Origin of the sequence: Acinetobacter sp. T_3_1 (assembly GCF_025377055.1) — a bacterium.
Lineage (GTDB): Bacteria > Pseudomonadota > Gammaproteobacteria > Pseudomonadales > Moraxellaceae > Acinetobacter > Acinetobacter kookii.
In genome coordinates this window covers 1-55,344 of record NZ_JACHVD010000012.1, presented here as the reverse complement: position 1 = coordinate 55,344, position 55,344 = coordinate 1, and the positions used below count along the sequence as shown (strand labels likewise).

Sequence of the window (55,344 nt, the reverse complement as noted above, 5' to 3'; positions counted from 1 at the left end):
CACACCCAATAAGCCTGTTTGCCTTCGCCGCAATTGCTGGCAATTCGGCTGAGCACCTCTTCGCGGCGATCCAAAGGGATGGTGACGGTCTGAATCGGGGTACGGCCGGGCGGTAGTTCGTCAATCACCGAGGTATCCAGATCACCATAAGCGGACATGGCGAGTGTGCGTGGAATCGGGGTAGCGGTCATCACCAGTTGATGCGGAGTCATGTTATTGGCACCTTTATTACGCAGCGCCAGCCGCTGATCGACCCCAAAGCGATGCTGCTCGTCAATAATCACCAGGCCGAGTTTGCTGAATTCGACATTTTCCTGAAACAGGGCATGGGTACCCACCACCAGATTGGCTGTTCCCTGTTTAATGGTTTGCTCGGCCGCTGTACGGGCTTTGCCTTTCTGCTTGCCCGAAAGCCAGGAAACATTCAGGCCTAAAGGTTCAAACCATTTTTTAAAATTCAGATAATGCTGCTCCGCCAGAATTTCGGTCGGTGCCATCAGCGCCACTTGCCAGCCTTCTTCTAAAGCATGACAGGCGGCAACGCCAGCCACTAGGGTTTTTCCTGCACCGACATCGCCCTGAACCAGACGCAGCATTGGTTTGTTCTGTTTTAAATCCTGCACAATTTCCTTGGAAACCCGCTTTTGTGCACTGGTCAGGCTAAAGGGCAAGCTGTCCAATAACTGTTTGGCAAAATTTTTACTTGGACTAAAAGAAGGGGCGGCAATCTGCTGAATATAGGCACGCCGTGATAACAGACTGATCTGATGCGCCACCAGTTCTTCAAAAATCAGCCGTTGCTGTGCTGGATGCGAACCTTGGGCCAGTTGCAACATGTTGGCATTTAGCGGTGGTTCATGAATATATTCAAGTGCCTGTTTCAGTGCATAACCATTGGTGAATTTTTCCGGTAACAATTCGGGCAGCTCATCGCTGTGCTGTTTCAGCGCCTGTTTGACATATTCACGCAGTTTGGGCTGGGTTAGACCATCGGTTGCAGGATAAATCGCGGTGAGCTGGGTTTTCGGTAAGGGCGTATGTTCAGTAATGAGCTGAATTTCCGGATGATACAGCTCCAGACCACGCGCACCCACGCGGACTTCACCAAAAATGCGCAAGCGGTTGCCGACCTTGGCACGATCGGTCAGGGCTTTATAGACATGGTAAAAACGCAAGGTGACTTTGCCAAAATCATCCTGTAGCTGTACGGCCATAGATTTACGCTTACCGGGCGGAAAATCGACCCCTTTAACGATTCCCTCCAGTAAATAGCTGCGCCCCACGACCAATTGGTTCATGGGGATGATCGTGCTACGATCTTCATAATCACGCGGCAGATGAAACAGTAAATCATCTGTGCTAAAGATATTCAGTTTTTCCAGTAATGCAGCAGAGGCAGTTCCTACCCCTTGCAATTGATGGACTGCAGCCATTCGCCCTCAACTTGAGTTAAATCATCAGGTGCTTAATGCGTATATTATTTATAGGTTATGGTAAAACGTCTACCCGGGTTGCCAAACAATTATTTCAGCAAGGCCACCAAATTACCACAATCAGCCAAAGTTCGAAAACGGATGCTTATGCGACTCATCTGATTCAGGATGTGCATCAGCTTGATTTAGATCATCTTGAACCTGTGGATTGGGTCTATGTTTTATTGTCGCCTTCACAAAGCACGGTACAGGGCTATCAGCAGACCTATGTCGATTCTGTTCAGCCCATTGTAAATGCCTTAAAAAATCATCCTGTAAAACGAATTATTGTGGTGTCCTCGACCCGGGTCTATGGTGAAAATGCCGGTGAGCGAATTGATGATGAAACTGCTCTTCAGCCTGTGGATGAGCAGGGCAAGTTACTCTGGAAAATGGAGCAACTTTACCAGCAGGCATTTCCCCAGCAATGTATTGTCATTCGCCCAACTGGGATTTATGGTACTTCTGTAGCGAGAATGATCAAACTTGCTGAGAGCACCAAAACCTATGCCAATATGCATTGGTCCAACCGGATTCATATTGATGATCTGGCGCGCTTCCTGGCTCACTTGCTTCACGTGGAACATCCAGAACCGTCTTATATTGTCACGAATAATCAGCCTGTGCCTTTACATGAAGTGATTCAGTGGTTTCAGCGGCAACTCAATCTGTCTGAACTGGTTGTTGAAAGCCAGAAGAAAACGGGTAAACGGATTTATGCGACGCGAATGCCTGAAACTGGATTTCAGTTAGAACATGAGGATTGTTTTGGGGATTATGCAGAATTGTTAAAGGTAGAGTGAGTGTCACTCTGATATTTGAAGTTCCTCCTCCCTATAGTAGGAGGTTAGGAAGAGGGTTTTTAATCAATCTCTCCCTAGCCCTCACTTGCGCTAGATTTAAAGCAGTACTTTATCTCTAGCTCAGGATAGTATTTAACAGACCTCTCCCTATTCCTCTCCTAGAAGAAGAGGGAACGGAGAATGAAGATTATTTCTTCTTCCGTTTCAAACGGCGTTTTGCCTGCTGCGCTGCAACGGCATCCAACGCTTCTTTCAGCTCTTCATCGCTGAAGGTGGTAATGTGCTGAAGCATCTGCAAGGTCACATCATCCAGTACCAGGTTGGCGTACTGCGCCACGTTCTGGAAGTTCTCGTCAAACACAATGGCGTTATCTTCATTGTTGCGGATATAGCCCTGTTGGGTCAGAACCTTAATAAAACTCTGGAACAGCGATTTATCAAAGAATTCTGGCGAGTTGAATTCATATAGGACCGACAGACGCTGACCGACCAGATGACTGAGCTCTTCCACCTGACGGGTGGAGATATTGCCCGAACCACGCTGGGTGATTAAAGCCAGGGTCATGTAGTAACGTTCCAGACTTTGCATCACAGGCGCAGCGAGCACCACCAGCTGGTTGTGATCTTCTGAATTTGGTGCAGGAGAAACCAGGTTGCCCTCGCTATCTTCAGAAATCAGTTTCGCCTGAATCAACGCTTCTGCATAGGCACAGATCTGATCTTTCAGCTCTTCATCTTTTTTCCATTTCAGGAACAGTTCCGCTTTCAGGAATGGATAAAGCGTACGGATGACATTAATCAAATCGCCACGGCGAATCGAACCGTTATGTTCAACCAGCGCAGCAATCAGCGATGGCAACACGAAGGCATGCAAAATATTATTGCGGAAATAAGTCAGCAATACCGCCTGATTGTCTTCAATAGCAATAATATCGCCCAGGACATGCTTCACGCGTTTAATCAGTTTCAGTTTTAAACCGTAGCCAATAATTTCCTTGCCTGAAAGCGGTGTCACCTGAGTACGTGCATCATAAGGCAATGCAGTCAACAGCTTGCGGTAGGCATCCAGCTGCTTGATGCAGATCTCTTCATCCAGCGTGTGTTTAGGCGTAGCCAAAAGAATCAGCGAAAGCAGCGATACCGGATTGATCACCACGGCACGGTTAATGTTTTCCAAAATGGCATGGGCAGCACTGTTCACTGTATCCGAGACTTCTTGCGGAATCGGATCATCATTCTTGGCAATTTTAATATTTTCCGCGCCATGCTGTTTCAGCATATCATCCAGGAATACCGGCTCACCAAAGTTCACATGCACCTGGCCAAAGATACGTTCGATTTTGCGCAGGGTTTTCAAAATGCCCATGATCGATTCGGATTCTTTGTCTTTACCGTTCATTTCGCCGACATAGGTGGCACCTTCCATCAGGCGTTCATAGCCAATATAGGTCGGTACAAACACGATCGGCTTAGAGCGGCCACGCAAATGCCCATGCACGGTCATGGCTAGCATGCCGGTTTTCGGTGGCAGCAAACGCCCGGTACGTGAACGGCCGCCTTCAATAAAGTATTCCAGTGGCGTGTTACGGGACAGAATATTGAAAAGATATTCTTTAAACACAGTGGTATATAAACCATTACCGCGGAAAGTACGGCGAATAAAGAAGGCACCGCCACCACGCAATAATTGCCCGACAAAAGGCATGTTCAAGTTATCGCCCGCGGCAATGTACGGCACCATCATGCCACGTTTATAAATCACATAAGACAGCAATAAGTAGTCGATGTGACTGCGGTGACAGGGGGTATAGATAATCTCGTAGTCTTTGGCCAGTTCACGCACGGTACTGAAATTATGTACCTCTACGCCGTCATAGAGCTGGGTCCATAAACGGGTCAGCGCCATATCGGCAAAACGCACGGCTGAATGCGAATAGTCCGATACAATTTCGTTTAAATAGCCAATGGCACGGCGTTCAGCCTCAATCATGCTGATTTTGCCACGGATGCTTTCCCGGCGGATGGCATCCTGAACATCCCTAGATTTGATCAGTGAATGCATCACGTTACGGCGGTCGGATAGATCCGGACCGAGCACGACTTCACGCTGACCGTCCAGATAGTTGTTTAGTTTATTCAGAATATACGTTGCAGGTGACAGGTTTGGATGGGTCTGTTTGGCAAATTCGATCAGCTGGCGTAAAGACTGGCCCTGATGGAATTCCAGATAGGATTGACGACCATGCAGACCAATATTCACCAACTGTTTAACGGTACCAGGCGTTGCCCATGTATCGGTAAACAGAAGTTTCAGCCAGGAGTCTTCTTTGTCTGGCGAACGTCCCCATAATACGGTGACCGGAATCAGTTCAATATCCACCTGAGGATGGTGTTCCAGAATCTCGATCAGGCGCAATAAGCGCGGCGGAAAGGCATGCGGCGGAGAATTGAGTAAATTGTTTTCATCATGGTGCTGTAGAAATAGTATCGATGCTTTTTCCTTGTGATCGCCCACCACCAGCGGATCTAATGCCGGTGACAGTTTTAGCCGGCGGGTTTCGCCATCGACAATCAGGGCATTACTGCGCGAATAATTTTGTAATACATAGCACACCACTTTTTGTTGAACAGGTTGCTCTGTCTGGGAATTTACTTCTGTAGTTGTCGGTTCAGTAGGAACCTCACCAAGAACATGTGGGGTTACCACCAGGTCAAGCAGCTTACTGGAAAGCTGACGATAGATTTGACCAAAGCCACTCTTGGACATACATACTCCTACTTAAATGACCGAAACCACAGATTTTCTGAGGGGGAAACAGTTTTGCATCATTGTAATTTAAAACAATATGTCATTTTCTGACAAAATGCATTTCGAGTGTTAAATTTTATCGTTAAAAATCGTATTTTTAGCGAATATTCAGCACAAATCGCGTGACAGGCCAGTCAGTAGAACTTTAGGGCTTTCCTCGGGATTTGTGGCAAAATAGCCATTATAGCTTAGCTGATTGATTGAAATTTTTCGCCTAGATTTTAGGTATCCCACATTAAAAACAGGTTGCTTATGAACGCCTTAACCCAAGAACTGGTTGAATTACTGAGCCTTGAAAAAATTGAAGAAAATATTTACCGAGGTCAAAGCCGTAATCTGGTCGGTAAGCGGGTCTTTGGTGGGCAGGTGCTGGGCCAGGCATTACGCGCGGCATCCTATACCACAAATCGTCCTGCGCATTCCTTGCATGCCTATTTTTTATATGGGGGAGATGTCAATGCGCCGATTATTTATGAAGTAGACCGCCTGCGGGATGGCAAGAGTTTTGTCAGTCGTCAGGTGCGTGCCATTCAGCATGGACGCACGATTTTTACCGCCATGATTTCATTTGCCAATCCGGAAGAAGGCCTGAATTACCAGATTTCAGAGCCGGAATATCCTGCGGTTGAAGACCTGAAAAGTGAAGCAGAACTTAAAGCACAGCTGGTCGAATTCGTGCCGGAAAATGTGCGTGCCAGCTTTATGCGTGACCGTCATGTGGAAATTCGTCCGGTGATGCCGGTTAATCCATTTCAGCCTCAGCCTGAAGCGCCATCATACGCTCACTATATCCGTACCCATGGCCAGATTGCCCAGAAGGTTGATGAAATTTCGCTGCATCAGGCCATTGCTGCGTTCTATTCAGACTTTACTTTAATGACCACGGCTCTGCGTCCACACGGTCTGAGTTATATTTCCCCAAGTCTGCAATGTGCCAGCATTGACCATGCCATGTATTTCCATAAGCCATTCCGTGTCGATGAATGGATGCTTTATGATATGGAGGCGACCGTCAGTGTCAGTTCGCGCGGACTGAATTTCGGCCGCATGTGGCAAAATGGTGAGCTGGTGTGTAGCACGACCCAGGAAGGTTTGATTCGCTTGCGTGAAATTGAAACCCAATAAGGGCTGAACTGTCATAAAAAAACCGGACCTGCTGTCCGGTTTTTTATGGTCGTTTAATGGCAGCGAGGGATGTCCTCGGAAACATCTTTGTGGCAGCCATGGCCTGAATGGGCAACGGCTACGCTTATATTGAGAAGGAGTGCAGTCATGAGCATGATTTTTTTCATATGGCTTCTCTTTTAATTATTGGCTGAATGAGTATCTATGCATAAGCAGATTCTATGCCATCAGTTTATTAAAGTATTGTTGATTCAGATAAAGTGAGTTACTGGCTTTGATCTATTTCTGCTGAGCTTGTGACAAAAAAATTCTCGATTCTAAAAATAGGGCATGGCATAGTGCCTGACAGGACTTAATGATAAAAAGCATGTGGTAATGAGCTTAAATACACAAATATTGATTGCTGCGATTTTAGGGGTGGCATTTGGTTTTCTGTTAAATCTGTTTCCCGATACCCGGTTTTTTGATATCAGCCTCTATGGTTTGGGGCTGGCCAGCAGCATTTTTATTGGTTTGCTAAAGATGCTGCTGATTCCGCTGATTTTCAGTTCGATCGTGGTTGGGGTTTCGAACTTGCAGGCCGGTGGACAGCTGGGTCGGGTCTGGAAAATCACCCTGCTGTGCTGTGTCACCACCACCACCTTGGCGCTGATTTTGGGATTAAGCTGTGCGCACCTGTTTAAGGTGGGGCAGGGCGTGGATATTGTGATGTTTCAGGATGCCATGAACAGCCATCAAACGCCGGACACCTTGACGCCATCTTCCTTCTTTACCAATTTTATTCAAAATACCCTGATTAACCCCTTTAAAGCCTTTGCTGAAGGCAATGTGCTGGCGGTCGTGGTATTTGCCCTGTTTATTGGCGTGGCGCTGGTCAAAGGCGGAGAGAATTTCCGCAGTGTACGCAAGTTAAGCCTGCAATTTTTTGACATCATGATGATGATGATCAGCTGGGTGATGAAGCTGGCCCCACTCGGCATTTTTGCCTTGCTGGCGAAACTGATTTCAACCGAAGACATTTCCGTATTAAGCCGTCTGGCCGAGTTTGCCGCCGTAGTAACCGGAACCACCATTTTTCATGGTGCAGTGGTATTGCCATTGTTGCTATGGATTTTTGGCAAGATGAGTCCAGTCACCTTTTTCAAGGGTACCCGAGCGGCACTGATTACCGCATTTGCCACCAGTTCCAGTTCGGCCACCATGCCACTGTCAATGAAATGCGCACAGGAAAATTTAAAGGTACGTCCACAAACGGCAGGCTTTGTAATTCCCTTGGGCACCCAGCTGAATATGGATGGCACGGCACTGTATGAGGCAGCTGCGGCTTTGTTTATTGCCAACCTGATGGGGCTGGACTTGAGTATCGGTCAGCAGCTGGTGGTCTGTGCAACCGCCATGATTGCCTCCTTAGGTGCGCCGGGTATTCCAAGCGCAGGCATGGTCACCATGATTATGGTGCTGCAATCGGTCGGGTTGCCGGCAGAAGCCATTGCAATCTTGCTGCCGATTGACCGTCTGCTGGATACTGTGCGTACCGTGGTCAATGTTCAGGGCGATATGATGATTAGCGTGGTGGTGGATCGTTATAGCCGTGAACCAGAAGTGTCCTAATCCATTTCCCAGCTGGGATTAAACACGATTTCCCAGACATGGCCATCCGGATCTTGAAAATAACCCGCATACCCCCCGTAAAAAGTGGCTTGTGCGGGTTTAATGATTTTGGCGCCGGCATGTGCTGCCTGAGCCATGACCTGATCCACTTCCAGCGGACTATAGACATTTTGTCCCAACGTCATTTGAGTGGCACACATTGGCGTCAGCTCCAGTCCGGTATCCTGTTGAATGCTGCTTTGCGGCCATAAAGCCAGTTTCAGACCTGACTGCAGTTCAATAAAGGCCACCGCACCATATTCAAATTCCTGCCCTATAATTCCTTCACAGTGTAAACCCAAGCCTTCGCGATAAAAATGCAAAGATGCTTCCAGGTCACGCACCCCCAGTGTAATGACTGAAATCCGTGCTTGCATAAAATGATCCTTATTGTTGTTTTCCTCGACTTTTATCTTAAAACAAATAAAAAGCAGGGCATAAAGCCCTGTTGTGGTTAAATTGTATACATGTATTTAATTATCAAATGAATGATAAAAGGATTAGGCCACTTTCAGTTTGGCTGCACGTTTGGCCGCAGGGGAGTGATTCAGGTAAGCAATGGCATCTTCAGTTTTGGCTTCATGCAGCGGATCGTACCAGGGCATCAAATAGCCCAGTTGCTGTGATACCAGCCAGAAGGGGCTGGGCATTAAATTGTTGTCACGTTGGGCAATGGCATACCATTCGTGCCAGATCCACGGCTTGTACACTGCAGGGCGGATAGACTGAAAACGTGGATCCTGCTTGAGCAGATGAGCCGTGCCATCGACCCACAAGCCAATCACTGCCACAATTACAATAATGCTTAAATAATAGCGGGCAATATAACTGCCCCCTAGATGACGATACAAATCAAAGGCGACGGTACGGTGTTCAATTTCTTCTGCGCCGTGCCATTTAATCAGATCCAGCATGGCAGGGTCAGCCCCCAGTTTTTCCCACTCCTGGTTGTACAGGGCATATTTCCCCAGTACGCAAGTCATGTGCTCTACCGTGGCAATAATGCCAAGGCGGAATAAATCCCATTGATGTTCAAGCAATTTAGGTACTTTTACACCCAAAGGCTGATCGGCAAGTAGTTGACTGAACAGGAAATCCATCACATCCAGATTGCGCTGGATATCAATGTTACGCACGGTAAGATATTCTTTGTTGGCCGAGTTATGGGCCTGGGCATGCATGGCTTCCTGACGGATAAAGGCCTGTACATCCTGTTTCAGCTTTTCATCCTGAATTTGCGGCAAAACCTTGTTGTATAAACGACAGAACCAGAATTCGCCGGCAGGCAAAATCATGTTGATTTCATTAATAAAATAGCTGACATAAGGTTGATTTGGAATCCAGTCAATCGGGGTGTCCTGCCACTCGAATTTTACTTTACGCGGATGAATATGATAGGCAATTGATGAGCCGAGTTTGGAGTTTCTTAAACGGGAGAAAAGTTTCATCATGCTGTCCTTATTGTTTTGGCGTGCAGTGCTGCACTTGAGCTCAAGGCCAGTATGAAAAAAATGTCCCGCATTGTGATTAGCAATACGGGACACGGAAATATCAATTGATGATGATTTTTGTCGGACAGTCTAGCTCAATCAGACCCCATCAATCAGCTTGTCGGCTTGCATCGGTGGCATCTTCTGCAATTTCGGTTTCGCACTCTTCCTCTGCAACATCTAAAGATTCGAGTGGTTCATCCAGATCACCAAGGCTCGCTTCAGGAATGCTGTCCAGATCAAATTGTGTGGATTGCTCAAGGGTGAAGTTCAATCGGCCACCCATGACACTGGCCAGCTCTTCCAGGCCTTGCTTGTTGAGTGACGAGAACAACTGAATGGAGAAATCCAGCTTCATCTTTTTCAATGCCGCTTTCACTTCCTGCAAGGCTTTGGATGCCGGTCCACGATTCAGTTTGTCTGATTTGGTCAGCAAAACATGCACGAACAATTTACGTGAATAGGCCCATTCCAGCATCATCACGTCAAAATGTTGCAGTGGATGGCGAATATCCATCAGCAATACCAAGCCCTGCAGGCTTTTACGGTGAATCAGGTAATTTTCCAGTTCTTTTTGCCAGACAATTTTCATCGCTTCCGGTACGGCTGCATAACCATAACCTGGCAAATCGACCAGACGCTGTTCTGGATTACCCAGGCTGAAAAAGTTGATCATTTGGGTACGGCCCGGCTTTTTAGAGGCGCGTGCCAGCTGCTTTTGGTTGGTTAAGGCATTAATAGCGCTAGATTTACCGGCATTGGAACGTCCGGCAAAAGCAACTTCATAACCGGTGTCTTCAACACACAGGCTCAGCTTTGGCGCACTCATCAAGAATTCGGCTTTACGCAACCAGTTCAACGCGCGAACAGAGTACTCAGTAATGGCAGGATCAACTTTTTTCTCATAGCTGATCTTTTGCTTAGGCGCATGGGCTGTCTTACTGTTTTTGGATTTTCCTCTGCTGTGATGCATAACTCAACTTCAATAAATGATCTACAAGCGAACATTATAAAGGAAGTCGTTCGGTCAAGCGAACTTTGCAAGCGCAGGAATTAAAGATTGATCATCTGGATCGGGGATTGGGTGGTGTACTTTGCCGCAGGAGAGCTATTTAAAACCTGAGCCAGGGTGTATTGGTCCAGACTAAGATAAAATTGTTCGAGTGCCAGATCAAGAATGCCTTTTAGACCGCATTGAGGACGCAGTACGCAAGGAGGGGTATTGCATTCGACAATCTGGTTTTCACCTTGCAGAATCCGCACGATTTGACCGAGGGGCATTTCAAGCGCTTCGGGGTTGAGCGCAATACCGCCGCCTTTGCCACGTGTAGTAATCAGCCAGTTCTGTTTGCCCATAAAGTGCACAATTTTCACCAAATGGTTTTTGGACACATGCAGGTCCTGAGCAATTTCTGCAATGGTATAAGGCATATCTCGCGGTTGGGCGATATAGATTAAAATACGCAAGGCATAGTCAGTGAATTTATTCAGTTGCATGATAATACTGATGTTTTTAAGTAAAAAATTAGGGTTAGTCTAGCATAACCAGACTAACCCTCTCTTTATTTTATGCTGACCCAGCGGGTTAGTGCTTAACGCCACCTGTGCCAAACGCTTCACTGTGAATATTTTCAGCAGGAATGCCGCGAGCAACCAGCGCCTTTTGCTGTTCAGCCATAAATGGCATTGGGCCGCAGAGATAGTAGTCGGCATTGACAGGTAACAATGCGCTATCCATGTTGCTTAAGTCCAGGCGACCGGCAACATCATAATCTTCACCTAATTTATCGCCTGGATGTGGGAATTCATAAGCGGTAAATGTGCTGAGGCGTGGATATTTTGCTTTTAAGTCCTGAATGTGCTGATGCATTGCATGCACTTGTTTGCTACGGCAGGCATGGATGAATGTCACAGGTTGTGGCATATCCAGCGTCACCAGCTGATTCAGCATGGCAATCATTGGAGTCAGGCCTACACCGCCACTGATAAACACATTACGTTTATTTGGGTCAATCAGGTAAAAATTACCTGTTGGTGCTGAAACTTCAATTTCTGAACCTTCTGGCAGGCTATGTAAAGTATTCGATACCCAACCTGGAACCATGTCGCCTTTTTGGTCTTCACGTTTTACCGAGATACGTAAATAGTCCGCTTGAGGGCTAGTTGAAAGCGTATATTGACGAGGTTGTTTCAAGCCAAGTTCTTCAACGAAAACACGTACTGAAATATATTGGCCCGCTTCATATTTCGGCAATGCACCGCCATCGACAGGTTGCAGATAGAACGATGTGATTTCATCGCTTTCAACTACTTTTTTGGCAATCTTGAAGTTACGCCAGCCTAACCAGCTGCCTTTGGTTTGTTGATGCTGATCGTAAATAGCTTTTTCGGTGCTGATGAACAGGTCTGCCAGTTGACCATAGGCTGCTGCCCAGGCACCAATCAGTGGATCGTCCATTGAAATGCTTAACACTTCACTGATTGAATGGAGCAGGTTTTCACCAACAATATTATAGTCAGGTGCTTGAATGTTCAGGCTAACGTGTTTGTGCGCGATTAACTCAACCACAGGCAACAACACGGAAGGATCTTCAATGTTTTCAGCATAAGCCAATACTGCGCCTGCCAAGGCTTGCGCCTGTGCACCACTGCGCTGATGCCCCATATTAAAAGTTTCTTTTAGATCTGGATTATTGCCCAGCATGCGGTTATAAAAATAACCAGTCAGGGCTACGCCATTTTCGCGAAGTACAGGAACTGTTGCTTTTACTAGGTCAATTTGCTGCGGAGTCATGTTTGATCTCTCATGGCGGTTATTTATAAGATGTATTTAAAATACATCTTATAGGGTGTTTTGACAATAGGGAGAATTAACAAAACCATAAAAAAAATATGGAATATAAAAATATCCCATAATTTCTTAATAATTGATCAGATTATTGAATTATCGTTTACCAAATAGTGAACCCAGTAAACCCCGCACGATTTTCTGTCCGGTGCTGCTCCCCAGGCTGCGTGCAGCACTTTTGGCAAAAGTTCCCACAATATCCTGGGTGAGTTTTTCGCGTTGTTTGGCTGCGCGTTCCGCCTCTTTTTGTTGCTCGCGTGCCAGGCGTTCTTGTTCACGTGCTTGCTGTCTGGCCAATACTTCCGCTTCCTTGGCTTGCTGTTTTTCTAAAGCTTCCTTTTCTTTCGCTGCTACTTTTTCTTGTTCTGCCTGAAGGGCTTGCTGTTGCCGTTCAGCGACTTTGTTTTGCAGCATTTCAAAGGCACTATCACGGTCCAATTGCTTTTCATACACGCCCGCAATTACGCTTTGATTCATACAGGCTTGACGTTCTTGAGCACTAATCGGGCTAAAGGAAGAGTAGGGAGGCATTACCCAGCCGCGCTCGACCATTTGTGGTGTGCCTTGCTCATCCAGACAGCTAATCAGGGCTTCACCGACCCCCAGTTCGGTAATGGCCTGCTCCACTTTAAATTCAGGATTGGCGCGGAAAGTATCGGCAGCGGTCTTGACGGCTTTTTGGTCTTTAGGGGTAAAGGCGCGTAGGGCATGTTGCACCCGGTTGCCGAGCTGACCCAGTACGCTTTCAGGTAAATCCAGCGGATTTTGCGTGACAAAGTATATCCCCACACCTTTGGAGCGAATTAATCGTACCACCTGTTCAATTTTTTCCTGTAGCGCCGGACTGGCATTGTCAAACAGCAAATGTGCTTCATCAAAGAAGAACACCAGTTTCGGTTTGTCCAGATCGCCCACTTCAGGCAGCTGTTCAAACAGTTCAGACAACATCCAGAGCAAAAAGGTGGCGTACAGCTTGGGGGTATTCATCAGTTTATCGGCAGCCAGCACATTGATGTTGCCGCGCCCCTGGCTGTCAGTCTGAATAAAATCCAGGATGTCGAGTGCCGGTTCACCAAAGAACTTGTCACCGCCCTGATCGGCCAGTGCCAGTAAATTGCGCTGAATGGCGCCTAAACTTGCGGGAGACAGATTGCCATATTCCGCCTTGAATTCGGCGGCATGTTCACTGACATAAGTCAGCATGGACTTTAAGTCTTTAAAGTCAATCAGCAATAAGCCCTGATCATCGGCAATGCGGAACACTGCTGAAAGTACCCCTTCCTGGGTGTCATTCAAATTCAGGATTTGTGCCAGTAACAGCGGTCCAATTTCAGAAACTGTGCTGCGAATAGGATGGCCTTGCTCGCCAAACAAATCCCAAAATACTACAGGAGATGCGGCAAAGGGGATGGACTCAATATGCAGGCTTTTGATGCGTTCATCAAACTTTGGATTGCTTTCACCTGCTTTGGCCAGGCTGGAAACATCGCCTTTGGCATCGGCGAGAAATACGGGCACACCAATGCGGGAAAAATTCTCTGCCAATACTTTTAAGGTGACGGTTTTTCCTGTTCCTGTCGCACCGGCAATCAGGCCATGACGGTTGGCAAACTGTGAATGTAAAACAATCTCTTGTTGAGTGTTGGCGGTTTTCTTGGCAATAACGAGTGGTGTACCCATATTTTTTCCTATTTTATTTTATTCATGTTGTCGTGCAGGCAACTGTTTTAATGCATTTTCTATATCTTGGATTAAATCTGCCGGATGTTCCAGTCCTATACAAAAACGAACCAGTAAACCTTGTTGTAAATGTGTATGTTCTAAAACACGCATATCTTTCAGGTTATACAGCATGACCAGACTGAGCGGTCCGCCCCAGCTAAAGCCCAGCTTAAACAGTTCCAGTGCATCGCAGAATCTACGGATATCTGCCTGGGTATATTCAGGTTTGAAAATCACGCTGACCAGACCTGCACTCTGTGCATCTGTGCAAATTTCTTTCCAATGCAGATGTCCTGCGGATTCTGCATCGGCAGGATGCAGCACTTGGACAAATTCTGGTTGCTGTTTGAGCCAGTGCAGCAGTGTCAGGCAGCTTTCAGACTGGTGTTGATAGCGCACTTGCATTGAAGCCAGACTGCGTTGGATCTGTGCCACATCGTCGCCCGACACGCTAATCCCCTGAATGGCATGCATCCGGAATAACTGGTGATGCAGCTTTTGATCACGGGTCACGACAGAACCCATTAAGATGTCACCGCCACCACTTGGATATTTGGTCAGCGCATGCACGGTCATATCCACTGCCAAATGCTCATCGCTAAAATCGAAGGCATTAAAAGCCAGGCCTGCACCCCAGGTATTGTCGAGTGCTGTCAGGATGTTGTGCGCTTTGGCTTTTTTCACCAGATTGATCAGGTCGGGAAATTCCAGCGTCACGGAACCTGCTGCTTCTAACCAGATGAGTTTGGCTCGATCGGTGGGCTGGAAAGTCTCCGCATCAATCGGGTTATAGACTTTAACGCTAATACCATAACGCGTTTGCAGATTTCGTAGATGTTCCATATTTGGCCCATAAATGTTGTCTGCCACCCAGACTTCATCACCTTGAGCAAGAAAACATGAATTCACCAGGTTAATGGCGGATAAACCGCTTGGTGCCAGCAAGCAATATTGTCCACCTTCGACCTGGGCAATATTGTCGCCTAACGTAAACGTTGTAGGCGTGCCGTGGGTGCCATAACTATAGTCATAGTCATCCGTCCAGTGGCGATTAAACAGTGCATCGGTGTTCTCAAAAATAATGGTCGATGCACGAAACAGGGGAGGTTGAACCGTAGAAATATATTGTGGGGCCTTTCGTGGTGCATGAATCAGTGCTGTTTGCGCGTTTTTTTTCAAGGTGTTGCTCTAAGTCGTATCAAAATTAACCTTAGCTTAAGAGAAACACGCGGAATAGGCTATATAAATGCCGAAATGTATAGAAAGGTTAATGCACATATAAAGTTGGCTTCATTCTTGCTAAACCTATAACAAAGCTAGAACAATAGGCGAGGGGCATGAAGTCGCATTTAAAAGTACATTATTTTCAGCATATTGCTGGCGAAGGGTTCGGCAGTTGTTATCCGTTTTTAAAACAGCACCACGCTAAAATTACCGCAACTGAATTTTTCGCTTTACCTGTAGATCGACCGCTCGACATCGAAGCTTTACCGCAAGTGGAAGATGTAGATTTGCTCATCATTATGGGTGGGGCAATGAGTGTGAACGATGAAGCAAATTATCCGTGGTTGAAAGTGGAAAAGCGCTGGATCAGACGTTATCTGTCTATGGGGAAACCTGCGATTGGTCTGTGTTTAGGTGGGCAACTGATCGCCAATGCTTTGGGGGCGGCGGTCAGGCGTAATGAACAGCAGGAGTTGGGTTTGACCGAGGTACGCAAGGTGAAGCATGTACCTGAACAGTGCTTTGAGTTACCAGAACAATTTAAGGTGATGCAATGGCATAGTGAAACCTTTGAAATTCCGAAAGGCGCTATTCATCTGGCTGAAAATGATGTCTGTCGCAATCAAATGTATCAAATTGGAAAAAATGTCTTGGGATTTCAATTTCATCCTGAAATAACCCCCGAGGTGCTACAACTATTTTTAGAAAATGATGAAGAGTTAGAGCATTTTTCCGGTCAATATGTACAAACTGAACGTCAATTAAAAAGTATGCCTAAAAGTGACTTTATTAAAGGAAATCAAATACTAAACCAGGCTATAGAGTACGTTTTGCAAAAAACCTCATGCTGATTTATTTTTAAACAAGAGCCTCAATAGATAAACGTAAAAAAAGAGGAAAAAGTTAAAAAGAGATTTGCTTAAGCGTTAAACAATCGCTATAATGGGCGACCCTTTGATGAAAGGGGGTTGGCTACGAATAAAGTAGTTAACATCGTGACAGTCGTGGCATCGATCATGACCTTAGTGATATTTCACTGCTCTTGACACTTGCCCTCATTAAAGTGGGGTGAGATGCGTCAAGAGTGATTCTTTATATATTTGGCTTGGAGTTAACTGGTATGTCTAACCAGAGAATTCGTATCCGTCTTAAGTCTTTTGATCACCGTTTAATTGATCAGTCGGCTCAAGAGATCGTAGAAACAGCAAAACGTACTGGCGCACAAGTTTGTGGTCCAATCCCGATGCCTACTCGCATCGAACGTTTCAACGTTTTAACATCACCACACGTTAACAAAGATGCGCGTGACCAATACGAGATCCGCACTTACAAACGTTTGATCGACATCGTTCAACCTACAGATAAAACTGTTGATGCATTGATGAAGTTAGATCTTGCAGCTGGTGTTGATGTTCAGATCGCTTTGGGTTAAGGCTTTCGGGTTAATTAACACTCTAAGTTAATTAGGCCGCTTTTTTAGAGGTTTATGCACATGGCTATTGGTTTAGTCGGTCGCAAGTGCGGTATGACACGTATCTTTACAGATGCTGGTGTTTCTGTACCTGTAACAGTGATTGAGGTTGATCCTAACCGCATCACTCAAATCAAAACGCTTGAAACTGATGGTTATCAAGCGATTCAAATCACTACTGGTGAACGTCGCGAATCTCGCGTAACTAACGCTCAGAAAGGTCACTTTGCGAAAGCTGGTGTTGCTGCTGGTCGTCTGGTTCAAGAATTCCGCGTTTCAGAAGCTGAGCTTGAAGGTCGTGAAGTTGGCGCTACTATCGGTGTAGATCTGTTTACAGTTGGTCAAATCGTTGACGTAACTGGTCAGTCTAAAGGTAAAGGTTTCCAAGGTGGTGTTAAGCGTTGGAACTTCCGTACTCAAGACGCTACTCACGGTAACTCTGTTTCTCACCGTGTTCTAGGTTCTACAGGTCAAAACCAGACTCCTGGTCGCGTGTTCAAAGGCAAAAAAATGGCTGGCCATTTAGGTGCTGAACGCGTAACTACACAGGGTCTTGAAATCGTTGCTATCGACGCTGAACGTTCAGTTCTTGTTGTGAAAGGCGCGGTTCCTGGTGCTACTGGTGGCGACGTAACTGTTCGTCCTACGATCAAGGCCTGAGGGGAAATAACGTGAATTTAAATACTGTTTCCGGCTCTGCTGTTGAATTATCAGAAGTTGCGTTCGGTCGTGAATTTAATGAAGCTCTTGTACACCAAGTTGTTACAGCTTACTTAGCTGGTGGTCGTCAAGGTTCTAAAGCTCAAAAATCACGTGCAGACGTTTCTGGCGGTGGTAAAAAACCATTCCGTCAAAAAGGTACTGGCCGCGCTCGTGCTGGTTCTATTCGTAGCCCAATCTGGGTTGGCGGTGGTAAAACTTTTGCTGCTCGTCCACAAGACTGGTCTCAAAAAGTAAACCGTAAAATGTATCGCGGTGCTATGCAATGCATCCTGGCTGAACTTGTTCGTCAAGATCGCTTGGTTTTAGTTGAAGAGTTTGCTGTTGCAGCTCCAAAAACTAAAGAGTTGCTTGCAAAACTTAACGACTTGAATGCTACTCGTGCATTGATCGTTACTGATGCTGTTGATGAGAACTTGTATCTTGCTGCACGTAACATTCCACACGTTGATGTGGTTGATGCTGCTGCAATCGATCCTGTTAGCTTGATCGCGTTCGACAAAGTTGTTATGTCTGTAGCTGCTGCTAAGAAAATTGAGGTAGAACTCGGATGAACAACGAACGTATCTATCAAGTCCTACAAGGACCTGTATTCTCAGAAAAAGCACAAGTTTTAGGTGAAACTGCTGGTGTTCAAGTTTTTAAAGTTGCACTTGATGCAAACAAGCTTGAAATCAAAAAAGCAGTGGAACAACTCTTTGGTGTTCAAGTTGTTAAAGTTAACACAACGATCACTAAAGGTAAGACTAAACGCTTTGGTAAAACATTAGGACGTCGTTCTGATGTTAAAAAAGCATACGTCACCCTGAAAGCTGGCCAAGATGTTGAAATGGCTGACTTGGGCGATACCGCTGAAAGCGCAGCGGAATAAGGACGAGAATTATGCCTATTCAAAAATGTAAGCCAACGTCACCAGGACGTCGCTTTGTAGAGAAAGTCGTTCACGACCATCTTCACAAAGGCGCGCCTTATGCTCCGTTGGTTGAAGCTAAAAAACGTACTGGTGGTCGTAATAACAACGGTCACATTACAACTCGTCACGTTGGTGGTGGTCATAAACAACACTACCGTATCGTTGACTTCAAACGTAACAAAGACGGCATTCCAGCTGTAGTTGAACGTATTGAATACGATCCTAACCGTACAGCGCATATTGCTTTGTTAAAGTATGCTGACGGTGAACGTCGTTACATCATTGCGCCTAAAGGTTTGCGTGCTGGTGATAAAGTACAATCTGGTAACGATGCTCCAATCCGTCCAGGTAACTGCTTGCCACTTCGCAACATGCCTATCGGTTCTACTCTTCACAACATCGAACTTAAAATCGGTAAAGGCGCGCAATTAGCTCGTTCAGCTGGTACTTCTGTTCAGTTGTTGGGTCGTGACGGTTCTTACGCTATCGTTCGTTTACGTTCTGGTGAAATGCGTAAAATTCACGTTGAATGCCGTGCTGTTTTGGGTGAAGTTTCTAACTCAGAAAGCAACCTTCGTTCACTAGGTAAAGCTGGTGCATCACGCTGGCGTGGTGTTCGTCCTACCGTTCGTGGTATGGCGATGAACCCGGTTGACCATCCACACGGTGGTGGTGAAGGGCGTAACAAAGGTATTCAACCTGTAAGCCCATGGGGTCAAAAAGCTAAAGGGTACAAGACACGTACCAACAAGCGTACGACTAAGATGATTATTCGCGACCGTCGCGTTAAGTAACAAGTAAAGGAATCTGACAATGCCTCGTTCTCTGAAAAAAGGCCCATTCGTCGATGCGCACTTGTTCGCTAAGGTTGAAGCGGCTGTAGCGAGTAACTCTCGCAAGCCGATCAAAACTTGGTCGCGTCGTTCGATGATTCTCCCAGATTTTGTTGGTTTAACAATTTCTGTTCATAATGGTCGTAACCATGTTCCAGTGATCGTATCTGAACACATGGTTGGTCATAAACTCGGTGAATTCGCGCCAACTCGTACCTATCGTGGTCACGGTGTTGACAAGAAATCTAAACGTTAAGGTGCGATGATGGAAGTTACTGCTAAATTACGCGGTGCCGCTATCTCGGCACAAAAAGCACGTTTGGTTGCAGATCTGATCCGTGGCAAATCTGTTGCTCACGCTTTAAATATCTTGAACTTCAGCAACAAAAAAGCTGCAGTTTTAGTTAAAAAAGCGTTGGAATCTGCGATTGCAAACGCTGAACATAATAACAGTTTAGATGTAGACGACCTTACAGTATCTACGATTTACGTTGACGAAGGCATCAGCCTGAAACGTATTATGCCACGTGCTAAAGGCCGTGCAGATCGTATTACTAAGCGTACTTGTCACATCACCGTTAAGGTAGGGGTTTGATATGGGTCAGAAGGTTCATCCAATCGGTATCCGCCTAGGTGTTGTGAAACGTCATAACGCTAACTGGTATGCGAATCCGAAACAATACGCTGAATACTTGCTTAAAGATTTGCAAGTTCGTGAGTTTTTAACTAAAAAACTTAAGAACGCAATGGTAAGCAATATTCTTATCGAACGTCCAACAGGCGCTGCTAAAATTACGATTAGCACTGCTCGTCCTGGTATCGTAATCGGTAAAAAAGGCGAAGACATTGAAAAATTACAACGCGAATTAACATCTATTATGGGTGTTCCTGCGCAAGTAAGCATCAACGAAATCGATCGCCCAGACTTAGACGCTCGTTTAGTTGCTGAAGCAATCGCTTCTCAATTAGAGAAACGTGTAATGTTCCGTCGTGCTATGAAGCGTGCGGTTCAAAACACGATGCGTGCTGGTGCTAAAGGTATCAAAGTTGAAGTTTCTGGTCGTTTAGGTGGTGCTGAGATTGCTCGTACTGAGTGGTATCGTGAAGGTCGTGTACCTTTGCATACGCTTCGTGCAGACATCGACTACTCAACTATGCGTGCTGAAACGACTTACGGTACGATTGGTGTTAAAGTTTGGATTTTCCGTGGTGAGATCTTAGGTGGCATGAAACAAGTCATGAACCCTGCTCCTGCTGAAGAACGTCCAGCTAAACGCGGTCGCGGTCGTGGTGAAGGTCAAGAGCGTCGTGGTCGTCGCAATGATCGTTCTGCTGAAAAAGGAGAATAATCCATGTTGCAACCTAAACGTACTAAATTCCGCAAAGTGCAAAAAGGCCGTAACACTGGTCTAGCACACCGTGGTAGCACAGTATCTTTCGGTACTATCGCACTTAAATCTATTGAACGTGGTCAAATGACTGCACGTCAAATTGAAGCTGCGCGTCGTACAATCAGCCGTCGTATTAAACGTGGTGGTAAGATCTTTATCCGTGTTTTCCCTGACAAGCCAATTACTGAAAAACCATTAGAAGTTCGTATGGGTAAAGGTAAAGGTTCTGTGGAATACTGGGTTTGCCAAATCAAACCAGGTAAAGTCTTGTACGAAATTGATGGTGTTAACGAAGAATTGGCTCGTGAAGCATTTACGCTTGCAGCTGCTAAACTTCCGTTTAAAACCACTATCGTGACTCGGACGGTAATGTAATGAAAACTAAAGATCTACGTGAAAAATCGGTAGAAGAGTTGACAGCTTTGCTTGATGAGCAACAGCTTAACCAATTCCGTCTTCGTATGGCTAAGGCAACTGGTCAATTGGGTAAATCGCACGAAGTTGCACTTACTCGCAAGACTATTGCTCGTATCAAGACACTCCTTACCGAAAAACAGGGGAACGGACAATGAGTGAACAAACAGTTCGCACGTTAACCGGTAAAGTTGTAAGCGACAAAATGGACAAGTCTATTGTTGTGCTTATTGAACGCCGCGTTCAACACCCGTTGTATGGCAAATCAATCCGCCGTTCAACTAAATTACACGCTCATGATGAGAACAATGTTGCTAAAACTGGCGACGTAGTGACCATTAAAGAAAGCCGCCCAATTTCTAAAACTAAGTCTTGGACTTTAGTTGAAGTGATTGAAGCAGCTGCTGAGTAATTAGACGTTCTTGTTGCATCATCGGTCAATTTCGAGTACTCTTTGAGCCTTTCGAAATGTGACCGGTGATGCTCGGTTTTGGAGTAGGGCAATGATTCAAACCGAAAGTATGCTCGACGTAGCAGACAACAGTGGTGCTCGCCGCGTACAATGTATTAAAGTACTTGGTGGTTCACATCGTCGTTATGCTTCTGTTGGCGACATTATTAAAGTTACTGTAAAAGAAGCTATTCCACGCGCACGTGTTAAAAAAGGTGACGTGATGAATGCTGTAGTTGTACGTACAAAATTTGGTGTACGTCGTCCGGATGGTTCTATCATTCGTTTTGATGACAATGCTGCTGTTATTTTGAACAACAACAAAGCGCCGATTGCAACTCGTATTTTCGGACCAGTGACTCGTGAACTTCGTACTGAACAGTTCATGAAAATCATTTCATTGGCTCCTGAAGTTCTATAAGAGGCACTCATGGCTAAGATTAAAAAAGGCGATCAAGTAATCGTGATCGCAGGTAAAGAAAAAGGCAAACAGGGTACTGTATTGTCAGTTTCTAATGACCGCGTTAAGGTTGAAGGCCTTAACTTGGTGAAGAAGCATCAAAAGCCTAACCGAGCTACTGGCGCTGAAGGCGGCATCGTAACTCAAGAAGCTGAGCTTCATATCTCAAACGTGGCAATTTTTAATGCTACAACCCAAAAGGCTGACCGTGTTGGTTACCAAACGATTGAAGGCGTGAAAACTCGCGTTTACAAGTCTAACGGTGAATCAGTGGCGGTAGCGAAGTAAAAGGTTGAAATAGGCAATGGCCAGACTTAAAACACGTTACAACGACGTACTTAAAGCTCAGTTACAAGAGCAATTGGGCGTTAAAAATGTGATGGAGATTCCTCGCATCACTAAAATCACCATTAACATGGGTGTTGGTGCAGCATCAGCTGACAAGAAATTGTTAGATGGCGCTCTTTCTGATATGCAAGCGATTGCTGGTCAAAAACCAGTTCTTACACTCGCTCGCAAATCAATCGCTGGTTTCAAAATCCGTGATGGTTGGCCGATTGGTTGTAAAGTTACTTTACGCGGCGAACAAATGTACGAATTCTTAGACCGTTTGATCTCTATCGCGATCCCTCGTATTCGTGACTTCCGCGGTTTTTCTGCGAAATCATTTGATGGTCGTGGTAACTATTCGATGGGTTTGAAGGAACAAATCATGTTCCCTGAAATCGATTTCGATAAGATTGATCGTATTCGTGGTATGGATATTACCATCACTACGACTGCTCGCACCGATGACGAAGGCCGTGCGCTTATGCGTGCATTCGGCTTCCCGTTCAAATAAGAGGTCGATATGGCTAAGAAAGGTATGATTAATCGCGAATTGAAACGCGAAAAAACAGTTGCTAAATTTGCTGCAAAACGTGCTGAATTAAAAGCGACGATTGCAAATGTAAATGCGAGCGACGAAGAACGTTTCGATGCGATGATGAAGTTACAGGCATTACCACGTAATGCGTCTCCAGTACGTCTACGTAACCGTTGTGGTTTAACTGGTCGTCCTCATGGTTACTTCCGTAAGTTCGGTTTAAGCCGTAACAAATTACGTGACACAGTAATGCAAGGTGATGTACCGGGCGTTGTTAAGGCAAGCTGGTAAGGAGCACTATAAATGAGTATGCAAGATACCGTTGCCGACATGTTAACCCGTGTTCGTAACGCACAAATGGCAAAGAAACAAACTGTTTCTATGCCAAATTCTAAGTTGAAGGTTGCAATTGCAAACGTACTTCAACAAGAAGGTTATATTTCAAACGTAGAAGTTGCAGATGCTGAAGGCAAAGCAACTTTAACCATTACGTTAAAATATTTTGAAGGCAAACCAGTTATCGAAACTGTGAAACGCGTAAGTCGTCCAGGTCTACGTCAGTATCGCGGTAAAGATGCACTTCCTAGCGTTAAGCAAGGTTTAGGTATTGCAATTGTTTCTACAAGCAAAGGCATCATGACTGATCGCGCTGCACGTGCTGCGGGCATCGGTGGTGAAGTTATTGCTTTTGTTTCTTAATAGGTGATTCCTCATGTCTCGTGTGGCTAAAGCCCCAGTAACTGTACCTAACGGTGTAACAGTTACTCAGAACGGCCGGCAGGTCGAAGTGAAAGGCAGCAAAGGTACATTGTCTTTCAACCTGCATGCGCTGGTCGAGCTAAAACAGGAAGAAGGTCAACTTCAAATTGCTCCTAAAGCTGAGTCGAAAGACGCTTGGATGCAAGCTGGTACTGCTCGCGCTGTGCTTAACAACCTTGTAAAAGGTGTTAGCGAAGGTTTCGAACGTAAGTTACAACTTATCGGTGTTGGTTATAAAGCTGCGGTTAAAGGTAACGTTGTTAACCTTAACCTTGGTTTCTCTCACCCGATCGATTATACGCTTCCTGAAGGTGTAACTGCTGAAACTCCTACTGCAACTGAAATCATTCTTAAATCAGCTGATAAAGCTGCTTTGGGTCAAGTTGCTGCAGACATCCGTGGTTACCGTCCACCAGAGCCTTATAAAGGTAAAGGTGTTCGTTATTCTGACGAAGTTGTACTTCGTAAAGAAGCTAAGAAGAAATAAGGCGCGAGGTTCTTATGAACGAAAAGAAACAATCCCGTTTGCGTCGTGCGAAAAGCACACGCTTGCACATTCGTGCATTGGGTGCGACTCGCTTGTGTGTAAACCGCACACCGCGTCACATCTATGCTCAAGTTATCTCAGCAGATGGTGGCAAAGTTTTAGCTCAAGCTTCAACTTTAGATGCTACTTTGCGTGCTGGTACAACTGGTAACGTTGATGCAGCGACTAAAGTAGGTGCTTTAATTGCTGAACGTGCTAAAGCAGCTGGCGTTACTAAAGTTGCATTTGACCGTTCTGGTTTCAAATATCATGGTCGTATCAAAGCCTTGGCTGATGCTGCCCGTGAAAACGGCTTGGAGTTCTAATCATGGCTAAAGTTGAACAAAACGAAGGTCTTGTTGAAAAGCTGGTTGCCGTTGATCGTGTAGCCAAAGTTGTTAAGGGTGGTCGTATCTTCTCTTTCACAGCATTAACTGTTGTGGGTGATGGTAATGGTCGCGTAGGTTTTGGTCGTGGTAAAGCACGTGAAGTTCCAGCTGCTATTTCTAAAGCACTTGAAGCTGCACGTCGTAACATGATTACTGTTGAGCTTGTTAACGGTACTGTACAACACCCTATTAATGCTCGTCACGGTGCAAGCCGCGTTTACATGCAACCTGCTTCTGAAGGTACTGGTGTAATTGCTGGTGGCGCTATGCGTGCAGTTCTAGAAGCTGTTGGTGTACATAACGTATTGACAAAATGCTATGGTTCTACAAATGCTGCTAACGTAGTAAACGCAACTTTCAAAGGTTTGCGTGATATGACTTCTCCAGAGAAAGTCGCTGCGAAACGTGGTTTGTCTGTAGAACAAATTCAAGGGTAATCAATCATGAAAACGATTAAAGTTACCCAGACTAAATCTTCTGCGCACCGCTTGAAAAATCACAAGCTTAGCCTTAAAGGTTTAGGTCTGCGTCGTATCGGTCACACTGTTGAAGTAGTTGATACTCCTTCTAACCGCGGTATGATCAACCAAGTTTACTATATGGTTAGTGTAGAGGAATAAGCCATGACTCTGCGTTTAAATACTATTGCACCTGCAGAAGGTGCTAAGCGTGATAACCTTCGTCTAGGCCGTGGTATCGGTTCTGGCGTTGGTAAGACTGGTGGCCGTGGTGTCAAAGGTCAAAAATCACGTAAGAGCGGTGGCGTACGTCCAGGTTTCGAAGGTGGTCAAACAGCGTTATATCGTCGTTTACCTAAATTCGGCTTCACTAGCCAACTTGCTTTAAAAACTGCTGAAGTACGTTTATCAGAGCTTGCTAAAGTTGAAGGTGATATCATTTCACTTGAAACTTTAAAAGCTGCCAATGTTGTACGTAAAGATATGACTCGTGCTCGTATCGTACTTTCTGGTGATATTACTCGTGCATTCACTGTACAAGGTGTTGCTTTGACTAAAGGCGCTAAAGCTGCTGTAGAAGCTGCTGGCGGTAAAGTCGAGGAGTAATCGCTAGTGTCTATGTCTCCTAGTTCTTCAGGTCATGTTAACATGATGAAAGGCCAACCATTTCATGTGAAATATCGTGAAATTATTCGTCGATTAATGTTTTTGGTTGGCGCATTGTTGGTCTTTCGACTAGGAGCACATATTCCACTGCCGGGTATTGATAATGTCGCTTTAGAACGTTTTTTCAAAGCTAATGAAGGTACTTTCTTAGGTTTGTTTAATATGTTCTCTGGCGGGGCATTAGAGCGAATGTCAATTCTTGCGTTGGGGATCATGCCATATATCTCTGCATCGATTATTGTGCAGTTGATGTCAACAGTGGTTCCTTCGCTGGAAGCATTAAAGAAAGAAGGCGAGCAGGGTAAGCGTAAGATTAATCAATATACGCGTTACGGCACGTTATTACTTGCATTGGTGCAAGGTGTAGGTATGTGTGCTGGTCTGATTAGCCAAGGAATAACCTTGACTTCAGGACTGGCTTTTTACATTCCTGCTGTAACTTCATTGGTTGCAGGCACCATGTTCTTAATGTGGTTAGGGGAGCAAATTACCGAACGTGGTGTTGGTAATGGGATCTCCATGATCATTTTTGCAGGTATCGTTGCTGGTTTGCCAAATATCGTAATGCAAGCATTCACTTCGGTGGATAATGGTCAATCAAGCTTAATTGGTCTGGCTATATTTGCATTACTTTCAGTTGCAGTTCTTGCTGCGATTGTATTTATTGAAAAGGCACAACGTCGTATACCGGTTAACTATGCTCAAAAGCAACAAGGGCGTCGCGTATTTACTGCACAGCAGACACATTTGCCGTTGAAATTGAATATGGCGGGGGTTATTCCAGCAATTTTTGCGAGTTCATTATTGCTGTTCCCTGCAAGTTTAGGTCAATGGTTGGGTAGTTCTGATCCAAATGCAGGAATCATAAAGCGTAGCCTACAAGATTTGGCATTGGTATTATCGCCTGGACAACCTTTGTATTTGGTGCTCTTCGGTGCGTTAATTATCTTTTTCTGTTATTTCTATACTGCACTTGTGTTCAGTCCTAAAGAAGTATCAGAGAACTTGAAACGCAGCGGAGCTTATGTACCTGGTATTCGCCCAGGTGAGCAAACTGCTCGTTACTTAGATCATATTCTTAATCGTTTGACTTTTATTGGTGCAATTTATATTACGGTCATCTGTTTGATGCCAATGATTCTGCAAAGTTCTTTTGGTATTCCATTCCACTTGGGTGGTACATCTTTGCTGATCGTAGTCGTTGTTGTGATGGACTTTATGGCACAGCTACAAGCCCATCTTACTTCGCACCAGTATGACAATCAAACGTTAATGAGAAAAACGACTGCTCATCCTAAGGGATAAGCGCACTTGAGGTTTCATCATGAAAGTACAAGCTTCTGTTAAAAAAATTTGTGGTAGCTGTAAAGTTATCCGTCGTAATGGGGTTATCCGCGTGATTTGTAGCGCTGAACCTCGTCATAAGCAGCGTCAAGGTTAATCTGATCAAGACCTGTTGATTTCAGTAGGCTAATTAGGTTATTATCCGCCCCTCAAGATATTTGTGGGGCGGTTGATTATCTCTACTGCCTTTTTGGAGAAAGTGAATGGCTCGTATTGCCGGTGTAAACATTCCGGATAACAAGCATGCTGTTATCTCCCTCACGTATATTTTTGGTATCGGTCGCCACACTGCTAAGAACATCTTAGCTGCTGCTGGTATTGCACCAACTACTAAGATCCGTGAATTGGATGATGCTCAGCTTGATGCGATTCGTGCGGAAATTACCAAGGTTCCAACCGAAGGTGATTTACGTCGCGAAATTTCCATGAACATTAAACGTTTAATGGATTTAGGCTGCTACCGTGGTCTTCGTCATCGTCGCAGCTTGCCTGTCCGTGGACAACGCACCAAAACTAACGCACGTACCCGTAAAGGTCCGCGCAAACCTATTAAGAAATAAGATTTCTGGAAGCTAAAAGATGGCTAAAGATACTCGCACACGCAAGAAGGTCACTCGTACCGTCTCTGAAGGTGTTGCACACATTCACGCTTCTTTTAATAACACCATTGTGACTATTACCGATCGTCAAGGTAATGCACTGGCTTGGGCTACCTCTGGTGGACAAGGCTTCCGTGGATCACGTAAATCAACTCCGTTTGCTGCTCAGGTAGCTGCTGAAGTTGCTGGTAAAGCAGCTTTGGATTACGGTTTGAAAAACTTGGACGTCCTTGTAAAAGGTCCTGGTCCTGGTCGTGAGTCTGCGGTTCGTGCTTTAGGTGCAGTGGGTTATAAAATTAACAGCATTACCGATGTGACGCCAATCCCGCACAACGGTTGTCGTCCACCTAAAAAACGTCGCGTGTAAGGAGAAACATTCATGGCTCGTTATATTGGTCCAAAATGCAAACTCTCTCGCCGCGAAGGGACAGACCTGCAACTTAAATCAGGCGTTAAACCGTTTGACGTTAAGACAAAAAAACATGCTAAAGCTCCTGGCCAACATGGTCAAAGCCGTGCTAAGCAATCTGAGTACTCACTACAATTACGTGAAAAACAAAAAGTACGTCGTATGTACGGTGTGTTAGAGCGTCAATTTAGTAACTACTATAAAGAAGCTGCTCGTGTGAAAGGCGCAACAGGTGAAAACTTGTTGAAATTGCTTGAAAGCCGTCTTGATAACGTAGTTTATCGCATGGGTTTTGGTTCTACACGTGCAGAAGCTCGTCAGCTTGTATCTCACCGTAGCATTACTTTGAATGGTCGTCGTGTTAACATCGCGTCTATCCAAGTTAAAGCTGGTGATGTAATCGCGGTTCACGAAGGTGCTAAACAACAATTACGTATTAAAAGCGCAATTGAATTGGCTGCTCAACGTGGTATCCCTTCTTGGATGGAAGTTGACCATTCAAAACTAGAAGGTACGTTTAAAGCTGCACCGGATCGTTCTGATTTACCTGCTGAAATCAACGAAAGCTTGATTGTAGAATTGTATTCTAAATAATCCCTTGAGGTAGCAATAATGACGCGTACTGCAAATGAGTTTCTAACTCCGCAAGCGATCAAGGTCGAAGCGGCTAGCGGGACCTCGGCAAAAGTTATTCTGGAACCATTAGAGCGTGGCTTTGGCCATACTCTTGGTAATGCTTTACGTCGTATCCTATTATCTTCTTTACCTGGCGCTGCTGTGGTAGAAGTTGAGATAGAAGGTGTCGAGCACGAGTACAGTACCTTAGAAGGCTTGCAGCAGGACATCGTCGAGCTCTTGCTGAACCTAAAAGGATTGTCGATTAAGCTGTTCGATCAAAACGAAGCATATTTGACATTAGAAAAACAAGGTCCAGGCGATGTAACAGCGGCTGATCTTCGTTTACCTCATAATGTTGAAGTGGTAAACCCTGAGCATTTGATCGGCACTTTAAGTGCTTCAGGCAATTTAAAAATGCGCCTGAAAGTTTCTCAAGGCCGTGGTTATGAAACTTCTGACTCACGTTTCCCAGAAGGCGAGACTCGCCCTGTGGGTCGCTTACAGTTAGATGCTTCTTATAGCCCAATCAAACGTGTGTCTTACACCGTGGAAAACGCGCGTGTAGAACAACGTACTGACCTTGATAAATTGATCATTGATCTTGAAACTAACGGTACAGTTGATCCTGAAGAAGCAATCCGTAAAGCGGCAACAATCTTGCAACAACAAATTGCAATTTTTGTTGATCTTCAGAAAGATCAAGCTCCTGTTGCTCAAGAGCCTCGCGAAGAAGTGGATCCAATCTTGCTTCGTCCAGTAGATGATCTAGAGCTTACTGTTCGTTCTGCTAACTGTTTGAAAGCAGAAAATATTTACTACATCGGTGACTTGGTTCAACGTACTGAAGTGGAGTTGTTAAAAACTCCTAACCTTGGTAAAAAATCGTTAACTGAAATCAAAGATGTTCTGGCTTCTAAAGGCTTACAACTCGGCATGCGTTTAGAGAACTGGCCACCAGCTAGTCTCCGTATGGACGATCGTTTCGCCTATCGTAGCCGTTAATTAAGTAGGACTATCACCATGCGTCATCGTAATAGTGGTGTGAAATTAGGCCGTACAAGCAGTCATCGTAAAGCGATGTTCCAAAACATGGCTAACTCTTTGTTCGAGCACGAGTTGATTAAAACAACTGTGCCTAAAGCGAAAGAGTTACGTCGTGTAGCTGAGCCTTTAATCACTTTAGCTAAAAACGATACTGTTGCAAACCGTCGTTTAGCGTTTGCTCGTACTCGTTCAGCAGCAACTGTTGGTAAATTATTTACCGTTCTTGGCCCTCGTTACAAAGAACGTAACGGCGGTTATCTACGTGTTCTTAAAGCGGGCTTCCGTGCAGGTGATGCTGCACCGATGGCTTACGTTGAGCTAGTAGATCGCGAAGTTAAATAATTTCGCAAGAATAGCTTCAGTTGTTCTAAAAAAGACCGGTGTTTCACCGGTCTTTTTTATGCCTGAAGATTTTAAATTGTCTGACAATTTAAGCTTTTGTCCTGAACTGATATATTTTTCGTCAGTTTTACACTAACTTGACATTGTGTATTGTCAATTTTGTGGTTTAATAAAATAAAGCTTAAACAGGTTATAAAAAGAACATGGAAAAATATATTGATGTGTTGATTGTCGGTGCCGGTATTTCAGGTATTGGTCTGGCTGTTCATCTTTCTAAAAATTGCCCGCAACGCTCTTTTGACATTATTGAGCGTCGGGAAAGTTTTGGCGGAACCTGGGATTTATTCAAATATCCAGGCATTCGTTCAGATTCAGATATGTCGACTTTTGGCTTTAATTTTAAGCCATGGCAAAAAGACAGCGTCTTGGCGGATGGTCCATCCATCAAAAATTATTTATCTGAAGTGATCGACGAGTATCAGCTTAAAAATAAAATCCATTTTCAGCATCAGGTTTTGATGGCGAATTATGATTCGGACACTAAAAAGTGGGTGGTTGAAATTGAAGATGCAGCTCAACAAAAGCAAACCTGGGTGGCTAATTTTGTTCTAGGATGTACAGGTTATTATAATTATGATCAGGGATTCCAGCCTGAATTCCCCAATCAGTCTGCATTTAAAGGCAATTTTATTCATCCACAGCATTGGCCCGAGCAGTTAGATTATTCGGGTAAAAAAGTGGTGATTATTGGCAGTGGGGCAACCGCAATCACCCTGGTGCCTGCGATGGCGAAAGGTGGGGCAGGGCATGTCACCATGTTGCAACGTTCTCCGACCTATATTGCTTCTGTGCCATCGATAGATCTGGTCTATGACAAAATGCGCAAGTATTTGCCAGAAGATGTGGCCTATAAATTAACGCGCGCACGTAATATTAGCATGCAACGCGGTATTTATGCCCTGGCGCAGAAACAGCCGAAACTGCTCAAGAAAATTTTGCTGAATGCAGTAAAATTTCAGCTCAAAGGTAAGGTGGATATGAAACACTTTACTCCGAATTATGAGCCTTGGGATCAGCGTCTGTGTGTGGTTCCAGATGGTGACCTGTTTAAAATCTTGCGTGAAGGCCGTGCATCGGTTGAAACGGATCAAATTGAAAAATTTACTGAAACAGGTATTCAGTTAAAGTCCGGTAAACATTTGGATGCGGATATTATTGTGTCTGCAACTGGGTTGAATATTCAGATTTTAGGCGGCATTCAGGCGATGATTGACGGCAAGCCGATGAACACTTCCCAGCATATGTTGTATCAGGGTATCATGGTTAGTGATGTGCCGAATATGGCCATGATTATTGGCTATATCAATGCCTCCTGGACACTTAAAGTGGATATTGCAGCGGATTATATTTGCCGTCTGATCAACTATATGGACAAAAATGGCTATGATGAAGTGATTCCACAAGGTGACGCGACGGAGTTAATGCAAGATACAGTGATGGGCAGTCTGTCTTCGGGCTATATTGCCCGTGCCGCTGATGTAATGCCGAAGCAGGGCAAGCATGCACCTTGGAGTGTATCCAATAATTATCTGGCTGACCGCAAACAATTGAAACATGCGCGTTTTGAGGATGGTGTGCTTAAATTTCATAAGCGTGAGCAACAGGATAAGAAAAGCTCGACACCGCGTTTGGTCTCATGATTGAGTTTTCTTATTGAGCCTGATCATTATTTAAAAGAGGAGCAAAAATGCTTCTTTTTTTATGAATATTGGAATCACGAGTTCAATTTGTAATCTTTAGTTCTGCTGCAAATTCCTACAGTATGGAGTAAAAGTAATTGAGCCGGCACAGGAATAAGTTTTGAGTATCTTAGCGCGTGAATATCAACTGTCATTTGACTCCTATTTCCTTTATGCCAAGGCCTGGCAGTCTGCTGAAGCTAATCCAGAATTAGCACCGATTCTATTGATGCATGATTCACTGGGCAGTGTGGCTTTATGGCGAGATTTTCCTGCACAACTTGCCGCTCAGACCAAGCGTATTGTTTATGCTTATGACCGGCTCGGCTTTGGACAGTCAGCAGTCAATCACCAGCCTTTGGGCCTGGATTTTGTCATCACTGAGGCGACTCATGGTTTTAAGTCCGTGCTTGATTATTTTGCGCTGAAAGATTTTATTGTGCTGGGACATAGTGTGGGTGGGGGAATGTCGGCTGCCATCGCTGCTGAATATTCACAGCGTTGTCAGGCTTTGGTGACCATTGCTGCGCAATATGAAGTGGAAGAACGAACTTTAGCCGGTATCCGTGAAGCCAAGCAGGGATTTCGGCAAGCGGGACAAATGGAGCGCCTCGCCAAATATCATCCTAAGAAAGCGCAGTGGGTGCTGGATGCCTGGACTGAAACCTGGCTGGCACCTGCATTTAAGGACTGGAATTTGAGTCAGGTATTGCCCCAAATACAATGCCCCAGCTTGATCATTCATGGGGAGCAAGATGAATACGGCACGCTGGCACAGCCTCGGCAGATCTTTGCAGGAGTGAAAGGTGCAGCTGAATTGCAAATTCTAGAGGACTTACATCATATGCCGCATAAAGAACAACCCGAACTGGTACTGGCCTTGATTAGTGAATTTTTAGCAGAGATTAGTTAAGAGAAACAGCCCATCAGCAGATGGGCTTTTGATTACAGGGAACGCGAGATCAGTTCTTTCATAATTTCATTGGTGCCGGCATAAATCCGGTTGGCACGGTTATCAATATAGGCACGTGCAATTGGATATTCCATCATGTAGCCATAACCGCCATGCAGTTGCAGGCACTCATCCACGACTGTAGAAAACATTTCGGAAATTTTGTATTTCGCTGCTGCCGCTGCATCAATGCCCAGTTTTTCTTCTAGCTGTAATTCCATACAGCGGTCTAAATAAGCTCGACAGAAATCGATTTCGGTTCTTAATTCAGCCAGTTTAAAGCGGGTATTTTGAAAAGCGCTGATCGGCTTGCCGAAAGCTTGCCGCTGTTTGGTGTATTGCACGGTATGCGCGAATGCCGCTTCGGCTCCCGCCTGGCAAATGATTGCGACCAGCATGCGTTCCCAGGCCAGTTCTTTCATCAGCATCATAAAGCCCATGCCCTCCATACCCAGCAAATTTTCTTTGGGCACGCGCACATTGTCAAAGAACAACTCGCAGGTATCTTGTCCTTTCATGCCAATTTTATTTAAAGGTTTGCCCTTACTGAAACCAGCACGGTCAGCTTCGACGATGAGTAAAGATAAATTGGCAGAGCCTTTATCGCTGCTGTCCGTTTTGCAGACCACAATCGCCATGTCACACAGGTAGCCATTGGTGATAAAAATTTTAGAGCCATTGATGACATAATCATTGCCATCCAAAACAGCAGTTGTACGTACCGCTTGCAGGTCAGATCCGGTTCCCGGTTCGGTCATGGCAATGGCCGTGACCACTTCACCTGTAGCCATTTTGGGCAGCCAGGCTGATTTTTGCTCTTCATTGCCAAAATTGAAGATGTAGTTGGCCACAATATCCGAATGTAGCGAAAAGCCGGTTGCCGAATCCATGGCATAGGCCTGTTCTTCAATCAGGATCATGCTGTAAAGACGGTCTACACCCGATCCTCCGTATTGTTCCGGCATGGTGGCACAGAGTAAGCCCATTGCACCCGCCTTGTTCCATAAATCCCGGTCGACATGCTGCTGCTGTTCATATTTGGCAGTATTTGGAACCACTTCCTTTTCATAAAATTTGCGCACCGTTTCACGGAAGGCATCGTGCTCGGCATTAAACAAATGGCGGGGCAGCATAGGGGCTAAAGGTCGGATTGCAGCTGATTGCATTGTTATTCTGTCCATCTACAAAGTGATTGTCAGATAAAAATTAAAAGATTGAGACACAAGCGGCAATGAGATGAATGCTCAAATGTACAGATAAAATGATGAATTTGGTCAATTCGGGGAAATGGCTCGAAATGCAGGGGATGGATAGGGTAAACTAGCAAAAAATTTCATACGGTTGGGGAAAGGCTATGAGCGAAGAAATCAGCTTGGAAGAACGCAAAGTCATTTATCGTGCCCGTCGCGGTTTAAAAGAGATTGATGTTTATTTTGATCCCTATGTAAAAAATCATTATCTGCAGGCAGATGCAGCAGAGAAAGAAGCTTTTGCTGAATTGGTCGCACAAGAGGACCCGGACTTGCTAGATTGGTTTATGGAAGTTTCTGAACCTCCACGCCCGGAAATGAAAGCCTTGATTGTCAAGTTAAAACATTACGTCCATGGCTAAGCGTTGTTTTCAGCTGAAACGCAGCCGTCTGGCATTTGTATTTCAGCTGAGCATTTTTACTTTGCTGATTATACTTTTGCAGCAGCTGTTGCCGGCATGGTTATGGTTGCTGTGCATTGTGCTGGGTGTGTTGACCTATATCTATGGCTTTAAAATGCCTCAGCCGATGTGTCTTGAACATTTGCATGCACGTGAATGGTCGTTATACCATTTAAAATCGCAACAGGTTAAACGTGTTTCGATTAGTCATTTGATTGATCATCAGCTTTATATTGTGGTGTATTTCCAGCATTTTCAGGAAAAACCACTCTTGATCTGGGTGGATCAATTGCCTTTTAAGCAATGGAAAGCACTGAAACAACTGGCAAAATTAATCTAATTGTTAGACAGTTGTATAAAATTTGTTTTAACTAAGATATTGATAATAATTAATATAATTTTAATTTTTAATATTTTGTAAGACAGTTTAATGAAAAAAATAACAAATATTGCAATTGTCGGACAATTTTTCCGCTAAATTATTTCCGCTAAATGTAAATTAAAAACACCAACAGCAAATGAGGAAATCATCATGATGATTCCAACTTGGATGTTTCTGGTGGTAGCAATTGTTTTGGCAATTGTTATTGGACGACTAGGAACAGTGCTGAAGGATCGATTTGCACAACATGAAAGCCAATAGGCTTTTACCCCTTGATAAGTAGCATGTGCCGAACCGTCGCAATGCTACTTTTTTTTGCCCAAAATTTTTAACTTGATGGAATACAGTCAATTTTCCGTACGTCATTTCGTGGCAAAGTATTAAACCTAATTAGAGTGAATACTCTTTTATTCAGATTTCGCATCTGATATGTTTAGGTGCTATGGACATAAACACAATTATAGAGGACAGGAAAATGTCGCAAGTCCAAAAAATATGCCAGGGTATGGCAGTCATTATCATTACAAGTTCTTTATTATCAGGTTGTTCTCAAGTGGTTAAATCAGGTGCAAATATTGCCCTGGGTTTTAGTGAGAAACATATTGTGCCGCCAATCTTGGCCATGGATGATGCGGATATGGCGTGTAATTCAGGCAATGCCTTAACGCCCGCCATTATGTCAACCAAAGATATGGGGGCAGACCCAACCCGTATTGCCGTACTTTTATATGCTTCATCCGGGATCTGTGCCGAAAATCAGGCTTTGGAAGCAGAACTAGATTATTTACGCGCGTCTAAAGCGGGGCGGGTTTCAGAAGCCCAGGATGCCCGTATCCAGCAAAAACGCTGGGCGGCCATTGCTGCACAGCGTCAGTACGCGGGCTACCAGCTGTTAGAAAAGCGTTGGGCGACAAAATATAATAAGGCCTTGGGTGAGGGATGCCCGAAAATGAAAAGCGACCTTGATCAAACCGTGTATTTAATGGGGATGATCAGCGGTTTGCAGGCCATGACCAATGACATTAATTCTGGCGGTGCAGTCCATGTACCCAAAGATATTGCGGCCATCGTTGAACGCGGGATGGTCTGCCTGGATAATGCCAAATTCTGGGGCGCGCCAGAAGCGGCACGTGCCGTCATTTGGACCTTATTGCCGGGCGCAGGCGATGGTAAGCCCGATCCTTACCAGACTTTAAAACAGTCGGTACAACTGGGTGAACAAAAAGGTGTACGCCTGTCTCATGCCCTGTATGCAGTCGCAGCTCAAGCCAGTGGTGATGATGCCAAGATTCGCGATGCCCTGAAAACATTTGCTACAGCACGCTCTGAAGAAAAGCCGGTTAATCCGCAGTTCAGACTGGTCGACAGTATGGCGCAAAATATGGTGCAGGGTATTTCAGACCGTTATTGGACTGAACATACCGGAATCCGTTCGGGTGATGATGGCATGCAACGTTTCTGGGATGATCAGGACAGTTCTGCAGAATTAGATGATTTATTTGATGAAAATGAGAGTGCGGCCTCCTCTTAAATTGAATGGAATAAAAGAAAATACAAGAAAAGATGGGCTGGAATGATGTTTGATCTTTAATCCATTTTTTCTAAGCTGGGGACATGCCAATGAAAGACCAGTTTCTTATGCAAAAGATTATTTTTATTGCATTTGTAATGTCTTTTTCGGCATGTCTTCAAGTTTTTGCAGATTCATTTATCTATTGGCAAGCTGGCTTGTTCAAAGAGTTCTGGCGTTTATGGACTGCCCATTGGGTACATGTGGGATGGATCCATTATCTGCTTAATATGCTGGCTTTTGCCTGCTTACCTTTTATTTTTCCCCGCGTCAGAATCTGGCATTTCGTTGCTTTACTGTTATTGCTTCCGCCATTTATCAGCCTGTGTTTTTATTATTTCTTTCCAGATATAGAAGCCTATGCCGGCTTGTCCGGAGTCTTGCATGGGGCTTATGTCACTGTTGCCTGCGTGCATTTGTTGTATAGGAAAGAGCGCAATTTTGCTGCCTTGGTGCTGTGCCTGATTCTGGGAAAATTGCTTTGGGAAAATACCGTCGGCAGTGTCAGCACAGCAGAACTTATTGGCAGTCCGGTATTGGTTGAAGCTCATTTATTGGGAGTGATTGGAGGAATAATCATCGCTTTGGCGTATGTTCTATGGGAATATTTCGTTGAATAGTGGCGAGATTGACATTTAAAACAGAAAAGAAAATACATATTGTCATTTTCATTAATGTCGGGTTAATGCAAATTTGTAGATAACAATAAAGAAATTGGATCGGGAAAGGATATTCTCCGTTCATAAATCAAAATTGGCTTTACCAAACCACCGTGTAATGACCAAAATAAAAATAGGAATACACATGCAATATGATGAAAATAACAGATCTGGATTAGGTCTGTTACGTTATATATGGACAGAGTGGATCTCGGCCTTTGTCGTTCTTGTCTTACTTTTGCTGACTTTGATTATTGGTACCGGTGAAATGATTCACGGCCAGCTGTTGCGTATGGGTGAGCGTCTGTACGGTGATCCGGCGACTGGCATGCAATATTCATTTCTACGTGCCGAACCGAGTTCCCCAACCTGTGAACGTAATGTCAATGTCGATCGTAAAGTGCAAGAGCAGATGAAAGCCGATGCAGCCGACGAGTATGCTGATTTTTTCGGTGTGCGTTCAGAGGCTGATGTGCGTGCGGCGATAGTACAGGCTCAACAGGTCTGTGAAGAATCCTATCAGTTCTATGATAAAGCGATTGCCCATATGCAGGCTCATCCGAGTATTCGCGCATATCGTACCTTTGAAACGTCTTTCTTTGGCGTATTCAAGTTCGGTACTGAAAACCGGGCCCTGTTACTGGTTATCATGGTGGTATTTGCAGCGATCAGTGCAACGCTGAAAACCCATCATATTGGTTTACGTAGTCCCACAACGCGTATCGATTTTAAAGTGTACTCGGTGGCAATGCTGATTGGTAACGCCTTTTTGGCTTACTCGTCTTATAGCCAATATCAGTCCATGCTGAATTCGGGTGTCCCGATCGGAGACATGAAATATATTTACTGGTTGTGGATGATTCTGTTTAGTACGCTGACCTTGATCAGCCTGTATCAGATATTCAGACAGCCCAAGCAGAGCCAAGAGGGCGGTAGCTTAGGAATGGCTTTTCTGAGTGTGCCGCTGTATGGCTATATGGCGATCATTACCGGGATTAGTTTTACCTTCCTGATGGATTATCCAATGGGACAGGGTATTTACCTGGGGCAGCTGGTCGAGTTTTCGAGTATCTTCCTGAATCTGGCACTGTTTATCTGGGCGGGTATGTTGCTGAAACAGACCCGTGTCGTGGACATGTTCCTGAATATCCTGCGTCCATGGAATCTGGCACCTGAAACCCTGACCTGGCTGATCTTGGTGGCAGCTGCGTTGCCAACGGCCTATACAGGAGCATCAGGGATTTTCGTGATCGCAGCAGGTGCGATTATTTATAAGGAAGTCTGGAATGCGGGTGGACGCCGTCAGTTTGCTCTGGCAGCAACAGCTATGTCAGGTTCTCTAGGTGTGGTATTACGTCCATGTTTATTGATTGTGGTGGTTGCCTCACTGAATAAGGAAGTGACAACGGACTTGCTGTATCACTATGGCGTATATGTGTTCCTGCTGACGTCAACTTTATTTTTGATCATTTCACTGTTCTTCGCCGAAAGTAAATTCCGTATTGCAGCCCCAGGTGTAGCAGCACCTCAATCGGCTCGTGCTGTAGTGGCAATTATTCCTTATGTCGTGATTTTCATCTTGATCTGGTTATTCTATAAATATGCCTTGTCGACCGATCTGAATGAATTTACTGCTCCAGTCATGATGCCAGTGATTCTGTTGCTGGTGGTACTTTTCGACAAGTTACGCCATGAACCTGCACCTTTGCCCGCAGTGGGACATTGGGATGAAACCCTGACCGCCCAGTTGAATCCGGGATCGACCCCTGAATTGGCAACTGCCGGTGCAGCGGTAAATGTCGAATACCGTGAAGCAGAGCATGGTAAACAGCAGGGCAAAGAATTGGCAGTTGATCATGGCGTGAAACGTTCTGCCTATGGAGAAAGTTTACGTAATGTCGGATTCTGGAAATCGCTACATATTTCTACCAGTGAAACGGTTGGACATATTGGTGCCCTGGTGATTCTAATGGCGCTTTCTGTCAGTGTGGGGGGATTACTGGAACGTATCGAAGTGATGCAAGCCTTCCCGACCGATATCAGTAGTACCATTCTCGTCATTACCCTGATTGTCGGACTGATGATTTTTGTGGGCATGATCATGGACCCATTTGGTGCCGTTATTCTGATTTCCGCTACAGTGGCTCCGGTGGCCTATCAATACGGTATCCACCCGGTACATTTCTGGATGATTACCCTGATTGGTTTTGAGCTTGGTTATGTCACCCCACCTGTAGCGCTGAACCATCTTCTGGCTCGGCAGTCTATTGGAGATGCCGAGGTGGCTGAGGCGGATGCAGAAGTGCGTCATCTATCTTTCTACTACCGCTATGAACGCTGGATTTTACCCGTGATTGTGATGCTGCCTGCCATGTTGATCATCGCTTATATTCCTTATGTATTTAAGCTGTTCGGTTGGTATCATTAATCCATCATAAAAAAGCACCTTTGGGTGCTTTTTTTTATGACTTTTTATATGGGGAATTATATGCGGGAAATCTGCCTGAATTATGGGGTGGCACGTTTTTGAACCAGAGGGCTACAGAGGATAATCGCAGCCAGAATGAGGCCGAAACCCATTAAACTATAATGATCCGGTATTTCTTTCCAGAAGATAAAGCCCCAGATTCCTGCAAAAATAATGGCAATATAGTTCACGGGACCAATCTGTCCGGCTGGGGCGAGTTTATAGGCATTGGACATGAAAATCTGGCTAATATTGGCAAGCAGACCTGCGCCAATCAAGAAACCCAGTTCAGTCCAAGTATAGGGACGCCATAACCAGAACATCGGAATCATGGAAATGAGTGTGCCGATAAAGCAGAAATAAAATACGATTTTCTCTGGAGATTCGGTACGGGTGAGCGCGCGGACTGTTATAAATGCCATGGCTGCCAACAAGCTGGCACCTAGCCCAATCACAGACATCTGGTTAAACATGCCAGCATCGGGTTTGGCCACAAAAATGACCCCGACCAGGCCAATCACTGCGGCGAGCAGCATGGACTTGGTGATTTTTTCTTTCAGAAACCACCAGGCAATCAGGGGAATAAAAATCGGGGAAGAATAGGTAAAGACCATGGCATTGGACAGCTTTAAATGGGCAATTGCATAAAAGAAGCCATACATGGCAATCAGCCCGATGACGGCACGCCAGCTATGCATCCAGATTTTTTCGGTCTTAAAAAATCTAATTCCCTTAGAGCAAATAAGCGGCAGAAAAATAAACAGGCCGACAAAGTTGCGAAAAAATACAATGGTGGGATTATCTACGGTATGCGAAGCATAGCGAATACAGACACCCATAAGAGAAAATAAAAAGGCAGAGCAGGTCAGTAAAGCGAGTGCTGTAAACAGGTTCCGACTGCTGGTCGGTAGGGACATGAAACAATTCAGCTAAAATATGTACTGCTATTTTAGCTGAATATTCAACTATAAAATTATTGTTTTTGAGCCAATTGGGCTTCAAGTAATTTAATCTGTTCTTCTTTCAGGGCAATCAGCTCATCTGCATCGGCATGTTGGGCTTTCAGCATGGCTTCCTGTTCATTTAGCTGGCTTTGAATATCTTCCAGTTTAGCCACTTCTTCTTTGGCGAGTGATTCATTTTCTGGAACAGCTTCTTTCAGGATTTTTTCATCCACCAGCTGAATGGTTTCCTGCTCGGTTTGAGCAAGCGGTTCTGGCGCTTTTTCAGCTTTAGCCGCCGGTTTTGCAGGCGCCGTTAAACTGGTTCCTTCATGTTCAGGCAGTATTTCATTTGAAGTTGCAAAAAACCATTGATAGGCCAAAAAAAGCGCAATGATTGCAACCAGTCCCCCAGTAATGCCCAATAAAAGTTTTGGGCTGTTTCTTTGATCTAATGTCATATTGAACCTGTTTTTATTTAGGCTGACGCGGTTTGAACTGAATGACACCAATCTCATCCGGCTGTTCCGGCATCTGTGGTTCATCGACATGCGTTGGCCGATTTTCGCTATAGCCACAGTCAATACATTCAATCCATTCATCGTCGCCAGAAGTTAGCATGACAACCCGATCTAGCGCTTCACATTTTGGACATTTAGCACCTGCAATGAAACGACGTTTTATAGTCATCATCCTAACCTTCCGAACAATCTTAGACAGTTAGTTTAAGCGTTTTTAGAGGGGTTCGTCCAACCTTGATGACGTAATAACGCATCTATTTTTGGCTCGCGTCCGCGGAAATTGATAAACGCGTCAAGTGCTGTATCTTTTCCGCCAACTGCTAGAATAAATTGACGAAATTCTTTTCCGGTCTGAACATTAAAGATTCCTTCTTTTTCGAAACGATCGAAGGCATCACTGGCCAAAACTTCGGCCCATTTGTAAGAGTAATAGCCCGCAGCATAGCCGCCGGCAAAAATATGGCTAAAGCTATGTTGGAAACGGTTGTAACTGGCTGTGGGTGCGACTGCATATTTTTGGCGAATTTCATCCAGCGTCGCTTGTACCTGTTCGGCATTCAAAGCCGAGCTGTGCTTGTGAATATGCAGGTCAAACAGGGCAAACTCGATTTGACGCAAAGTTTGCATGCCGGACTGGAAGAAGCGGGCATCCAGCAAGGATTTAAGCAAATCTTCTGGCAAATGCAGCTTCGTTTCGATGTGTTCACTGAGCAGATCGAGGCTGTCTGTATCCCAGGTCCAGAATTCCATAAACTGGCTTGGTAGCTCGACCGCATCCCAATCGACACCATGAGTTCCTGCCACAGCAATATGGTCGACTTCGGTCAATAGATGATGCAGACCGTGACCAAACTCGTGGAACAGGGTATTCACTTCATCATGGGTAAGTAACGCTGGTTGATCAGCGACTGCAGGGGTGAAGTTGCAGACCATGTAGCAGATCGGTTTTTGCAGGCCTTGTCGGGTTTGCATGCGCGAGCGGAAACCGCTCATCCAGGCGCCACCGCGTTTGCCACTGCGTGCATACAGATCGAGATAGAAGCCGCCGACCACATTGCCTTGATCTTCCAGTTCATAATAGCGCGCATCGGGATGCCAGACCGGCGCTTCACGTTCCACAATGTTGATGCCATAGAGACGGTTCACAATGCTGAACAGGCCTTGCAAAATCTTCGGTGCAGGGAAATACGGTTTGAGTGATTCCTGCGATAAATTGAACTGTTGCTGTTTCAGTTTTTCCGAATAGTAACCCGTATCCCATGGCTGTAACTCGAAAATGCCATCCTGAATGGCAATGGTTTTTAATTCGGCAATTTCTTTGCTGGCCGGTGTGCGTGCATGTTCAGCCAGGTCGACCAGAAACTTATCTACAGTTTCGACATCCGGTGCCATTTTGCTGGCCAGCGATAACTCGGCATAGTTTTTAAAACCTAACAGTTGAGCCATTTCATGACGCAGACTCAGGATTTCTTCCATCACCTGGGTATTGTCAAATTCAGGATGTTCTGACAGGTCGGAAGCACGTGTGGTATAGGCTTTATACAACTCTTCACGCAAGCCACGGTCATCGGCATAGGTCATGATGGCCAGATAAGCCGGAATGTCTAAAGTCGCCACCGGCTGATCAAGTTCGCGTTGCTGGCCATATTGTTTAAGTAAATCGATACTGCTTTGCGGCAAGCCTTTGAGTTGATCTTCAGTCAGCGGCTTGAAGTAGATTTGTGTGGCATCCAATACATGGTTGGAGAAGTCAGATGAAAGCTGCGACAAACGGGCAGAAATTTCTGCATAGCGTTTTTTCGCTTCACCTTCTAAAGCAACCCCTGACAGTTTGAAATCGCGCAGCGCCAGTTTAATGGCACTTTGATGGGCTGCTGGAAGCGTGCTAAATACGGATGAGTCATGCACATGCTGATAGGTTTGATACAGCACCGTATGTTGACCCAGTTGGGTGTAGTATTCGCTTAATGCCGGAAGCAGGGATTGGTACAGTTCACGTGTTTCTGAATTGTTCATCACGGCATTGAGATGTGACAGCACACCCCAAGCTTCACTCATGTTGTTTTCCAGCGTATCGACCTGTTCCAGAATATTCAGCTGTGCCTGAGCATCCTCTGGAACTGCGGTTAAATCGTTTAAAAAACTTTGTCCTTGTTGAATGGCCTGTTCAATCTGTTGTTTTAAATCGGCCAGTTGAATCTGGTCAAATTGTGGAACGGGCAAGGTCGCCTTTTCTAAAGTCATTTCTAATACGCCATATCATTTATAAACTTAATAGTAGATGTAAGGCTTAGAGAGGGTTAAATCAAGGGCTATTATTTTTCAGTCGGTAAATACTTGGTAGACCAGACCTAATAAAAAGCCCTACCGGAGTAGGGCTTATATCGAAAAATTATTCTATCTTGGTTTTCGCATTCGACTTTTTCTTTTTCGGCTTAGATTTTTTCTTCAGCTTGTCTTTGGCTTTTGCATCTGCCTTGGCTGAAGATTTTTTATCTGACTTTTTGGCCGGTGCAGCAGATTTGGCTTTTGGCTTTTTCTTGCGAACCGGCTGTTCGCCCTCTTCACTCGCCACGGCTTTGGCTCGTGAACCAAAGACTTCCTCTGTGGTAGTCTTGGCCACACGTGGCGCTCGGCTACGAATCACCCGCCCGGCATGGGTCAATTGTTGCAACAGTTCAAAGTCAATCTTGCGATCTTCCAGATTCACCGCTGCCACCTTAATTTTGACTTCATCGCCCAGACTAAAGGTCTGACCACGTGCCTGACCGATTAAGCTTTGGCTGGCCTGGTCATAGACAAAATAGTCATCGCCCAGTTGGCTCACGTGAACCATGCCATCGACATACAGGTCTTTTAAGGTCACGAACAGGCCAAACTCGGCCACGGCACTGATAATCCCGACAAATTCTTCACCTAAATGCTGCTGCATATAGTGACATTTCAACCAGGTCGTGACTGAACGGGAAGCTTCATCGGCACGGCGTTCAGTTTGCGAGAAATGTTCACCGGCATCATCCAGGGCTGCACCGGAAAGCAGGAAAGGCTTCTGCTTTAAATGAGCCTTGATGGCACGGTGCAATAACAGGTCCGGGTAACGGCGGATTGGAGAGGTGAAATGGGTATAGGCATCATAAGCCAAACCAAAATGCCCGGCATTACTTGCGCCGTAATAAGCCTGCATCATGGAACGTAACAGCACCGCGTGAATGCTAGGTGCATCAATGCGGTCTTTAGTCGCATCAATGACCGCCTGATAGTCTTTTTGCGTTGGCTGTTCAGGGAAGGGCAGACCCAGCAATTTCACATATTCACGCACTTTCTGGATACGTGAAAATTCAGGTGGCTCATGCACACGGTATAACATCGGAATGTCATTTTCCAGGGCATATTCGGCGGCGGCCACATTGGCCAGCAACATGCATTCTTCAATCAGTTTATGCGCATCATTACGTGTACGCGGCAGAATTTCATTAATGCCACCCAACTCATCGAAGGTCATGTAGGTTTCGACGGTTTCGAATTCCATGGCATGACGCTGCGCCCGTAAACCTTTTAAAATCTGATACAGCTGGAACAGGGTATTCAGCGATTTACGCACATCGCGATCTTCAGGAACGGCTTTGCTGTCACCGTCAAAATACTGCGCCACCTGGGTGTAGGTCAGACGTGCTTTAGAATGCATGACCGATGGGTAGAATTCAAAACCTGTAACACGCCCGGCACGGGACAGTTTTAAATCACAAACCATACAGAGACGGTCGACATGCGGATTCAGCGAGCACAGACCATTAGATAAGGCTTCCGGCAACATCGGCAAGACAAAGTGCGGGAAATAGACTGACGTGCCACGTTCTTTAGCTTCATCATCCAAAGGCTGGTCATTACGCACATAATGGCTCACGTCAGCAATGGCCACGACCACGCGGTAACCGCCGCCTGGACGTTTTTCGGCATATACCGCATCGTCAAAGTCGCGGGCATCTTCACCGTCAATGGTGACCAGGGCCAAATCACGTAAATCGATCCGGCCCTCGCGGTCTTGTGCAGAAGGTTCCTTAAAGTGTTCCGCATCACGAATCACTTCTTCCGGAAATTCATAAGGCAAGCCAAATTCCAGAATGGTCTGCGGAATAATGATTTCAGTATCGGCCTTGTCTGCCATAGACTGAACGATATGACCGGTCGCCAGTTCTTCACGGGTCGGATAGTCATCAATTGCCACGCGAACCGAATCACCCACTTTGACCTGGGCATGTTCAATTAGTTCTTTTTCCAGGGTAATGGGTTGGTGAGCATTCGGATTGCCGGGCTGAATAAAGTATTCGCCATCGTGAACCGCCACTTTACCAATAATCTGTTTCACCCGATGCTGCACCACTTCGGTAATAAAACCCCAAGCCTTGCCTTTGCGGTCGACCGAAGTTTGACGAACCTTGACGCGGTCACCATTAAAGACCAGACGCAGCTCGCGTTCAGGCAGTAAAAGGTCTTCATGATCGGCAATCGAGGCACTGCCCAGACCTTTGGAATTGATATACACGGTGGCTTCATGCGTCGGCTGGCTGACGGCAAGCTGGAACTTGTAGCCATCTTTCATCAACTGGCCATCCCGAACCATGGCGATCAGGCGATGGCTAAGGGCATCAATACTTTTTTGATCTGCAATTTCAAAATGTTCCACTAGATCTGCATGAGATTGTGGTGCTTGTAGTTTTTCAATCGTTTCAGAAATAAGAATACGGCTGGGAATAGGATTTTCATAGCGTTCAGCTTCAGCTTTAGCTTCAGGATCGACCCAATTTTTCATAATGTCTTTGGCTTCATGTCAGAAGATAGGATTAGCATAAGTCATGCAGCAACAGACTGCACGTAAATGATTGCAATATTGTGTTTTTCAGTGCAAATTTTCGGGCCAGGTTGAATATTTCAGCAGTATTTGCCATAAAAAACAGCGAAAAGGGCAGAGCCAGCTCGGAAATTGTTTAAAAAATAGATGATTGATTAAAAATATCAGAATTTTTTGAAATCTGACTTGAAGAAACGAAGTTTAATTTGTATTATGGCGGCTCGTTACGGTGAGGTGGCCGAGTGGCTGAAGGTACTCCCCTGCTAAGGGAGCGTGGGTCTTAAAGCCCACCGAGGGTTCGAATCCCTCTCTCACCGCCACGAATAACTTGAAATGCGCTCATAGCTCAGCTGGATAGAGCACTTGGCTACGAACTAAGGGGTCGGGAGTTCGAATCTCTCTGAGCGCACCAATCAAGTTAAACGCGGCAATTTTTTATAGTAACGAATGCTGAAAAGCAACTCAAGTACGCGCTCATAGCTCAGCTGGATAGAGCACTTGGCTACGAACTAAGGGGTCGGGAGTTCGAATCTCTCTGAGCGCACCAATCAAGTTAAACGCGGCAATTTTTTATAGTAACGAATGCTGAAAAGCAACTCAAGTACGCGCTCATAGCTCAGCTGGATAGAGCACTTGGCTACGAACTAAGGGGTCGGGAGTTCGAATCTCTCTGAGCGCACCAACTTGANGCACCAATCAAGTTAAACGCGGCAATTTTTTATAGTAACGAATGCTGAAAAGCAACTCAAGTACGCGCTCATAGCTCAGCTGGATAGAGCACTTGGCTACGAACTAAGGGGTCGGGAGTTCGAATCTCTCTGAGCGCACCAACTTGAACACATCGACAGATGTAAAACTGGAAGAAACCGCACATGTTGCGGTTTTTTTTGTGCCTGAAATTTGGTGCAACTGAGCGGGTACGTTTTTTCGATGAGTGGAGATGTCTTTAAAAAAAATTAGGGCATCTTAAATATCTACTCCAGACATTCCAGATATCTGAACGAAATCTGGAGTAAAAATGCACTGGTGAAATTGATTATTTTGATCTCAAATCAATCTGTGCAATCCTCAAAAAAACAAATGTTGTTTAAAAAATAGATGAAAAATCTAATTTTGCCCAATAACTGTCCACTTGATTGCGTATTTGTTAAAAAGCACTTAACAGAATATTAAAAACGCGTATAATGCACCACATCAAGACGTCGCGCTCATAGCTCAGCTGGATAGAGCACTTGGCTACNCAATCCTCAAAAAAACAAATGTTGTTTAAAAAATAGATGAAAAATCTAATTTTGCCCAATAACTGTCCACTTGATTGCGTATTTGTTAAAAAGCACTTAACAGAATATTAAAAACGCGTATAATGCACCACATCAAGACGTCGCGCTCATAGCTCAGCTGGATAGAGCACTTGGCTACGAACTAAGGGGTCGGGAGTTCGAATCTCTCTGAGCGCACCAACTTGATCGCATCGACAGATGTAAAACTGGAAAAAACCGCATTTAATGCGGTTTTTTTGTGCCTAGAATAAATTAAATGTGTGAAAAAATTATTTCATCTTGTGTTTAATCTTTAATGCCAATACGGTATTGCCCCCTATGGCCGGTAACATGTCGTGATAAGGCATGCTTCTCATCGCTCTGAGCAGAAAGGGCGCTTGGTCATGGATTTTCATGGCACTGGTGATATTTAACAAGGTGCCGTGACCTTGCGGAATCAGCTGCATACCGCCTTTGACAAACTGCAAATCTCCACCCACTGCATCAAACTGATTTTCCAGACTGTTGGGATAGTCAAAGTGCAGCTTAAAATCGAAGGGAATATTGATCACGCCTAATCCGACTGAAATTTTGTAATCTGCATCAATGGTGTTGGGTTTAATTTTTTTCAGGTCGATCTCTTTAATCTGGCGTGGAAAAAGCTCCTGATAAGCCGGCGCACTCAGCCAGTGCTGCATCTGTTGCGGTTTTTTTGCAAAGTACTGATAGCTGCTGCTAAAACGCAAGCTTTCCAGACCGTGCGGATAGGGCACCTTGCTGGAGGGCAAGATAAAAGAAACCGGTTCCTGGGACAGTTGGCTCAGTGTGGCAATTTTTTGAACCTGGTTCGAGCTTAATGGGGCTTCGGGTAATTCTCCAGCTTTCAAGCTGTGGTAACTCGGTGTTTTAAAGTGCTGTTGCAGGGCTTCAAGTAAAAAAGCGTTGGTGCCAGAGGGAATGCCGAGTTTGGCTTCCGGAAGCGCATTCAAAATGCTGCTGAATAAAAAGCCTTTGGGATGGTTTAAGTCGCCCCATTGGGTCACGGTAATTAAGGTTTTGTTGTTGCCTAAATCAAACCATTCAATTTTGCCTGCACCATAAGGAATAGGCGCATCCAGGACAAGGGTTGAAATACTGTTCGCCGTTAAATGGTGCTGCATCAGCACATTTTCTTTAAAGTTCAAGATTGGAATGGGTGTAGGGATGGACACCTGATATTTCATCTGGGTAATGTTGCCTTGTTGTTCAACGACCTTTGCTAACTTTAAGGTCGGAAATAGCCCTTTGTACCCGTTATAGTTGCTTAAAAGCCGCGCTACGTTTTGGCTGCTGGCGGGTACCACCACCGCACCGGTATAAAACTTGCCACTGATACTGTGCGAATTTTTAAAGGTGGGTAAAGTAATTGCCTGTGCCGGATGGGCGTAAATCAAAATACGGTTTGCGGTTAAGTCAGCCAGAAGTTGGGCCTTTCCCTGGAATACACTCAGGCTACTGGGAATCTGTTCTTCCCATGGGATGATCTTTGCCGAGACCTGCGCGCCGAGCAGGCAGCACAGCACCAGCAAACTACATTTATTTTTATTGTTCTGCATGTCACATCCTGTTTATGCTTTTTAAGTGAATGATGATGTTTTAATCAATTTCAAAACGGTTGTGAAGCAAACTTATGTAATTTAGCTTGTAATGGGCCGAGCAAAAACAATAAGGAAAAGGCCGAATCTGGTGTAATATCTAGCACAATTGTTCGAATAATTTGATGATGAATCATGTCAGAGACCAAGCCTGCTGTATCGGTACGTTATTTCTTAAATCTGGAAGAATCACAAGACGGTTTTGCGCTTGCGACGTTTGGTAAAAAGCAGATTAGCCGCTTTATTACCCCCTTCGTAAGTATCGGAATTATTATTTGGGGTTTTTACCTCGGCTTTAATGGCGTGGGTCGCTATTATGTTGCGCTCGGTGCTTTCTTTTTAATTTTGCAGTTGATTATGCGTTACTGGTTTTTACCGATGATGTTTAAACGTCAATTTGTAAAATACCAGCTTGGTAAAAGTGAACAAGGCATCGAATTGTTTCAGGATCATGCGGAAATTTATGCCAATGGTCGTAAACAGATGTTTAACTATAGCGACGTGCAAAAATTTGCTACAGGTAAACTGACGTACATGATTGAATTGAAGAACCGTACCGTGGTGGTTGTGCCGAAACGTGCTTTTGAACACTCTGCCGACCAAACCGTATTTGAAAATACATTTAAAAAGTAAGCCTGAAATAACCTAACAGTGAAATAAAAAGGGAAGATCATGAGTACACGTCCATCGAAGATTGTCTGTGTCGGCCGTAGCTATGCGGACCATGCCAAAGAATTAGGCAATGCCATTCCTGATCGTCCGGTTTTGTTTATCAAGCCACCGAGTGCCTTAATGGCATTGCAAGAGGGGATTTCATGGAACCCGGCTTGGGGTAATTGTCACTATGAATGCGAACTCAGCCTGCGGATTGACCGTACTTTAAAGGCGGAGACCGATCCGGCTAAAGCGCTGGAAGCTGTGGGTGCGGTAACTTTGGGCCTGGATTTAACCTTGCGTGACTTGCAGGATGACCTGAAAAAGAAAGGTCAGCCTTGGGAACGTGCCAAAGCATATGATGGTTCATGCCTGTTGGGTGACTGGGTTGAGCTTTCAGAAGTGAAAGACTGGAAAGATGTACATTACACCTTGCATGTGAATGATGAGCTGCGTCAAAAAGGCGATACATCTTTGCTGATTTTTGATATTGCGACTTTACTTGCTGATATCAGCCAGGTCTTTACCCTGGAAGCAGGGGATGTGGTGATGACAGGTACACCGGCGGGTGTGGCTGCATTGCAATCAGGCGATCAACTCACCATGACGTTGCAAGGTCAGAGCCAGGATTTTGTCTGGAAAACCTTTGTTCAATAAGTAAAAAGATTGAATAAAAAGGCTGCTTAAATGCGGCCTTTTTAAGTTCTGAATTTTTACATGACAGTCAATTTGCATGGCTGGATCAGACATTTTTGTTTGCTCATACCTCCGCATAGTCATTGAAAAAGCCTTCATATGTGAAGACTTTTTTATGGCATCGTCAACGTCAGTTAACGCTATTTCTTTTCAAAAATAGCGGACAGGGGGATGGAGAGTTTTGCAGCCAGATAGTCATCAGATTCAACCAGTGCGGGTCCGAGTCTTTGTATCCATTCATCATCCGGGCGGATATTGGCAACATCTTTGCTGCGTGGAAGCGGGTAGGGTAGCTGTTTATAAAAGCTCCAGAAATCCACCTGAGCCAGATTGCGCGCGAGAATGTATTGATCATCATCGGTACGTTTCACCAGATTTTGCTTTTCCAGCATCAGTACATAACTTGGCCAGCGTCCAATTTCATCACGACCCAAAACCAGCAGCGCTTCTTCATCTGAAACCGTTTCGCCAATTTGCTGCTTTTTATAAAACAGCTCAAGCACGTCTAACAGCATGATTACCGGATGACGCTTCTGTTCTTTACCTGAATTAAACGCAGTCAGGCCATAACTGATTTCGACCCCCAGCAAAACAATGTTCCAGGACAGGAAAATCCATAACAGGAAAATCGGGATGGCTGCAAAAGCGCCATAGACAATTTCATAACTGGTGAAATTCGACATGATGACGCCAAACAGATTCTTCAACAATTCAAACACGACTGCACTGAATGTACCGGCAATCAAGGCGGCTTTAATTGGGACGCTGCGGTTGGGAATGGTCCAGTTTAAAATAAAGAACCCCAAAATGGTCAGGACAAAGGAAATGCCCCACAAGATAAATTCGCCGTTGACCTCATAACCGGCAAAATTATTGCTGAGTACATTTAATGAAGCCACAGTCGATGAAATAGCAAAAGCACTGCCTAACAGAATTGGACCGAGTGAAATAATAGTCCAGTAACGCATAAATCCAATGATTCCGCCTCGCGTTTCCTGAACCCGCCAAATCCGGTTAAATACGGTTTCGATACTAGAAAGCATCATGACTGTAGTCACAAACAGGAATAAAATACCAATTACTGTCAGGTTGCTGGATTTATCGGTAAAGGCATTAAAGGCCTTGTCAAAGGCGATGGTGGTTCGGGGCAGAAAATGGCTGTAAATCAGTTGTTGTAATTGCTGTCTTGCTGGTTCCAGAGCTTTAATGGAAGAAATGATTACCAGAAAAACCGTCAGCATGGGAACTACTGCAAACAGCGTGGTATAAGTCAGAGAAGCTGCCTGATCACGACAACGATCGGCTTCAAAACGTCTGATAACAAATAAAGCAAATTGAAACCAGGTCTCATTATAAAAAGGAAGTTTTTTTAAATACTTTTCTAACATAGTGATGAAGTCTCAATTTTTTTAGTCGTCTTTATGAATTTTCAATACCAAGCTTAACCAAAAAATGGGAAAAATACCGTATAGTTTTCTCTTTTGGCTTTGTTTATAAAAATTATGCAGTCTTATGTCCTTGTTTTATATTACAGCAAATATGGTTCAACCAAAGAAATGGCGCATTTAATTGCCAATGGAATTGAATCTACAGGTATGGCGATAAAAATTCGTACGGTGCCTAATCTATCCACTGTGGTGAAACAGGCTGAACCGAGTATTCCGGAGGAAGGGGATATTTATTGCACCTTGGATGATTTGGCCAATTGTTCAGGTTTGGCTCTGGGCTCGCCTACACGGTTTGGCAATATGGCCTCCGAGATGAAATATTTTTGGGATCAGACCACCAGTCTGTGGCTGAATGGCGCCTTACATCAGAAACCGGCCTGTGTCTTTACATCTTCAGGTTCTATGCATGGCGGGCAGGAAAGTACATTGCTGACTATGCTTCCGCCCCTGTTTCATCATGGCATGATGATTATGGGTCTGCCGAATGCCAACCCGGCATTGTCCAATACCAAATCGGGTGGTACGCCGTATGGAGCAAGCCATGTGAGTGGTCCACGCCATGATTTGGGACTGAGTCAGGATGAAAAAATCCTGTGTGAAGAGCAGGGTAAGCGCTTGGGCGATGTGGTTAAAAAATTGCAGGCAAACTGATTTTTTATTGAGAAACTGGGTTCAACTCACCCTATCCTTAAAATATAGAGATAAAAAAGGACCATTCTAAAAATGAATGGTCTTTTTTATTGCAATTTAAAGTTTAAGTAACTGAATGCTTATGCTTTTTCTTTAAAGCGATGCTTGCATTTTAAGCATTTATAATCCAGGAACACATTTTTATCGATAATGACTCCGGCTTTTTTACCGAAAATATTACCGAGTACCCCGCCTGTCACCCCTACGGCAATGGCACCTACAAAGGTGCCTACAGTACCACCGAAAATCACTCCTAATGGTCCGGCAATTGCCCCAATTGCGGCCCCTGTGGATGCACCTGTTGCGGCCCCACCGACTGTTCCTGCGGTTGCCCCGGCTGAGGTCATTAAAATTCCACTAATGGTCTTTAAATTCTTTTCATGATCACGTTTTTCAACTTCAGTCGATCCACATTTAGGACATTGCATAGAGTTTTCCATCAACAAGTTAGCTTGACCGATCTTGGGCTATATGGAATAGAGCGGGCTTCAAGGTCAGCGGGTATTTATGACATGTTGCAACAGTATGTCTGTTCTACATCTGGATGTCAGGAACATTTCATACCAACCTGATTCTAGTTGAAATAAAGTCAAAACAGTTTATCTGAGTTGTAAACACATTCATTCTTCATCGAATAGGAGGGATTACGGATGGGTTTTTAAGTGTTCATCAGCTCTAAAAGCATGAGCAATCGCTTCATCCTGCAGGTTCTGCAACCTCAAGCAGGGTGAGGCTGCTCCGGTCCTCTGTTCAAGTTTCATTTTAAGTGTGCTTGAGTTTAATTCTATGGAGGCTGGGAGGGGGAGAATGCCGATTTGGGGGATAGAGGCAAAAAATTACCTTTATCTCAAGGTTTCTTTATAAATAGGTTTAACTGTGATTGATTAATTATATTTTTAATAAAATATGATGAAAATCACACTTATAAAGAAGTCCTCATAAAATCGAAATTTACCATTCTATAAAATAAGTGAAGAACATAATTTCATACTTTATTAGCGAAATTATTTATTACTGTTTAGATAAAAAATATATTATTTTAATCAAGTTTTTTATGTGAATTTTATATTCAAAAAATTTTTATATAATGATTTATTACAAATCACAAATAAATAACAAATCCTTATTTTTTTAATATAAAACAAGTGGATAACTTTTTATAAAAAACAGAAAAAATGTGAATCTGGATAAAAATTGCCTTTTATTTTTTTTATGTGATTTAATTTTACTTAGATTTATTAAAACTTATTTGGGTTAAAGATAAATGAACATCTCAGGTCAGAGGGCTTCAAAGATTATGAGAATATTAATGATCAATCTGGGTTTATTTTGTTACTGTTTTCTGAACACTGCTTATGCTACATCGGATGAATGGAGTCAGCGCTGGAAATCATCAAGTGCCCGTTCCAATGAGAATCTGGTGCAGGCAAATCTGATCGAGCTCAAGGATTCCGATTATTATTCCGGCTTGGGAAAAACCATCATCAATAGTACCCATACCCGCTCTATCGGTACGGTAAATACCCCGACCAACAATATCAATATCAGTGGTGCAAATAACGACATAGACATTTCCAGTGATACTGCGAATGACGGGACTTTAAATTCGACGACTACTCAAAATAATCCGCAATGCCCTAACTTAAGCACCCCATCGGGAGACTCGCTATGCTGAATTTTCCGTTCACCCAAAACAGCAGATCTTCTGGGGGGTATCTATGTCCTGTTTGGGCATTTGCTTTCAAGCCGCATCGGCTTGCCATTCTCAAGCAAGAAGCCGTTCAGCCTGGTACAGGAGCCTGAGATGAATAAACAGGACTTGATTAAATCCATCAGCAGGAAACAGAACTCATCTTCTTTAGGTAAGACAGATGACCGGAAGGATAAGAAAGACCAGCAAGAGGGAGAGACTTCAATGCTGGAGGATGTCCGCCCCGAAGTGGTCGAGAATTACTGGTCAATCACGCAGCTTGATTAAAAGCACTATGAAAATGGGCTCGCTCCCATGATCAGAAGAAGTACTTAGCGAGAGGTGCTTCAAAACGTGAAAAGGAAGAACAGCTATGAAAAAAACTGTTAAAACAATCGCCTTATCCGTCGCCTTCCTGACTGGTGCAGGCATGGCAAATGCTCAAGACACGGAAGTGGCTGTAGATACGGGTCTGGAAACGGCTCTGGCTACTTTATCCCAGCAGGTCACCAATGGCTCTGCGCTTAACCTTGCAGTCAATACAGCGGATATTAATGCAAGCGTCAACACAGAGGGAGGTTTTGATGCTGTCAATAATTTTGAAAACACCATAGAGACCTCGGCCCTGGGTGCTGTAAATACAGGTAATCTTGCTGTAGAGCAAGGCAGCCTGAGTGCTCTGAGTACGGGTATACTCAATGCAACGCTTGATGATCAACAAAGTCAATTGGAGTCGTTGACCGATACTGAGACCGATTCGTCATCACAGATCGAAAGTGTGCTTGGTCAAAGTCTTGATGCCAGCTTTAATGAGGAGTTGAATCAAACCTTGAGCAATTACAGTGTAGCCAATGTCGCCTTTAACTCTGGCGCTATTGACGCATCTGTAAATACAATCACAGAAGGAACCGAGAATAATATCAACGGTATTAAAACTTCTGCCATTGGTGCGGTGAATACGGGTAGCATCACCGTAACCGTAAAGTAACCCCGTTTTCAACATGACTAAAGGTTTAACTATTGGTAAATAGTTAGGCCTCTTTTTTAAATAAATTATTGATTTAATTGATAAGAATAAAATCATTAACCTATTCTGGGGGCAGATTCCTTTTGCACGGGACGGATGGGGAAGACGAAATTACCTATGCCCAGCTTTTTTGTATTTGATTAATCAATTGAATCAGCCAGATCAAGGCTGCTATTCATTCCTGCCCCCGGCTTTATGGCTGGGGTGGAGGCATTTTTTGAAATGGAAATCATCCTGCTAAAAAAAATTTATCTTTCTACCNTATTTGATTAATCAATTGAATCAGCCAGATCAAGGCTGCTATTCATTCCTGCCCCCGGCTTTATGGCTGGGGTGGAGGCATTTTTTGAAATGGAAATCATCCTGCTAAAAAAAATTTATCTTTCTACCAGAATTACTTTATAAATACGCTTAACTGTGATTGGTTAATTATATTTTACTAAAAAAGTAGAAGTGCGTCACATTTTGGAAAGAGTTCCAATAAAATCAAAGTTTACAACTTTCTAAAATTGAAAATGATCTAATAGCTGAAGTTTTTGGATATGAAATTTTGATTTTTTTAATATATAAAAAATATTATTTTAATTAAAATTTTGATGTAAATTTTAATTTTAGGGAATTGTTACATAATGATTTCTTACAATTAAAAAATAAACAATAATTAACAATTTATTAATAATAACAACAAGATAATTTGTTA

Annotated in this window: 62 protein-coding genes, 6 tRNA genes and 1 pseudogene (1 of these 69 only partly in view); 51 read left to right on the top strand and 18 right to left on the bottom strand. The window is 44.5% G+C overall.

The window, feature by feature from the left end:
• Positions 1 to 1,433 carry the 5' portion of an ATP-dependent DNA helicase RecG gene (gene recG / locus H4I94_RS11710; RefSeq protein ID WP_261183200.1) on the bottom strand. It extends 613 nt beyond the left edge of the window, so 1,433 of the gene's 2,046 nt are visible here — the first part of the coding sequence; its start codon is at positions 1,431 to 1,433; the stop codon falls past the left edge of the window.
• Between the two features lie 35 nt (positions 1,434 to 1,468).
• Here recG and H4I94_RS11705 point away from each other — a divergent pair, with 35 nt between their 5' ends.
• Complete coding sequence (locus H4I94_RS11705) at positions 1,469 to 2,275, top strand: NAD(P)H-binding protein (RefSeq protein ID WP_131273044.1); 807 nt, start codon at positions 1,469 to 1,471, stop codon at positions 2,273 to 2,275.
• 187 nt (positions 2,276 to 2,462) lie between these two features.
• Here the strand turns inward: H4I94_RS11705 and plsB are convergent, their stop codons facing one another.
• The gene (plsB, locus tag H4I94_RS11700) at positions 2,463 to 5,042 is read right to left on the bottom strand and encodes a glycerol-3-phosphate 1-O-acyltransferase PlsB (RefSeq protein ID WP_261183199.1); all 2,580 of its coding nucleotides are present in this window, start codon (positions 5,040 to 5,042) and stop codon (positions 2,463 to 2,465) included.
• Between the two features lie 294 nt (positions 5,043 to 5,336).
• Here plsB and H4I94_RS11695 point away from each other — a divergent pair, with 294 nt between their 5' ends.
• Together H4I94_RS11695 and H4I94_RS11690 are read left to right on the top strand one after the other, a co-directional pair.
• Complete coding sequence (locus H4I94_RS11695; RefSeq protein ID WP_261183198.1) at positions 5,337 to 6,209, top strand: acyl-CoA thioesterase; 873 nt, start codon at positions 5,337 to 5,339, stop codon at positions 6,207 to 6,209.
• Positions 6,210 to 6,584: 375 nt separating this feature from the next.
• Positions 6,585 to 7,820, top strand: coding sequence for a dicarboxylate/amino acid:cation symporter (locus H4I94_RS11690; protein WP_261183197.1), 1,236 nt, complete (start codon positions 6,585 to 6,587; stop codon positions 7,818 to 7,820).
• Here H4I94_RS11690 and H4I94_RS11685 read toward each other — a convergent pair.
• The 7 genes from H4I94_RS11685 to H4I94_RS11655 form a co-directional block, all read right to left on the bottom strand.
• The gene (locus H4I94_RS11685; RefSeq protein ID WP_261183196.1) at positions 7,817 to 8,236 is read right to left on the bottom strand and encodes a VOC family protein; all 420 of its coding nucleotides are present in this window, start codon (positions 8,234 to 8,236) and stop codon (positions 7,817 to 7,819) included. The genes H4I94_RS11690 and H4I94_RS11685 overlap by 4 nt on opposite strands.
• A gap of 123 nt (positions 8,237 to 8,359) precedes the next feature.
• Positions 8,360 to 9,307: a metal-dependent hydrolase gene (locus H4I94_RS11680; RefSeq protein WP_261183195.1), complete on the bottom strand. Its 948-nt coding sequence runs from the start codon at positions 9,305 to 9,307 to the stop codon at positions 8,360 to 8,362.
• A 151-nt stretch (positions 9,308 to 9,458) separates the two neighbouring features.
• A complete protein-coding gene (yihA, locus tag H4I94_RS11675) occupies positions 9,459 to 10,322 on the bottom strand; it encodes a ribosome biogenesis GTP-binding protein YihA/YsxC (protein ID WP_092820758.1) in 864 nt (287 codons plus the stop codon).
• A gap of 80 nt (positions 10,323 to 10,402) precedes the next feature.
• The gene (locus H4I94_RS11670) at positions 10,403 to 10,846 is read right to left on the bottom strand and encodes an RrF2 family transcriptional regulator (RefSeq protein ID WP_261183194.1); all 444 of its coding nucleotides are present in this window, start codon (positions 10,844 to 10,846) and stop codon (positions 10,403 to 10,405) included.
• 88 nt (positions 10,847 to 10,934) lie between these two features.
• On the bottom strand, positions 10,935 to 12,143 hold the full coding sequence (gene hmpA / locus H4I94_RS11665) for an NO-inducible flavohemoprotein (RefSeq protein ID WP_200223231.1): 1,209 nt from the start codon (positions 12,141 to 12,143) through the stop codon (positions 10,935 to 10,937).
• 150 nt (positions 12,144 to 12,293) lie between these two features.
• Positions 12,294 to 13,877 carry a DUF853 domain-containing protein gene (locus H4I94_RS11660; RefSeq protein ID WP_261183193.1) on the bottom strand — a complete coding sequence of 528 codons (1,584 nt, stop codon included), beginning with the start codon at positions 13,875 to 13,877 and terminating at the stop codon, positions 12,294 to 12,296.
• An 18-nt stretch (positions 13,878 to 13,895) separates the two neighbouring features.
• Complete coding sequence (locus tag H4I94_RS11655; protein ID WP_261183192.1) at positions 13,896 to 15,098, bottom strand: PLP-dependent transferase; 1,203 nt, start codon at positions 15,096 to 15,098, stop codon at positions 13,896 to 13,898.
• 158 nt (positions 15,099 to 15,256) lie between these two features.
• Between H4I94_RS11655 and H4I94_RS11650 the strand changes: the two genes are divergently transcribed.
• The 31 genes and pseudogenes from H4I94_RS11650 to H4I94_RS11500 all read left to right on the top strand — a co-directional run bounded on the left by H4I94_RS11650 (position 15,257) and on the right by H4I94_RS11500 (position 32,467).
• Positions 15,257 to 15,994: a type 1 glutamine amidotransferase gene (locus tag H4I94_RS11650; RefSeq protein WP_092820768.1), complete on the top strand. Its 738-nt coding sequence runs from the start codon at positions 15,257 to 15,259 to the stop codon at positions 15,992 to 15,994.
• A gap of 269 nt (positions 15,995 to 16,263) precedes the next feature.
• A complete protein-coding gene (gene rpsJ / locus H4I94_RS11645) occupies positions 16,264 to 16,575 on the top strand; it encodes a 30S ribosomal protein S10 (protein WP_000070912.1) in 312 nt (103 codons plus the stop codon).
• Between the two features lie 60 nt (positions 16,576 to 16,635).
• Entirely contained in the window at positions 16,636 to 17,274 is a 639-nt protein-coding gene (gene rplC / locus H4I94_RS11640) for a 50S ribosomal protein L3 (RefSeq protein ID WP_086195775.1), read from the top strand.
• Positions 17,275 to 17,285: 11 nt separating this feature from the next.
• Complete coding sequence (gene rplD, locus H4I94_RS11635) at positions 17,286 to 17,888, top strand: 50S ribosomal protein L4 (RefSeq protein WP_086195774.1); 603 nt, start codon at positions 17,286 to 17,288, stop codon at positions 17,886 to 17,888.
• Positions 17,885 to 18,205 carry a 50S ribosomal protein L23 gene (rplW, locus tag H4I94_RS11630; RefSeq protein ID WP_004691323.1) on the top strand — a complete coding sequence of 107 codons (321 nt, stop codon included), beginning with the start codon at positions 17,885 to 17,887 and terminating at the stop codon, positions 18,203 to 18,205. Before rplD ends, rplW begins: the two co-directional genes overlap by 4 nt.
• Positions 18,206 to 18,216: 11 nt before the next feature.
• Positions 18,217 to 19,041, top strand: coding sequence for a 50S ribosomal protein L2 (gene rplB / locus H4I94_RS11625; RefSeq protein WP_086195772.1), 825 nt, complete (start codon positions 18,217 to 18,219; stop codon positions 19,039 to 19,041).
• Positions 19,042 to 19,060: 19 nt separating this feature from the next.
• A complete protein-coding gene (gene rpsS, locus H4I94_RS11620; protein ID WP_004869548.1) occupies positions 19,061 to 19,336 on the top strand; it encodes a 30S ribosomal protein S19 in 276 nt (91 codons plus the stop codon).
• Between the two features lie 9 nt (positions 19,337 to 19,345).
• A complete protein-coding gene (rplV, locus tag H4I94_RS11615) occupies positions 19,346 to 19,675 on the top strand; it encodes a 50S ribosomal protein L22 (protein ID WP_086195771.1) in 330 nt (109 codons plus the stop codon).
• 1 nt (position 19,676) lies between these two features.
• A pseudogene (gene rpsC / locus H4I94_RS11610) lies at positions 19,677 to 20,493 on the top strand (30S ribosomal protein S3).
• Positions 20,433 to 20,846: a 50S ribosomal protein L16 gene (rplP, locus tag H4I94_RS11605; RefSeq protein ID WP_067669331.1), complete on the top strand. Its 414-nt coding sequence runs from the start codon at positions 20,433 to 20,435 to the stop codon at positions 20,844 to 20,846. The pseudogene rpsC and the gene rplP overlap by 61 nt, the downstream one beginning before the upstream one ends.
• Positions 20,846 to 21,043 carry a 50S ribosomal protein L29 gene (gene rpmC / locus H4I94_RS11600; protein ID WP_004650482.1) on the top strand — a complete coding sequence of 66 codons (198 nt, stop codon included), beginning with the start codon at positions 20,846 to 20,848 and terminating at the stop codon, positions 21,041 to 21,043. The genes rplP and rpmC overlap by 1 nt, the downstream gene beginning before the upstream one ends.
• Positions 21,040 to 21,297, top strand: a complete 258-nt coding sequence (gene rpsQ / locus H4I94_RS11595) for a 30S ribosomal protein S17 (protein WP_086195769.1) — start codon at positions 21,040 to 21,042, stop codon at positions 21,295 to 21,297. Before rpmC ends, rpsQ begins: the two co-directional genes overlap by 4 nt.
• A gap of 91 nt (positions 21,298 to 21,388) precedes the next feature.
• Positions 21,389 to 21,757 (top strand): 50S ribosomal protein L14, encoded by a 369-nt coding sequence (rplN, locus tag H4I94_RS11590; RefSeq protein WP_086174455.1) that lies wholly within the window; start codon positions 21,389 to 21,391, stop codon positions 21,755 to 21,757.
• Positions 21,758 to 21,766: 9 nt separating this feature from the next.
• Positions 21,767 to 22,084, top strand: coding sequence for a 50S ribosomal protein L24 (gene rplX / locus H4I94_RS11585; protein WP_086195768.1), 318 nt, complete (start codon positions 21,767 to 21,769; stop codon positions 22,082 to 22,084).
• A 16-nt stretch (positions 22,085 to 22,100) separates the two neighbouring features.
• On the top strand, positions 22,101 to 22,637 hold the full coding sequence (rplE, locus tag H4I94_RS11580; RefSeq protein WP_086195767.1) for a 50S ribosomal protein L5: 537 nt from the start codon (positions 22,101 to 22,103) through the stop codon (positions 22,635 to 22,637).
• A 9-nt stretch (positions 22,638 to 22,646) separates the two neighbouring features.
• Positions 22,647 to 22,952 (top strand): 30S ribosomal protein S14, encoded by a 306-nt coding sequence (gene rpsN / locus H4I94_RS11575; RefSeq protein WP_086174452.1) that lies wholly within the window; start codon positions 22,647 to 22,649, stop codon positions 22,950 to 22,952.
• A gap of 12 nt (positions 22,953 to 22,964) precedes the next feature.
• Complete coding sequence (gene rpsH / locus H4I94_RS11570) at positions 22,965 to 23,360, top strand: 30S ribosomal protein S8 (protein ID WP_053579514.1); 396 nt, start codon at positions 22,965 to 22,967, stop codon at positions 23,358 to 23,360.
• 13 nt (positions 23,361 to 23,373) lie between these two features.
• Positions 23,374 to 23,907: a 50S ribosomal protein L6 gene (rplF, locus tag H4I94_RS11565; RefSeq protein ID WP_092820774.1), complete on the top strand. Its 534-nt coding sequence runs from the start codon at positions 23,374 to 23,376 to the stop codon at positions 23,905 to 23,907.
• A gap of 14 nt (positions 23,908 to 23,921) precedes the next feature.
• Positions 23,922 to 24,272, top strand: coding sequence for a 50S ribosomal protein L18 (gene rplR, locus H4I94_RS11560; RefSeq protein WP_053579516.1), 351 nt, complete (start codon positions 23,922 to 23,924; stop codon positions 24,270 to 24,272).
• A gap of 2 nt (positions 24,273 to 24,274) precedes the next feature.
• On the top strand, positions 24,275 to 24,772 hold the full coding sequence (rpsE, locus tag H4I94_RS11555) for a 30S ribosomal protein S5 (protein ID WP_086195763.1): 498 nt from the start codon (positions 24,275 to 24,277) through the stop codon (positions 24,770 to 24,772).
• A 6-nt stretch (positions 24,773 to 24,778) separates the two neighbouring features.
• Positions 24,779 to 24,955, top strand: coding sequence for a 50S ribosomal protein L30 (rpmD, locus tag H4I94_RS11550; protein ID WP_092820776.1), 177 nt, complete (start codon positions 24,779 to 24,781; stop codon positions 24,953 to 24,955).
• 3 nt (positions 24,956 to 24,958) lie between these two features.
• On the top strand, positions 24,959 to 25,399 hold the full coding sequence (rplO, locus tag H4I94_RS11545; protein WP_086174449.1) for a 50S ribosomal protein L15: 441 nt from the start codon (positions 24,959 to 24,961) through the stop codon (positions 25,397 to 25,399).
• Positions 25,400 to 25,444: 45 nt separating this feature from the next.
• Complete coding sequence (gene secY / locus H4I94_RS11540) at positions 25,445 to 26,764, top strand: preprotein translocase subunit SecY (protein WP_171259726.1); 1,320 nt, start codon at positions 25,445 to 25,447, stop codon at positions 26,762 to 26,764.
• A gap of 19 nt (positions 26,765 to 26,783) precedes the next feature.
• On the top strand, positions 26,784 to 26,900 hold the full coding sequence (gene rpmJ, locus H4I94_RS11535) for a 50S ribosomal protein L36 (RefSeq protein ID WP_000867907.1): 117 nt from the start codon (positions 26,784 to 26,786) through the stop codon (positions 26,898 to 26,900).
• A 106-nt stretch (positions 26,901 to 27,006) separates the two neighbouring features.
• Positions 27,007 to 27,363 carry a 30S ribosomal protein S13 gene (gene rpsM, locus H4I94_RS11530; protein ID WP_086174447.1) on the top strand — a complete coding sequence of 119 codons (357 nt, stop codon included), beginning with the start codon at positions 27,007 to 27,009 and terminating at the stop codon, positions 27,361 to 27,363.
• A 19-nt stretch (positions 27,364 to 27,382) separates the two neighbouring features.
• Complete coding sequence (rpsK, locus tag H4I94_RS11525; RefSeq protein WP_001040166.1) at positions 27,383 to 27,769, top strand: 30S ribosomal protein S11; 387 nt, start codon at positions 27,383 to 27,385, stop codon at positions 27,767 to 27,769.
• A 12-nt stretch (positions 27,770 to 27,781) separates the two neighbouring features.
• Complete coding sequence (rpsD, locus tag H4I94_RS11520) at positions 27,782 to 28,405, top strand: 30S ribosomal protein S4 (RefSeq protein WP_092820780.1); 624 nt, start codon at positions 27,782 to 27,784, stop codon at positions 28,403 to 28,405.
• Positions 28,406 to 28,423: 18 nt separating this feature from the next.
• Positions 28,424 to 29,431, top strand: a complete 1,008-nt coding sequence (locus tag H4I94_RS11515) for a DNA-directed RNA polymerase subunit alpha (RefSeq protein ID WP_004869497.1) — start codon at positions 28,424 to 28,426, stop codon at positions 29,429 to 29,431.
• Between the two features lie 18 nt (positions 29,432 to 29,449).
• On the top strand, positions 29,450 to 29,815 hold the full coding sequence (gene rplQ, locus H4I94_RS11510) for a 50S ribosomal protein L17 (protein ID WP_004691290.1): 366 nt from the start codon (positions 29,450 to 29,452) through the stop codon (positions 29,813 to 29,815).
• Positions 29,816 to 30,018: 203 nt separating this feature from the next.
• Positions 30,019 to 31,515: a flavin-containing monooxygenase gene (locus H4I94_RS11505; RefSeq protein WP_261183189.1), complete on the top strand. Its 1,497-nt coding sequence runs from the start codon at positions 30,019 to 30,021 to the stop codon at positions 31,513 to 31,515.
• 160 nt (positions 31,516 to 31,675) lie between these two features.
• Positions 31,676 to 32,467 (top strand): alpha/beta fold hydrolase, encoded by a 792-nt coding sequence (locus H4I94_RS11500; RefSeq protein WP_261183188.1) that lies wholly within the window; start codon positions 31,676 to 31,678, stop codon positions 32,465 to 32,467.
• A 32-nt stretch (positions 32,468 to 32,499) separates the two neighbouring features.
• Here H4I94_RS11500 and H4I94_RS11495 read toward each other — a convergent pair whose 3' ends face one another.
• Complete coding sequence (locus H4I94_RS11495) at positions 32,500 to 33,672, bottom strand: acyl-CoA dehydrogenase family protein (protein WP_261183187.1); 1,173 nt, start codon at positions 33,670 to 33,672, stop codon at positions 32,500 to 32,502.
• 188 nt (positions 33,673 to 33,860) lie between these two features.
• Between H4I94_RS11495 and H4I94_RS11490 the strand changes: the two genes are divergently transcribed.
• The 5 genes from H4I94_RS11490 to H4I94_RS11470 all read left to right on the top strand — a co-directional run bounded on the left by H4I94_RS11490 (position 33,861) and on the right by H4I94_RS11470 (position 39,196).
• Positions 33,861 to 34,118 (top strand): succinate dehydrogenase assembly factor 2, encoded by a 258-nt coding sequence (locus H4I94_RS11490; protein WP_092820788.1) that lies wholly within the window; start codon positions 33,861 to 33,863, stop codon positions 34,116 to 34,118.
• Entirely contained in the window at positions 34,111 to 34,497 is a 387-nt protein-coding gene (locus tag H4I94_RS11485) for a hypothetical protein (protein ID WP_261183186.1), read from the top strand. Before H4I94_RS11490 ends, H4I94_RS11485 begins: the two co-directional genes overlap by 8 nt.
• Positions 34,498 to 35,014: 517 nt before the next feature.
• A complete protein-coding gene (locus H4I94_RS11480; RefSeq protein ID WP_092820793.1) occupies positions 35,015 to 36,070 on the top strand; it encodes a hypothetical protein in 1,056 nt (351 codons plus the stop codon).
• Between the two features lie 89 nt (positions 36,071 to 36,159).
• Positions 36,160 to 36,729: a rhombosortase gene (rrtA, locus tag H4I94_RS11475; RefSeq protein WP_092820795.1), complete on the top strand. Its 570-nt coding sequence runs from the start codon at positions 36,160 to 36,162 to the stop codon at positions 36,727 to 36,729.
• Between the two features lie 184 nt (positions 36,730 to 36,913).
• Positions 36,914 to 39,196: a TRAP transporter large permease subunit gene (locus H4I94_RS11470; RefSeq protein WP_261183185.1), complete on the top strand. Its 2,283-nt coding sequence runs from the start codon at positions 36,914 to 36,916 to the stop codon at positions 39,194 to 39,196.
• Positions 39,197 to 39,276: 80 nt separating this feature from the next.
• Here H4I94_RS11470 and H4I94_RS11465 read toward each other — a convergent pair whose 3' ends face one another.
• From H4I94_RS11465 to rnr, 5 genes are all read right to left on the bottom strand, one after another.
• The gene (locus H4I94_RS11465) at positions 39,277 to 40,152 is read right to left on the bottom strand and encodes a DMT family transporter (RefSeq protein WP_261183184.1); all 876 of its coding nucleotides are present in this window, start codon (positions 40,150 to 40,152) and stop codon (positions 39,277 to 39,279) included.
• 56 nt (positions 40,153 to 40,208) lie between these two features.
• Positions 40,209 to 40,637, bottom strand: a complete 429-nt coding sequence (locus tag H4I94_RS11460) for a hypothetical protein (protein ID WP_131273026.1) — start codon at positions 40,635 to 40,637, stop codon at positions 40,209 to 40,211.
• Between the two features lie 13 nt (positions 40,638 to 40,650).
• Positions 40,651 to 40,860 carry a YheV family putative zinc ribbon protein gene (locus H4I94_RS11455; RefSeq protein ID WP_171259728.1) on the bottom strand — a complete coding sequence of 70 codons (210 nt, stop codon included), beginning with the start codon at positions 40,858 to 40,860 and terminating at the stop codon, positions 40,651 to 40,653.
• A 41-nt stretch (positions 40,861 to 40,901) separates the two neighbouring features.
• A complete protein-coding gene (locus tag H4I94_RS11450; protein ID WP_261183183.1) occupies positions 40,902 to 42,941 on the bottom strand; it encodes a M3 family metallopeptidase in 2,040 nt (679 codons plus the stop codon).
• Between the two features lie 148 nt (positions 42,942 to 43,089).
• Positions 43,090 to 45,507, bottom strand: a complete 2,418-nt coding sequence (rnr, locus tag H4I94_RS11445; protein WP_261183182.1) for a ribonuclease R — start codon at positions 45,505 to 45,507, stop codon at positions 43,090 to 43,092.
• Between the two features lie 267 nt (positions 45,508 to 45,774).
• On the opposite strand from rnr, the gene H4I94_RS11440 reads away from it, so the two are divergent.
• The 6 genes from H4I94_RS11440 to H4I94_RS11415 all read left to right on the top strand — a co-directional run bounded on the left by H4I94_RS11440 (position 45,775) and on the right by H4I94_RS11415 (position 47,006).
• Positions 45,775 to 45,866 (top strand) — tRNA-Ser (locus H4I94_RS11440).
• 15 nt (positions 45,867 to 45,881) lie between these two features.
• Positions 45,882 to 45,958: transfer RNA gene (locus tag H4I94_RS11435), tRNA-Arg, on the top strand.
• 58 nt (positions 45,959 to 46,016) lie between these two features.
• Positions 46,017 to 46,093 (top strand) — tRNA-Arg (locus H4I94_RS11430).
• A gap of 58 nt (positions 46,094 to 46,151) precedes the next feature.
• A tRNA-Arg gene (locus tag H4I94_RS11425) sits at positions 46,152 to 46,228 on the top strand.
• A gap of 71 nt (positions 46,229 to 46,299) precedes the next feature.
• A tRNA-Arg gene (locus H4I94_RS11420) sits at positions 46,300 to 46,376 on the top strand.
• Positions 46,377 to 46,929: 553 nt separating this feature from the next.
• Positions 46,930 to 47,006, top strand: a tRNA-Arg gene (locus tag H4I94_RS11415).
• Between the two features lie 89 nt (positions 47,007 to 47,095).
• Here the strand turns inward: H4I94_RS11415 and H4I94_RS11410 are convergent.
• Positions 47,096 to 48,400 (bottom strand): SRPBCC family protein, encoded by a 1,305-nt coding sequence (locus H4I94_RS11410; protein ID WP_261183181.1) that lies wholly within the window; start codon positions 48,398 to 48,400, stop codon positions 47,096 to 47,098.
• 174 nt (positions 48,401 to 48,574) lie between these two features.
• Between H4I94_RS11410 and H4I94_RS11405 the strand changes: the two genes are divergently transcribed.
• On the top strand, positions 48,575 to 49,072 hold the full coding sequence (locus H4I94_RS11405; protein ID WP_261183180.1) for a YcxB family protein: 498 nt from the start codon (positions 48,575 to 48,577) through the stop codon (positions 49,070 to 49,072).
• A 39-nt stretch (positions 49,073 to 49,111) separates the two neighbouring features.
• The gene (locus H4I94_RS11400; protein ID WP_261183179.1) at positions 49,112 to 49,750 is read left to right on the top strand and encodes a fumarylacetoacetate hydrolase family protein; all 639 of its coding nucleotides are present in this window, start codon (positions 49,112 to 49,114) and stop codon (positions 49,748 to 49,750) included.
• Positions 49,751 to 49,929: 179 nt separating this feature from the next.
• On the opposite strand, the gene H4I94_RS11395 is transcribed toward H4I94_RS11400, so the two are convergent.
• A complete protein-coding gene (locus H4I94_RS11395; RefSeq protein WP_261183178.1) occupies positions 49,930 to 51,177 on the bottom strand; it encodes a YihY family inner membrane protein in 1,248 nt (415 codons plus the stop codon).
• A 114-nt stretch (positions 51,178 to 51,291) separates the two neighbouring features.
• On the opposite strand from H4I94_RS11395, the gene wrbA reads away from it, so the two are divergent.
• On the top strand, positions 51,292 to 51,888 hold the full coding sequence (gene wrbA, locus H4I94_RS11390; protein WP_261183177.1) for an NAD(P)H:quinone oxidoreductase: 597 nt from the start codon (positions 51,292 to 51,294) through the stop codon (positions 51,886 to 51,888).
• A 119-nt stretch (positions 51,889 to 52,007) separates the two neighbouring features.
• Here wrbA and H4I94_RS11385 read toward each other — a convergent pair whose 3' ends face one another.
• On the bottom strand, positions 52,008 to 52,367 hold the full coding sequence (locus H4I94_RS11385; RefSeq protein WP_092820818.1) for a hypothetical protein: 360 nt from the start codon (positions 52,365 to 52,367) through the stop codon (positions 52,008 to 52,010).
• 857 nt (positions 52,368 to 53,224) lie between these two features.
• Here H4I94_RS11385 and H4I94_RS11380 point away from each other — a divergent pair.
• The 3 genes from H4I94_RS11380 to H4I94_RS11370 all read left to right on the top strand — a co-directional run bounded on the left by H4I94_RS11380 (position 53,225) and on the right by H4I94_RS11370 (position 54,605).
• Positions 53,225 to 53,602, top strand: a complete 378-nt coding sequence (locus H4I94_RS11380) for a hypothetical protein (RefSeq protein WP_092820820.1) — start codon at positions 53,225 to 53,227, stop codon at positions 53,600 to 53,602.
• Positions 53,603 to 53,731: 129 nt separating this feature from the next.
• Positions 53,732 to 53,905, top strand: coding sequence for a hypothetical protein (locus H4I94_RS11375; protein ID WP_165493268.1), 174 nt, complete (start codon positions 53,732 to 53,734; stop codon positions 53,903 to 53,905).
• 85 nt (positions 53,906 to 53,990) lie between these two features.
• A complete protein-coding gene (locus H4I94_RS11370; RefSeq protein ID WP_261183176.1) occupies positions 53,991 to 54,605 on the top strand; it encodes a hypothetical protein in 615 nt (204 codons plus the stop codon).
• Positions 54,606 to 55,344 lie beyond the last annotated feature (739 nt).

Coding starts and splice junctions, on each gene's coding strand:
- H4I94_RS11705 (WP_131273044.1), top strand. CDS start 1,469: ATGCGTATATTATTTATAGGTTATGGTAAAACGTCTACCCGGGTTGCC.
- plsB (WP_261183199.1), bottom strand. CDS start 5,042: ATGTCCAAGAGTGGCTTTGGTCAAATCTATCGTCAGCTTTCCAGTAAG.
- H4I94_RS11695 (WP_261183198.1), top strand. CDS start 5,337: ATGAACGCCTTAACCCAAGAACTGGTTGAATTACTGAGCCTTGAAAAA.
- H4I94_RS11690 (WP_261183197.1), top strand. CDS start 6,585: ATGAGCTTAAATACACAAATATTGATTGCTGCGATTTTAGGGGTGGCA.
- H4I94_RS11685 (WP_261183196.1), bottom strand. CDS start 8,236: ATGCAAGCACGGATTTCAGTCATTACACTGGGGGTGCGTGACCTGGAA.
- H4I94_RS11680 (WP_261183195.1), bottom strand. CDS start 9,307: ATGAAACTTTTCTCCCGTTTAAGAAACTCCAAACTCGGCTCATCAATT.
- yihA (WP_092820758.1), bottom strand. CDS start 10,322: ATGCATCACAGCAGAGGAAAATCCAAAAACAGTAAGACAGCCCATGCG.
- H4I94_RS11670 (WP_261183194.1), bottom strand. CDS start 10,846: ATGCAACTGAATAAATTCACTGACTATGCCTTGCGTATTTTAATCTAT.
- hmpA (WP_200223231.1), bottom strand. CDS start 12,143: ATGACTCCGCAGCAAATTGACCTAGTAAAAGCAACAGTTCCTGTACTT.
- H4I94_RS11660 (WP_261183193.1), bottom strand. CDS start 13,877: ATGGGTACACCACTCGTTATTGCCAAGAAAACCGCCAACACTCAACAA.
- H4I94_RS11650 (WP_092820768.1), top strand. CDS start 15,257: ATGAAGTCGCATTTAAAAGTACATTATTTTCAGCATATTGCTGGCGAA.
- rpsJ (WP_000070912.1), top strand. CDS start 16,264: ATGTCTAACCAGAGAATTCGTATCCGTCTTAAGTCTTTTGATCACCGT.
- rplC (WP_086195775.1), top strand. CDS start 16,636: ATGGCTATTGGTTTAGTCGGTCGCAAGTGCGGTATGACACGTATCTTT.
- rplW (WP_004691323.1), top strand. CDS start 17,885: ATGAACAACGAACGTATCTATCAAGTCCTACAAGGACCTGTATTCTCA.
- rplB (WP_086195772.1), top strand. CDS start 18,217: ATGCCTATTCAAAAATGTAAGCCAACGTCACCAGGACGTCGCTTTGTA.
- rpsS (WP_004869548.1), top strand. CDS start 19,061: ATGCCTCGTTCTCTGAAAAAAGGCCCATTCGTCGATGCGCACTTGTTC.
- rplV (WP_086195771.1), top strand. CDS start 19,346: ATGGAAGTTACTGCTAAATTACGCGGTGCCGCTATCTCGGCACAAAAA.
- rplP (WP_067669331.1), top strand. CDS start 20,433: ATGTTGCAACCTAAACGTACTAAATTCCGCAAAGTGCAAAAAGGCCGT.
- rpmC (WP_004650482.1), top strand. CDS start 20,846: ATGAAAACTAAAGATCTACGTGAAAAATCGGTAGAAGAGTTGACAGCT.
- rpsQ (WP_086195769.1), top strand. CDS start 21,040: ATGAGTGAACAAACAGTTCGCACGTTAACCGGTAAAGTTGTAAGCGAC.
- rplN (WP_086174455.1), top strand. CDS start 21,389: ATGATTCAAACCGAAAGTATGCTCGACGTAGCAGACAACAGTGGTGCT.
- rplX (WP_086195768.1), top strand. CDS start 21,767: ATGGCTAAGATTAAAAAAGGCGATCAAGTAATCGTGATCGCAGGTAAA.
- rplE (WP_086195767.1), top strand. CDS start 22,101: ATGGCCAGACTTAAAACACGTTACAACGACGTACTTAAAGCTCAGTTA.
- rpsN (WP_086174452.1), top strand. CDS start 22,647: ATGGCTAAGAAAGGTATGATTAATCGCGAATTGAAACGCGAAAAAACA.
- rpsH (WP_053579514.1), top strand. CDS start 22,965: ATGAGTATGCAAGATACCGTTGCCGACATGTTAACCCGTGTTCGTAAC.
- rplF (WP_092820774.1), top strand. CDS start 23,374: ATGTCTCGTGTGGCTAAAGCCCCAGTAACTGTACCTAACGGTGTAACA.
- rplR (WP_053579516.1), top strand. CDS start 23,922: ATGAACGAAAAGAAACAATCCCGTTTGCGTCGTGCGAAAAGCACACGC.
- rpsE (WP_086195763.1), top strand. CDS start 24,275: ATGGCTAAAGTTGAACAAAACGAAGGTCTTGTTGAAAAGCTGGTTGCC.
- rpmD (WP_092820776.1), top strand. CDS start 24,779: ATGAAAACGATTAAAGTTACCCAGACTAAATCTTCTGCGCACCGCTTG.
- rplO (WP_086174449.1), top strand. CDS start 24,959: ATGACTCTGCGTTTAAATACTATTGCACCTGCAGAAGGTGCTAAGCGT.
- secY (WP_171259726.1), top strand. CDS start 25,445: ATGAAAGGCCAACCATTTCATGTGAAATATCGTGAAATTATTCGTCGA.
- rpmJ (WP_000867907.1), top strand. CDS start 26,784: ATGAAAGTACAAGCTTCTGTTAAAAAAATTTGTGGTAGCTGTAAAGTT.
- rpsM (WP_086174447.1), top strand. CDS start 27,007: ATGGCTCGTATTGCCGGTGTAAACATTCCGGATAACAAGCATGCTGTT.
- rpsK (WP_001040166.1), top strand. CDS start 27,383: ATGGCTAAAGATACTCGCACACGCAAGAAGGTCACTCGTACCGTCTCT.
- rpsD (WP_092820780.1), top strand. CDS start 27,782: ATGGCTCGTTATATTGGTCCAAAATGCAAACTCTCTCGCCGCGAAGGG.
- H4I94_RS11515 (WP_004869497.1), top strand. CDS start 28,424: ATGACGCGTACTGCAAATGAGTTTCTAACTCCGCAAGCGATCAAGGTC.
- rplQ (WP_004691290.1), top strand. CDS start 29,450: ATGCGTCATCGTAATAGTGGTGTGAAATTAGGCCGTACAAGCAGTCAT.
- H4I94_RS11505 (WP_261183189.1), top strand. CDS start 30,019: ATGGAAAAATATATTGATGTGTTGATTGTCGGTGCCGGTATTTCAGGT.
- H4I94_RS11495 (WP_261183187.1), bottom strand. CDS start 33,672: ATGCAATCAGCTGCAATCCGACCTTTAGCCCCTATGCTGCCCCGCCAT.
- H4I94_RS11490 (WP_092820788.1), top strand. CDS start 33,861: ATGAGCGAAGAAATCAGCTTGGAAGAACGCAAAGTCATTTATCGTGCC.
- H4I94_RS11485 (WP_261183186.1), top strand. CDS start 34,111: ATGGCTAAGCGTTGTTTTCAGCTGAAACGCAGCCGTCTGGCATTTGTA.
- H4I94_RS11480 (WP_092820793.1), top strand. CDS start 35,015: ATGTCGCAAGTCCAAAAAATATGCCAGGGTATGGCAGTCATTATCATT.
- rrtA (WP_092820795.1), top strand. CDS start 36,160: ATGAAAGACCAGTTTCTTATGCAAAAGATTATTTTTATTGCATTTGTA.
- H4I94_RS11470 (WP_261183185.1), top strand. CDS start 36,914: ATGCAATATGATGAAAATAACAGATCTGGATTAGGTCTGTTACGTTAT.
- H4I94_RS11465 (WP_261183184.1), bottom strand. CDS start 40,152: ATGTCCCTACCGACCAGCAGTCGGAACCTGTTTACAGCACTCGCTTTA.
- H4I94_RS11460 (WP_131273026.1), bottom strand. CDS start 40,637: ATGACATTAGATCAAAGAAACAGCCCAAAACTTTTATTGGGCATTACT.
- H4I94_RS11450 (WP_261183183.1), bottom strand. CDS start 42,941: ATGACTTTAGAAAAGGCGACCTTGCCCGTTCCACAATTTGACCAGATT.
- rnr (WP_261183182.1), bottom strand. CDS start 45,507: ATGAAAAATTGGGTCGATCCTGAAGCTAAAGCTGAAGCTGAACGCTAT.
- H4I94_RS11410 (WP_261183181.1), bottom strand. CDS start 48,400: ATGCAGAACAATAAAAATAAATGTAGTTTGCTGGTGCTGTGCTGCCTG.
- H4I94_RS11405 (WP_261183180.1), top strand. CDS start 48,575: ATGTCAGAGACCAAGCCTGCTGTATCGGTACGTTATTTCTTAAATCTG.
- H4I94_RS11400 (WP_261183179.1), top strand. CDS start 49,112: ATGAGTACACGTCCATCGAAGATTGTCTGTGTCGGCCGTAGCTATGCG.
- H4I94_RS11395 (WP_261183178.1), bottom strand. CDS start 51,177: ATGTTAGAAAAGTATTTAAAAAAACTTCCTTTTTATAATGAGACCTGG.
- wrbA (WP_261183177.1), top strand. CDS start 51,292: ATGCAGTCTTATGTCCTTGTTTTATATTACAGCAAATATGGTTCAACC.
- H4I94_RS11385 (WP_092820818.1), bottom strand. CDS start 52,367: ATGGAAAACTCTATGCAATGTCCTAAATGTGGATCGACTGAAGTTGAA.
- H4I94_RS11380 (WP_092820820.1), top strand. CDS start 53,225: ATGAGAATATTAATGATCAATCTGGGTTTATTTTGTTACTGTTTTCTG.
- H4I94_RS11375 (WP_165493268.1), top strand. CDS start 53,732: ATGAATAAACAGGACTTGATTAAATCCATCAGCAGGAAACAGAACTCA.
- H4I94_RS11370 (WP_261183176.1), top strand. CDS start 53,991: ATGAAAAAAACTGTTAAAACAATCGCCTTATCCGTCGCCTTCCTGACT.